The 55097-nt window shown below is 55.5% G+C and carries 61 protein-coding genes, 1 tRNA gene, 1 pseudogene and 1 riboswitch (1 of these 64 running past the window's edge); of the genes and pseudogenes, 27 read left to right on the top strand and 36 right to left on the bottom strand.

Features of this window, described 5'->3' with window-relative positions; genetic code table 11:
- A protein-coding gene (locus ACESYO_RS03450; protein ID WP_132587330.1) for a hypothetical protein crosses the window boundary here: on the bottom strand, positions 1-68 show its 5' portion. The gene continues 127 nt to the left of window position 1, outside the view; only the first 68 of its 195 coding nucleotides appear in the window; it begins with the start codon at positions 66-68; its stop codon lies off the left edge, out of view.
- Positions 69-173: 105 nt separating this feature from the next.
- Between ACESYO_RS03450 and ACESYO_RS16465 the strand changes: the two genes are divergently transcribed.
- Together ACESYO_RS16465 and ACESYO_RS16460 are read left to right on the top strand one after the other, a co-directional pair.
- Positions 174-902 carry a MobA/MobL family protein gene (locus tag ACESYO_RS16465; RefSeq protein WP_443983748.1) on the top strand — a complete coding sequence of 243 codons (729 nt, stop codon included), beginning with the start codon at positions 174-176 and terminating at the stop codon, positions 900-902.
- 51 nt (positions 903-953) lie between these two features.
- Positions 954-1796 (top strand): hypothetical protein, encoded by an 843-nt coding sequence (locus tag ACESYO_RS16460; protein WP_443983739.1) that lies wholly within the window; start codon positions 954-956, stop codon positions 1794-1796.
- A gap of 80 nt (positions 1797-1876) precedes the next feature.
- On the opposite strand, the gene ACESYO_RS03440 is transcribed toward ACESYO_RS16460, so the two are convergent.
- Positions 1877-2044, bottom strand: a complete 168-nt coding sequence (locus ACESYO_RS03440) for an undecaprenyl-diphosphate phosphatase (protein WP_278317604.1) — start codon at positions 2042-2044, stop codon at positions 1877-1879.
- Between the two features lie 300 nt (positions 2045-2344).
- Between ACESYO_RS03440 and ACESYO_RS03435 the strand changes: the two genes are divergently transcribed.
- From ACESYO_RS03435 to ACESYO_RS03415, 5 genes and pseudogenes are all read left to right on the top strand, one after another.
- Positions 2345-3397, top strand: a complete 1053-nt coding sequence (locus ACESYO_RS03435) for an inorganic phosphate transporter (RefSeq protein ID WP_058962899.1) — start codon at positions 2345-2347, stop codon at positions 3395-3397.
- 48 nt (positions 3398-3445) lie between these two features.
- Positions 3446-4069: a DUF47 domain-containing protein gene (locus ACESYO_RS03430; protein WP_058962898.1), complete on the top strand. Its 624-nt coding sequence runs from the start codon at positions 3446-3448 to the stop codon at positions 4067-4069.
- Between the two features lie 10 nt (positions 4070-4079).
- Positions 4080-5375, top strand: coding sequence for a TrkH family potassium uptake protein (locus tag ACESYO_RS03425; RefSeq protein ID WP_373209566.1), 1296 nt, complete (start codon positions 4080-4082; stop codon positions 5373-5375).
- An 18-nt stretch (positions 5376-5393) separates the two neighbouring features.
- Positions 5394-6062 (top strand): potassium channel family protein, encoded by a 669-nt coding sequence (locus tag ACESYO_RS03420; protein ID WP_058962896.1) that lies wholly within the window; start codon positions 5394-5396, stop codon positions 6060-6062.
- Positions 6010-6908: pseudogene (locus ACESYO_RS03415) on the top strand (DUF368 domain-containing protein). Before ACESYO_RS03420 ends, ACESYO_RS03415 begins: the two are co-directional and overlap by 53 nt.
- Before the next feature lie 216 nt (positions 6909-7124).
- Here the strand turns inward: ACESYO_RS03415 and ACESYO_RS03410 are convergent.
- A complete protein-coding gene (locus ACESYO_RS03410; protein ID WP_058962894.1) occupies positions 7125-7487 on the bottom strand; it encodes a transposase in 363 nt (120 codons plus the stop codon).
- 32 nt (positions 7488-7519) lie between these two features.
- Positions 7520-7999 (bottom strand): cation-translocating P-type ATPase C-terminal domain-containing protein, encoded by a 480-nt coding sequence (locus ACESYO_RS16455; RefSeq protein WP_341439441.1) that lies wholly within the window; start codon positions 7997-7999, stop codon positions 7520-7522.
- On the opposite strand from ACESYO_RS16455, the gene ACESYO_RS03400 reads away from it, so the two are divergent.
- The 3 genes from ACESYO_RS03400 (at position 7946) to ACESYO_RS03390 (ending at position 10401) form a co-directional block, all read left to right on the top strand.
- Positions 7946-8908, top strand: coding sequence for a P-loop NTPase family protein (locus ACESYO_RS03400; protein ID WP_082669479.1), 963 nt, complete (start codon positions 7946-7948; stop codon positions 8906-8908). The two genes, ACESYO_RS16455 and ACESYO_RS03400, sit on opposite strands and share 54 nt — an antisense overlap.
- A 14-nt stretch (positions 8909-8922) precedes the next feature.
- On the top strand, positions 8923-9105 hold the full coding sequence (locus ACESYO_RS03395; protein ID WP_058962892.1) for a helix-turn-helix domain-containing protein: 183 nt from the start codon (positions 8923-8925) through the stop codon (positions 9103-9105).
- A gap of 90 nt (positions 9106-9195) precedes the next feature.
- On the top strand, positions 9196-10401 hold the full coding sequence (locus tag ACESYO_RS03390) for a tyrosine-type recombinase/integrase (RefSeq protein ID WP_058962891.1): 1206 nt from the start codon (positions 9196-9198) through the stop codon (positions 10399-10401).
- A gap of 118 nt (positions 10402-10519) precedes the next feature.
- On the opposite strand, the gene ACESYO_RS03385 is transcribed toward ACESYO_RS03390, so the two are convergent.
- Positions 10520-10606, bottom strand: a tRNA-Leu gene (locus ACESYO_RS03385).
- 273 nt (positions 10607-10879) lie between these two features.
- On the opposite strand from ACESYO_RS03385, the gene ACESYO_RS03380 reads away from it, so the two are divergent.
- A complete protein-coding gene (locus ACESYO_RS03380) occupies positions 10880-12481 on the top strand; it encodes a CTP synthase (protein ID WP_270913206.1) in 1602 nt (533 codons plus the stop codon).
- Between the two features lie 98 nt (positions 12482-12579).
- Here the strand turns inward: ACESYO_RS03380 and ACESYO_RS03375 are convergent, their stop codons facing one another.
- The 6 genes from ACESYO_RS03375 to ACESYO_RS03350 form a co-directional block, all read right to left on the bottom strand.
- Positions 12580-12795 (bottom strand): hypothetical protein, encoded by a 216-nt coding sequence (locus tag ACESYO_RS03375; RefSeq protein WP_058962889.1) that lies wholly within the window; start codon positions 12793-12795, stop codon positions 12580-12582.
- 85 nt (positions 12796-12880) lie between these two features.
- Positions 12881-14503 carry a recombinase family protein gene (locus ACESYO_RS03370; protein WP_021391045.1) on the bottom strand — a complete coding sequence of 541 codons (1623 nt, stop codon included), beginning with the start codon at positions 14501-14503 and terminating at the stop codon, positions 12881-12883.
- A gap of 95 nt (positions 14504-14598) precedes the next feature.
- Positions 14599-14796: a hypothetical protein gene (locus tag ACESYO_RS03365; RefSeq protein WP_032548367.1), complete on the bottom strand. Its 198-nt coding sequence runs from the start codon at positions 14794-14796 to the stop codon at positions 14599-14601.
- Between the two features lie 58 nt (positions 14797-14854).
- The gene (gene mobV, locus ACESYO_RS03360) at positions 14855-15793 is read right to left on the bottom strand and encodes a MobV family relaxase (protein ID WP_249747350.1); all 939 of its coding nucleotides are present in this window, start codon (positions 15791-15793) and stop codon (positions 14855-14857) included.
- Positions 15794-15975: 182 nt separating this feature from the next.
- Entirely contained in the window at positions 15976-16371 is a 396-nt protein-coding gene (locus ACESYO_RS03355; RefSeq protein WP_249747351.1) for a replication initiator protein A, read from the bottom strand.
- Between the two features lie 111 nt (positions 16372-16482).
- Entirely contained in the window at positions 16483-16896 is a 414-nt protein-coding gene (locus tag ACESYO_RS03350; RefSeq protein WP_373209568.1) for a cysteine-rich VLP domain-containing protein, read from the bottom strand.
- Between the two features lie 380 nt (positions 16897-17276).
- Between ACESYO_RS03350 and ACESYO_RS03345 the strand changes: the two genes are divergently transcribed.
- From ACESYO_RS03345 to abc-f, 4 genes are all read left to right on the top strand, one after another.
- A complete protein-coding gene (locus ACESYO_RS03345) occupies positions 17277-17822 on the top strand; it encodes an AAA family ATPase (RefSeq protein ID WP_021391068.1) in 546 nt (181 codons plus the stop codon).
- A 37-nt stretch (positions 17823-17859) separates the two neighbouring features.
- Positions 17860-18660 (top strand): helix-turn-helix domain-containing protein, encoded by an 801-nt coding sequence (locus ACESYO_RS03340; RefSeq protein WP_373209569.1) that lies wholly within the window; start codon positions 17860-17862, stop codon positions 18658-18660.
- A gap of 25 nt (positions 18661-18685) precedes the next feature.
- Complete coding sequence (locus tag ACESYO_RS03335) at positions 18686-19138, top strand: GNAT family N-acetyltransferase (RefSeq protein ID WP_373209574.1); 453 nt, start codon at positions 18686-18688, stop codon at positions 19136-19138.
- 374 nt (positions 19139-19512) lie between these two features.
- On the top strand, positions 19513-20988 hold the full coding sequence (gene abc-f / locus ACESYO_RS03330) for a ribosomal protection-like ABC-F family protein (RefSeq protein WP_373209570.1): 1476 nt from the start codon (positions 19513-19515) through the stop codon (positions 20986-20988).
- Between the two features lie 689 nt (positions 20989-21677).
- Here the strand turns inward: abc-f and ACESYO_RS03325 are convergent.
- The 4 genes from ACESYO_RS03325 to ACESYO_RS03310 form a co-directional block, all read right to left on the bottom strand.
- The gene (locus tag ACESYO_RS03325; RefSeq protein ID WP_373209571.1) at positions 21678-21806 is read right to left on the bottom strand and encodes a helix-turn-helix transcriptional regulator; all 129 of its coding nucleotides are present in this window, start codon (positions 21804-21806) and stop codon (positions 21678-21680) included.
- 183 nt (positions 21807-21989) lie between these two features.
- Positions 21990-22715, bottom strand: coding sequence for a GltB/FmdC/FwdC-like GXGXG domain-containing protein (locus ACESYO_RS03320; RefSeq protein ID WP_058966000.1), 726 nt, complete (start codon positions 22713-22715; stop codon positions 21990-21992).
- An 18-nt stretch (positions 22716-22733) separates the two neighbouring features.
- On the bottom strand, positions 22734-24242 hold the full coding sequence (locus tag ACESYO_RS03315; RefSeq protein WP_276871645.1) for a glutamate synthase-related protein: 1509 nt from the start codon (positions 24240-24242) through the stop codon (positions 22734-22736).
- The gene (locus ACESYO_RS03310) at positions 24242-25336 is read right to left on the bottom strand and encodes a class II glutamine amidotransferase (RefSeq protein ID WP_058966004.1); all 1095 of its coding nucleotides are present in this window, start codon (positions 25334-25336) and stop codon (positions 24242-24244) included. The genes ACESYO_RS03315 and ACESYO_RS03310 overlap by 1 nt, the downstream gene beginning before the upstream one ends.
- A gap of 361 nt (positions 25337-25697) precedes the next feature.
- On the opposite strand from ACESYO_RS03310, the gene ACESYO_RS03305 reads away from it, so the two are divergent.
- From ACESYO_RS03305 to ACESYO_RS03275, 7 genes are all read left to right on the top strand, one after another.
- The gene (locus ACESYO_RS03305; protein WP_187120509.1) at positions 25698-27005 is read left to right on the top strand and encodes a glutamine synthetase family protein; all 1308 of its coding nucleotides are present in this window, start codon (positions 25698-25700) and stop codon (positions 27003-27005) included.
- A 31-nt stretch (positions 27006-27036) separates the two neighbouring features.
- On the top strand, positions 27037-27606 hold the full coding sequence (locus ACESYO_RS03300) for an ANTAR domain-containing response regulator (protein ID WP_373210554.1): 570 nt from the start codon (positions 27037-27039) through the stop codon (positions 27604-27606).
- Positions 27607-27742: 136 nt separating this feature from the next.
- Entirely contained in the window at positions 27743-29110 is a 1368-nt protein-coding gene (locus ACESYO_RS03295; RefSeq protein WP_373210553.1) for an N-acetyl sugar amidotransferase, read from the top strand.
- Complete coding sequence (hisF, locus tag ACESYO_RS03290; protein ID WP_058966012.1) at positions 29107-29889, top strand: imidazole glycerol phosphate synthase subunit HisF; 783 nt, start codon at positions 29107-29109, stop codon at positions 29887-29889. Before ACESYO_RS03295 ends, hisF begins: the two co-directional genes overlap by 4 nt.
- The gene (gene hisH / locus ACESYO_RS03285) at positions 29874-30527 is read left to right on the top strand and encodes an imidazole glycerol phosphate synthase subunit HisH (protein ID WP_373210551.1); all 654 of its coding nucleotides are present in this window, start codon (positions 29874-29876) and stop codon (positions 30525-30527) included. Before hisF ends, hisH begins: the two co-directional genes overlap by 16 nt.
- A 33-nt stretch (positions 30528-30560) precedes the next feature.
- Positions 30561-31562: an aspartate--ammonia ligase gene (gene asnA, locus ACESYO_RS03280; protein ID WP_373210549.1), complete on the top strand. Its 1002-nt coding sequence runs from the start codon at positions 30561-30563 to the stop codon at positions 31560-31562.
- A 48-nt stretch (positions 31563-31610) separates the two neighbouring features.
- Complete coding sequence (locus ACESYO_RS03275) at positions 31611-33689, top strand: glutamine synthetase III family protein (RefSeq protein ID WP_276871636.1); 2079 nt, start codon at positions 31611-31613, stop codon at positions 33687-33689.
- Here the strand turns inward: ACESYO_RS03275 and ACESYO_RS03270 are convergent, their stop codons facing one another.
- The 11 genes from ACESYO_RS03270 to ACESYO_RS03220 form a co-directional block, all read right to left on the bottom strand.
- The gene (locus ACESYO_RS03270) at positions 33690-33983 is read right to left on the bottom strand and encodes a hypothetical protein (protein WP_373211196.1); all 294 of its coding nucleotides are present in this window, start codon (positions 33981-33983) and stop codon (positions 33690-33692) included.
- Positions 33958-35454, bottom strand: a complete 1497-nt coding sequence (locus ACESYO_RS03265; RefSeq protein WP_276871635.1) for a cobyric acid synthase — start codon at positions 35452-35454, stop codon at positions 33958-33960. Before ACESYO_RS03265 ends, ACESYO_RS03270 begins: the two co-directional genes overlap by 26 nt.
- A complete protein-coding gene (locus ACESYO_RS03260; protein WP_373210546.1) occupies positions 35447-36517 on the bottom strand; it encodes a pyridoxal phosphate-dependent aminotransferase in 1071 nt (356 codons plus the stop codon). Before ACESYO_RS03260 ends, ACESYO_RS03265 begins: the two co-directional genes overlap by 8 nt.
- Before the next feature lie 21 nt (positions 36518-36538).
- On the bottom strand, positions 36539-37504 hold the full coding sequence (gene cbiB, locus ACESYO_RS03255; protein ID WP_276871633.1) for an adenosylcobinamide-phosphate synthase CbiB: 966 nt from the start codon (positions 37502-37504) through the stop codon (positions 36539-36541).
- The gene (locus ACESYO_RS03250) at positions 37501-38106 is read right to left on the bottom strand and encodes a histidine phosphatase family protein (RefSeq protein ID WP_276871632.1); all 606 of its coding nucleotides are present in this window, start codon (positions 38104-38106) and stop codon (positions 37501-37503) included. The genes cbiB and ACESYO_RS03250 overlap by 4 nt, the downstream gene beginning before the upstream one ends.
- Positions 38103-38438 (bottom strand): bifunctional adenosylcobinamide kinase/adenosylcobinamide-phosphate guanylyltransferase, encoded by a 336-nt coding sequence (locus ACESYO_RS03245; protein WP_276871631.1) that lies wholly within the window; start codon positions 38436-38438, stop codon positions 38103-38105. Before ACESYO_RS03245 ends, ACESYO_RS03250 begins: the two co-directional genes overlap by 4 nt.
- Positions 38435-39211, bottom strand: a complete 777-nt coding sequence (locus ACESYO_RS03240) for an adenosylcobinamide-GDP ribazoletransferase (protein WP_276871630.1) — start codon at positions 39209-39211, stop codon at positions 38435-38437. The genes ACESYO_RS03245 and ACESYO_RS03240 overlap by 4 nt, the downstream gene beginning before the upstream one ends.
- Positions 39198-39740, bottom strand: coding sequence for a bifunctional adenosylcobinamide kinase/adenosylcobinamide-phosphate guanylyltransferase (locus ACESYO_RS03235; protein WP_276871629.1), 543 nt, complete (start codon positions 39738-39740; stop codon positions 39198-39200). The genes ACESYO_RS03240 and ACESYO_RS03235 overlap by 14 nt, the downstream gene beginning before the upstream one ends.
- The gene (cobT, locus tag ACESYO_RS03230; RefSeq protein WP_373210543.1) at positions 39728-40804 is read right to left on the bottom strand and encodes a nicotinate-nucleotide--dimethylbenzimidazole phosphoribosyltransferase; all 1077 of its coding nucleotides are present in this window, start codon (positions 40802-40804) and stop codon (positions 39728-39730) included. Before cobT ends, ACESYO_RS03235 begins: the two co-directional genes overlap by 13 nt.
- On the bottom strand, positions 40801-42168 hold the full coding sequence (locus ACESYO_RS03225) for a cobyrinate a,c-diamide synthase (protein ID WP_373210542.1): 1368 nt from the start codon (positions 42166-42168) through the stop codon (positions 40801-40803). Before ACESYO_RS03225 ends, cobT begins: the two co-directional genes overlap by 4 nt.
- 177 nt (positions 42169-42345) lie before the next feature.
- Positions 42346-42547, bottom strand: a riboswitch (cobalamin riboswitch).
- A 50-nt stretch (positions 42548-42597) separates the two neighbouring features.
- Positions 42598-44142: an oligosaccharide flippase family protein gene (locus ACESYO_RS03220; RefSeq protein WP_276871626.1), complete on the bottom strand. Its 1545-nt coding sequence runs from the start codon at positions 44140-44142 to the stop codon at positions 42598-42600.
- Between the two features lie 197 nt (positions 44143-44339).
- Here ACESYO_RS03220 and ACESYO_RS03215 point away from each other — a divergent pair, with 197 nt between their 5' ends.
- From ACESYO_RS03215 to ACESYO_RS03200, 4 genes are all read left to right on the top strand, one after another.
- On the top strand, positions 44340-45155 hold the full coding sequence (locus ACESYO_RS03215; protein WP_087183719.1) for a purine-nucleoside phosphorylase: 816 nt from the start codon (positions 44340-44342) through the stop codon (positions 45153-45155).
- A gap of 24 nt (positions 45156-45179) precedes the next feature.
- Positions 45180-46010 (top strand): Mrp/NBP35 family ATP-binding protein, encoded by an 831-nt coding sequence (locus ACESYO_RS03210; protein WP_058966040.1) that lies wholly within the window; start codon positions 45180-45182, stop codon positions 46008-46010.
- A gap of 13 nt (positions 46011-46023) precedes the next feature.
- Positions 46024-46164 carry a hypothetical protein gene (locus ACESYO_RS03205; protein WP_373211194.1) on the top strand — a complete coding sequence of 47 codons (141 nt, stop codon included), beginning with the start codon at positions 46024-46026 and terminating at the stop codon, positions 46162-46164.
- Positions 46165-46243: 79 nt separating this feature from the next.
- Positions 46244-46855 (top strand): DUF1643 domain-containing protein, encoded by a 612-nt coding sequence (locus ACESYO_RS03200; RefSeq protein WP_373210539.1) that lies wholly within the window; start codon positions 46244-46246, stop codon positions 46853-46855.
- Between the two features lie 45 nt (positions 46856-46900).
- Here ACESYO_RS03200 and ACESYO_RS03195 read toward each other — a convergent pair whose 3' ends face one another.
- From ACESYO_RS03195 to ACESYO_RS03150, 10 genes are all read right to left on the bottom strand, one after another.
- Entirely contained in the window at positions 46901-47590 is a 690-nt protein-coding gene (locus tag ACESYO_RS03195) for a FadR/GntR family transcriptional regulator (protein WP_276871279.1), read from the bottom strand.
- Entirely contained in the window at positions 47565-48173 is a 609-nt protein-coding gene (locus ACESYO_RS03190) for a cytidylate kinase-like family protein (protein ID WP_373210537.1), read from the bottom strand. Before ACESYO_RS03190 ends, ACESYO_RS03195 begins: the two co-directional genes overlap by 26 nt.
- Before the next feature lie 18 nt (positions 48174-48191).
- Positions 48192-48884, bottom strand: coding sequence for an LrgB family protein (locus ACESYO_RS03185; RefSeq protein ID WP_276871274.1), 693 nt, complete (start codon positions 48882-48884; stop codon positions 48192-48194).
- Complete coding sequence (locus ACESYO_RS03180; protein WP_276871271.1) at positions 48877-49239, bottom strand: CidA/LrgA family protein; 363 nt, start codon at positions 49237-49239, stop codon at positions 48877-48879. The genes ACESYO_RS03185 and ACESYO_RS03180 overlap by 8 nt, the downstream gene beginning before the upstream one ends.
- 156 nt (positions 49240-49395) lie before the next feature.
- Positions 49396-49737, bottom strand: coding sequence for a phenylpyruvate tautomerase MIF-related protein (locus ACESYO_RS03175; protein ID WP_058966050.1), 342 nt, complete (start codon positions 49735-49737; stop codon positions 49396-49398).
- 40 nt (positions 49738-49777) lie between these two features.
- On the bottom strand, positions 49778-51085 hold the full coding sequence (locus ACESYO_RS03170; protein WP_276871267.1) for an alpha-amylase family glycosyl hydrolase: 1308 nt from the start codon (positions 51083-51085) through the stop codon (positions 49778-49780).
- A gap of 118 nt (positions 51086-51203) precedes the next feature.
- A complete protein-coding gene (locus tag ACESYO_RS03165) occupies positions 51204-52370 on the bottom strand; it encodes an AI-2E family transporter (protein WP_373210535.1) in 1167 nt (388 codons plus the stop codon).
- A 53-nt stretch (positions 52371-52423) separates the two neighbouring features.
- A complete protein-coding gene (locus tag ACESYO_RS03160; protein ID WP_373210534.1) occupies positions 52424-52966 on the bottom strand; it encodes a hypothetical protein in 543 nt (180 codons plus the stop codon).
- Position 52967: 1 nt separating this feature from the next.
- Positions 52968-53618: a J domain-containing protein gene (locus ACESYO_RS03155; protein WP_276871259.1), complete on the bottom strand. Its 651-nt coding sequence runs from the start codon at positions 53616-53618 to the stop codon at positions 52968-52970.
- A 20-nt stretch (positions 53619-53638) separates the two neighbouring features.
- A complete protein-coding gene (locus ACESYO_RS03150; protein WP_058966060.1) occupies positions 53639-54505 on the bottom strand; it encodes a DUF5685 family protein in 867 nt (288 codons plus the stop codon).
- A 287-nt stretch (positions 54506-54792) separates the two neighbouring features.
- Here ACESYO_RS03150 and ACESYO_RS03145 point away from each other — a divergent pair.
- Positions 54793-55097, top strand: a 305-nt coding sequence (locus tag ACESYO_RS03145; RefSeq protein ID WP_373211774.1) for a transposase, incomplete at its 3' end; no start/stop codon positions are given.

Genomic DNA, 55097 nt, shown 5'->3' with positions numbered 1-55097 from the left:
AGAGCAATTTCCTGCCCGCCTTCCGCAGCAACGGTGACCGTAGTGCTTCCCTCTTTCAAGGGTTTCACGATTGCTTTCGTTCCATCCACCGGGTCCTGGGTGATCTGTACAACACCATCGGGAGTGCTGCTCCATGTTATCTTTTTGTTTGCAGCAGGTGAGTCCAGAGAAGCTTGAATCTCGGCAGCACCGCTTTGTTCCAGACGCAGGCTGTTCTGCTTGACTACACACGCAAACAGGGACTTGGGTGGAGGCAGGTTTTTCTGCCAGCCACCGCTCCCGCAGAGTGGCAGGATCGGGAAACCCTGTGGAACGCTGTGGAGGAAACCGAAACCGCAAAGGACAGTCGCCTCGCCCGTGAATTTGTGGCGGCACTGCCCATAGAGTTGAGCCGGGAGGAACAAATCCAGCTCCTGCAAGATTTTATCAAGGAACAGTTTGTTGCAGACGGAATGTGCGCCGATGCTGCCATCCATGACCCGTATCCTCCCGGACACAATCCCCATGCTCATATCCTGCTGACGGTGCGCCCGCTGGATGAAAAGGGAAAATGGCAGTACAAGCCCGAGAAAGAATATCTCTGTGTCAAAGACGGCGAGGAACGGGGCTTTACTGCCGCTGAGTTCAAGCAGGCACAGGCCGATGGATGGGAGAAACAGTACCAGTATAAGGTAGACAAAAAGAAGGTGTATATGCCCCCTTCCGCAGCGCAGGCGCAGGGCTATGAACGGGTGTCCAAGTACCCCAAAAGCACCAAATATGGCAGGCAGAATCCCATCACGGAACGATGGAATAGTGCTGAACAGCTTGTCCTGTGGCGGGCTGCATGGGCAAATGTGGCAAACCGCCATCTGGAGCGCACCGGACATGAGGAACGCATCGACCACCGCAGCCATGCCTAGCGTGGGCTGCTGGAGCAGCCTACGCTCCATGAGGGTGTGGTTGCCAGAGCCATGGAGAAAAAAGGTATTATCTCTGACCGATGTGAACTGAACCGGCAGATCAAGGCGGACAATGCCCTGCTTCGGGAGCTGAGAGGACAGGTTAAAAAGCTGGCGCAAACAGTCAAAAATACCCTCCCGGCGCTTGCCGAGGCCATGGAAAATCTGCGAAAAAATTTGCTTCTGTTCTGCTATCAGCTGGGGTATCTCCGCAAGGGCAAGGAACGCCTGAACACTTCGCTGAATACGCTGCGCCCTGCCCTCACACAGTACAATCAGCTGGCAAAGGACATCCGAGATAAGACGAAGGAGCGCCGCATCCTGCTTACCGAGAAAAAGGCGCTCTCTGCTGTCCATGTATTCCGACACCGGGAGCTGGCCGCAAAAATTGCGGCACTGACAGAGGATTTGGAAGAATTGCGTTCTGAGAAAAATCTGCTTCTGGCGTCGCTGGCATATACCGAGGAAGATGCCGCCGATAAGTTTCCTAAAGACATTGCAGCCATGGAGCAGAGTCTGAAACGGTTGGAAGAACAGGAGCAGAAATATTCTGCCGAGCTGGACGCTGCCCTGAACGAGTATGCCGGGCTTCGGGAGCAGGCCCAGGGCTTCGACCCGGTGCAGCTCTACAAAACAAAACAGGCCATCCGCCCCGGCAAGGAGCAGGAAGCGGAGAACCGGGCACAGCAGGTTTACGGCGAAAAGTACAGCCCGCTTTTGATGTTTGACAGCAAAAAGGCGATTTCCCGTATGCTGCATGAGGATATGGAGCGGCAGGCAGTACGGAGAATGATGCGACAGGCGCATAAGGAGCAGCAGACTTTTCAAAAGAAAAAGAGCGAACAGGAACGGTAACCCACCGTTCCTGTTCACTACAAACCTTAACGGGATTTCCCCATAACATTTGATTTGTCTTGATAATTATTTACATCCCATCATTCAATAAAACCAAAGTATATCGCAGCAGCTGCGGCAAGAGCGATTCGATACCAGCCCAAAATTCTGAAATTATGTTTTTTGATGAACGACATAAGGAAACGAATAGATATTATCGATACCAAAAACGCAACCAACATTCCGGTAAGTAGTACAGCACACTCAATAGCTGTAAAATATCAACGAAAAGGCCGCAAGAATATTGCCGCTATGGAGCAAATCTTGAAGCGGATAAAAAGAATGAAGTGACTGCGATCACTCACACTTGACATTATATAGATATTGTGATAATATGACAAACTGGAATGAGTGGTGGAGTCTGTCATAGAGAGCTTTTTGCATCTCTATTTATTCCAAAATGTTTTTAATCAAAAATTAGTTGCTGATATTTGATTAAGCACAGAAGGCAGAACTTCTCACAGAAGGGTCTGCCTTCTTTTTTTGCCAATGATTTGAGGAGGGAAATTGTGGATTTTTCTTTTAGTGCATTTCTTGAAGGGGTCTCATCAAGTCCGATCTTATGCATCACAGTATTATTTACATTGGGCGTGATTTTTGTAAACGGTTGGACCGATGCGCCCAACGCTATCGCAACATGCATCACGACTCGATGTATGCGTGTGCGCAGCGCCATTTTGATGAGTGCGGTATTTAATTTTCTTGGCGTCTTAATTATGACTCAGATGAACAGCTCGGTAGCCTCCACCATAAGCAACATGGTTGACTTTGGCGGTGATACGCACAGCGCTCTCGTTGCCTTGTGTGCCGCCCTGCTTTCCATTGTGGTGTATAGCGTAGGTGCTTCCCGTTTAGGAATTCCCACCAGCGAGAGTCACAGTCTGATTGCCGGCTTGACCGGAGCGGCTCTGGCCATTCAAAACGGAACTGACGGGATCAATATGGATGAGTGGTCCAAGGTGCTCTACGGTTTGGTACTGAGCCTTGTGCTGGGTTTTGCTATCGGCTGGATCATGTGCAAACTGGTTACGCTGATATGCAGTTCTAAGGATCGCCGAACGACCAATCGTTTTTTTGAAGCAGCGCAAATTTTCGGTGCTGCAGCTATGAGTTTTATGCACGGTGCACAGGATGGTCAAAAGTTTATCGGCGTTTTGTTTTTAGGGATCGCTTTTTCAAATGGCCAGAGTAGTGTTACTGGAATGACCATCCCGGTCTGGCTAATGCTGCTGTGCAGTATCATCATGGCTCTTGGGACAAGCGTAGGCGGAGAGAAAATCATCAAATCTGTGGGTATGGACATGGTAAAACTGGAAAAATATCAGGGATTCTCTGCCGATCTTGCCGCAGCGTTCTGCCTGTTGCTCTCCAGTCTGTTTGGCATTCCGGTTTCAACCACCCATACAAAAACCAGCGCGATCATGGGCGTTGGTGCTGTAAAAAGGCTTTCCGCCATCAATCTTGGTGTTGTGAAGGATATGGTGCTTACGTGGATTTTCACTTTTCCGGGGTGTGGATTGATCAGTTTCGTGGTAGCGAAAATCTTTATTGACGTTTTTTAAGCATAAATGCATTTGCGTTAATATAATAACCAGTATGAGGTGGAAACAATGTCGAAAAAACAAGATTCTTTTTATTTTCAGAATTTTATGGACTGTGCAGATTGCTCACGACGAGCCGCGTATTTTTTAAGAGACACCCTGGAGCACTTTGATGCGACAGCTTTAAAAGAAAAGCTGGACGAAATGCATAAGATTGAGCATGCTGGCGACAGCAAAAGACATGAATTGATAAACACCTTGGTGAAAGCGTTTATTACGCCCATTGATCGGGAGGACTTGGTGCAGATTAGCCAGAACATGGATGATCTTACCGACAAAATTGAAGATGTTCTGATTCGAATCTATTACAATCATATTTCTGACATACGTGAAGACGCTTTCCAGATGGTAGATGTACTTATCCGCTGCTGTGAGGAAATCTGCTTATTGATGGAAGAATTTCCACATTTCAAACATTCCAAGAAACTCCACGAATGTATTGTTCGAATTAACAGTCTGGAGGAAGAATCGGACGAACTGTTCATCTCCTGTATGTACCGTCTGCACGGAACAAACATCGATCCGTTGTATATTCTCGTATGGCGGGAAATTTATCTCTATCTGGAAAAATGTGCAGATACCTGTGAACATATTGCAGATATTGTGGAAAGCGTTGTTATGAAAAACAGATGAGGAGAAAAATATGCTTGCGAAGATAAAAAAACAACCTCCAGGGCGATTAATTGCCATGGGGTTTGCCCTGGTGATATTGATTGGGGCACTTTTACTTATGCTGCCAGTATCGGTGCGAAATGATGCGAAGGTACATTTCGTCGACGCCCTTTTTACCTCGACCAGTGCAGTTTGCGTGACAGGTTTGATTTCCATTGACGTTGCGGATCACTTCACCTTCTTTGGTCAGGTAGTCGTTGCTGCCCTGATCCAGATCGGCGGATTGGGCGTTACATCCATTGGTGTAGGACTGATTTTGGCTGCGAGAAAAAATATCGGAATCAAAGGACGGATCCTGGTCAAAGAGGCCCTGAATATAGATGGGATCAAGGGCATTGTCCGGCTTGTTAAAGCGGTTTTACTCATGACCTTCTGCTTTGAACTGGCAGGTGTTATTTTGAGCTTCATCGTATTTGTGCAGGATTACCCCGTCCTGAAAGCGCTTTGGATCAGCATTTTCCACTCCATCGCCGCCTTCAACAACTCCGGCTTTGACATTCTGGGCGGCTTGAGAAATTTAATCCCATATCAAAGCAATGTTCTGCTGAACTTGACTACATGTGGCCTGATCATTTTCGGCGGACTGGGTTTTCTTGTAATTTTAGACATATTGAAAAAACGGTCCTTCCGGAAATTGACTCTTCATTCCAAAGTGGTCTTGTCAACAACGCTTGCTCTGCTTTTGGGCGGTACGCTGCTTTTAAAGGCAACCGAGAATGTGACATGGATGGGTGCGTTTTTTCAGAGCGTATCTGCACGTACGGCAGGATTTTCTACCTATCCCATTGGCGAGTTTACCAATGCAGGCTTATTCACCTTGATCGTACTGATGTTTATTGGCGCCTCGCCTGGCTCTACGGGCGGTGGTATCAAGACAAGTACATTTTTTGTTTTGGTGCAGCATGTACGGAGCTTGTTTACCAAACGTCATATCGGCGCATTTCGTCGCAGTATCCCATTTGAAGTGTTCTCTAAGGCGTGCACCGTTACGCTGCTTTCCATGCTGTTGGTATGCGGCGGAACGTTTTTGCTCTGTGTGCTGGAGCCGGAATACAGTTTTGTGCAGCTTATGTTCGAAGAAGTATCCGCGTTTGGTACAGTGGGTCTTTCTACTGGAATCACGCCGGATCTCGGTGTGGCAAGCAAACTGGTGTTAATTTTCACGATGTTTGCCGGACGCGTCGGTGCGTTTACCTTGCTGACGCTCTGGATAGATCGTCCTTTGCCCAATATCCGTTATACGGAAGAATCTATCACAATTGGATAACACAAGGAGAAGTGTAAAATGAAAAAGAAAAATAATGCAAATTCCTACGGAATTATAGGGTTGGGGCGTTTTGGTATGGCGCTGGTGGAGTGCCTTGCATCAGCGGGAAAAGAAGTCATCGCTATCGATAAGGACGAGACGCGGGTACGAGAGGCCAGGCGCTTTACGGAAATGGCTTTGGTTGTTGATAATCTGGAACAAATGACCCTTGAAGAGGCCGGGATTCAGAACTGTGAAGTTGTTGCCATATGTATTGGAGAACAAATTGATGTCAGCATTCTTGCAACCATGACAGTATTGAAAATGGGCGTCGGACATGTCATAGCAAAGGCAACAAGCTTTATTCATGGCGAAGCGCTCAAACAACTGGGAGCATCGGTCGTATACCCTGAGAGAGATATGGCGATACGGCTTGGCAAAGGACTGCTGTATAATAGTTTTCTGGATTCTATCGCATTGAGCGGCAATGCTGAGGTGCGCCGTATCCAGGTGTCTCAAAAACTGATTGGCACGACCATTCAGGATATGAACATCCGCCGCCGTTATGGAGTAAACATTATCGCCGTTGAACATGACGGCCATACAGATGTGAATTTTGCGGCGGAATATTGCTTCCGTGAAGGTGATGTGATCAATGTCGTTGGACAGATTAAAAATTTGGAACATTTTGAGGAGGATATCCAATGAACCACGGCGAATAACGCGGCATTGGAAAAACTACTTTTCCATCGCTGTGAAAGGGTGTATTGTCGGCGGAACGATGTTGGTTCCGGGTGTCAGCGGCGGTTCAATGGCCATGATTCTTGGCATCTATAGTTCTCTTATTTCCGCCGTCAGCTCATTTCGTCAGAAAAAAGCAGGAACTTTTGCTTCCTGCTTGTGTTTTGTATTGGGGCAATGGTCGGAATGGCGTTGCTTTCAAATCCGATCTCTTATTTAATAACTACATATCCGAAACCGACGATGTATTTCTTTATAGGAGCAGTGATTGGGGGAATTCCCATGATAATCCGCGAATCAAAAATTCATGCGTTCTCATGGAGAGTCCCTGCGTATATTTCTCTTGGCGTACTGATTGTTGTCGGCATATCAGTATTTCCGTTCCGTTCGGAAAATATTGGACAATTAACTGGATTATCAGGATTTTTGAGTTTGTTCGCCGCAGGAGCAATTGCCGCAATCGCACTGCTTCTTCCCGGTGTCAGCGCATCTTATTTTCTGCTGTTGTTAGGGTTGTATGACGAAACAATAACGGCCATTCAAACATTTCAACTGTCTTTTCTGATTCCCATGTTGTTAGGAGGTATCGTTGGTATTATTTTAACAGCCAAGTTATTAGAAAAAGCAATGATGCGCTACCCGCGATTTACATATTTGGTCATCCTTGGCTTCATCCTTGGATCCGTCGCCAGTATTTTCCCTGGAATCCCCGCTTGGAGGGAGTTAATAGTATGTATCGCAGCCGGCTTAGGCGGCTTTTTCATAATCTATTTGCTTTCACATAATGGTGTTATCACAAAAGAGGAAAAATAAAAAGAACTTGACAAATCTCTTTTCAGCAGCAGAAATTAATAGATGCTCTATCGTTATGTCCCATGAGCCATCTACACCGTAAGGATTCGCATCGCATTTTCCGGGGATGTATGGAAAAAGGACAATCCCCATGTCGACCGAACCGGTATAAATGCTATTTTCCCGCACAAAGTATACAAATAAAGGCTCTACTCCCGTTTTAGTGGATAGGAGTATTTAGAAAGGGTTAGGGACAGCGAGTTGGAGTTTACCAGCAACGAGGTAAATCATCGAGGCAAAGCCCTCATAGGTATTAAAGCCACGGGCTTTCCGTTTGGCTGCCTGTATCATGGAGTTAATACCCTCACAGACAGCGTTGGTAATGCGGTGGTAGAAGTAGGCCAGTATCTTCTCCTTGTGGTTGCGTAGTGTGGTGGCAGCGTCTTTCATTGGCTGCAACCGGCAACGGCGCATCCAGGAATAGAGAGAGTCAAAGGCGTTCCTTGCTTCCTCCACCGTATAGCAAGCGTAGAAGTCATCCAGGGCAGCAACAATGCTGTATGCCTTCCAGTAATATATACAGATAATTATCTCTTTCAAAAAAGGCGGAGGGGCCCCTTCCGCCTTTTTGCTTATTTATGAATATGCTTTTTAATGGTCTTTACAATTTCTACTTGTAGAATTGACATAAGGGACATCCCAATGACGATTAGCCACTGTGTGCCATCCAACAAGGTCAACCGGAACGCATTTTGCAGCGCAGGAACAAGCAGAATGCACGCCATCAGAAGAGCAGATACCACGAAGGAAACGATCAACCAAGGATTGATCCCTTCTGCCCGCACCCAGATAGGCTCCGTATTGGAGCGCTGATTAAAAGCGCGAAGCATCTGCGAGAAGGCCAGTACACAGAACGCCATTGTCTGACCGGTCACATGCCCGCCCATGCTTGCGCCGATCCAGTAAGCGCAGGTGGTCATGGCCGCCACAAAGATGCCTTGTATAATAACACGGCGTACCAGATCTTTTTCAAACAGAGTGCCCGATTTTACTGGCTTATGCTTCATAATGTTCTTGCTGGCCGGATCAACACCCAGTGCAAGGGCAGGCAAGGTAGCCGTGGCAAGGTTTACCCATATTTAGCCTCGGATGTTCCTATCCGTTTTAGCACCTTGAAAAAGCGTTTCCCTTCTGCTCATATTGAGCGCACTATTGGCACATCCCAAGAGAATCGTGATTACATTAAAAAAGAAGGAAAGTGGGAAAATGATCCAAAGAAAGACACTTCTATTCCTGATACCTTTTTTGAGTGGGGTGAGATGCCAAAAGAAAGGCAGGGGGAACGAAGTGACTTGGCGCTGCTTTACGACTATGTGAAAGACGGTCTTTCCAACTATGAGATTCTGGAACGCTGTCCCATGTTTATGACCCGGCTAACCGATATAGACCGTGCTCGTGCAACTATTCACAGAGAACAATATAAGAATACCTTCCGTCATCTCCAAATTACTTATATATCAGGAGCCACTGGCACAGGAAAAACACGAACCGTCATGGAGGAAAACGGATATGAAGCTGTATACCGGGTGACAGACTATGAACACCCATTTGATTCCTATGCAGGTCAAGAAGTTCTTGTACTAGATGAGTTCCGAAGCCAGCTAAAAATCTCTGAGCTGCTAAATCTCTTAGATGGCTATCCATTTGATCTACGGTGCCGCTATGCAAACAAGGTGGCCTGTTTCACTACTGTTTATATTATAAGCAATATTCCTCTGTACGAGCAATACCCTAATGTTCAAGCAAGCGACAAAGAAACCTGGAACGCATTATTACGCAGAATCCACACAATTAAGGACTATCATAAAGATGGTAGCATACATGAGTATACGATGGAAGAATACCTGAATAGCTTTGTAGCCCTTGATCCTGTTCGTTATCCCCATCCGTTCGCGACCCTTCATAATAGAGAACCTCGTCTCAGTTCATCTGAACGAACTGATTTAGTCCAGGCATTTTAAGGAGTGTATTATATATGTTTGAAAGCTATCCGGAGATTTTGACCACCAAAGATTTGCAGCAGATTTTCCCGAAGAACAAGGGGGCTATTTATGACCTGCTTAAAACCGGGCAGATTCCAAGCTTCAAAATCGGGCGAGAATACATGATCCCAAAAGCCGATTTATTGGACTTCATTAACCGTCAGATGAAAAAGTAATAGCATGTTCATTATTGGGGTGTTATACTTTATTTGTACCTGTTTCTTTTGCAAGCAGACTTGCCGCAGTGATTGGAAAGGATGCTGTATATGACAGGCAGATTGCAGAAGAAAAATGATTATTATTATGTGGTACTTCAACTGAGAGACACAGACGGAAACCGCAAACAAAAATGGATTGCCACGGGATTGCCGGTAAAAGGAAACAAGGCAAGGGCCACCGAAGAGATGCGAAAGATTCTAAACGAGTATGAGAGGGCCAATCTTTTATTTAGCCCAAACGAACCGTTTGTAGATGTTTTGGAGCGGTGGCTGGAGCACGCCAAACTTCATTTGGAGATTAACACCTATTCCAACTATGAAATTATTTTCCGTGCCCACCTTCAACCCTATTTCCTGGAACACCCCGTAGAGCTGAGAAAGATTCAGACCGCCCATATTCAGGCATATTGTAATTATAAGCTGCAAACCCTCAGCCCTGTTACCGTCAAAAAGCATCTGAGCAATATCTCATGCGCTTTAGAAGAGGCCCGAAAGAATCACATTATACCCTATAACCCCGCCCATGATGTGATCCTTCGGGGGAGCAAGAAGTTTATCCCGAACTTCTACGATGAACAGCAGATTGCCCAGCTCTTTCAGGCAGCACGGAAAAGCAAAATTGAAACTGAGATTATTTTAGCCTGTACCTATGGACTGAGAAGAAGCGAGGTTGCCGGGCTTACATGGTCACAGGTCGATTTTGAAAAGGAAACCATACTCATTTCCAAAACTGCCGTTATCAGCAAAGGCGGCACCGTCTACAAAGAGCGCACCAAAACAAAGAAAAGCTGCCGTGTGCTTCCTATGAGTTCAGAGATTAAGCAATACTTGCAGAACCTCTATAATAGGCAGCAACAGCAGCAGCAAAGTTTAGGCGCTCATTATCACCCATCCGACTTTGTATGCCGACAGGCAGATGGAAGAGTTTTCTCCGTTGAAGCAATCAGCAGCAATTTCAAAAAACTTTTGGCAGACAACGATCTTCCCCCGATTCGGTTTCACGATCTCAGGCACTCAGCAGCCACCAAACTTCTGGCAGATGGTTATAATATGAAGTGCGTCTCTGAGTTTCTGGGGCACTGTGATATTCACACAACCATGAACATCTACGCACATGTGAGCAATCAAACCAAAAAAGAAATGGCTGGCAGCATGGGGGGATTATTAAACAGTCTGAATGATCCACCGCCTCAAACACCGGTAGAAGCTCCGGTAGAAAAGATTATCTACTTCCCAGCTTCCCGCGCAATATAAGGAATCAGGGTAGAAGATGGTAGAAAAGCGGTAGAAAAAACCTTCACATCAGGGGAATTCCATAATAGGAATATATAGCAAAACCCCTGTAAACCGTTGAGTTTACAGGGGTTTCAACTGGTGCGGATGAAGGGACTTGAACCCCCACGGTATCGCTACCACTAGAACCTGAATCTAGCGCGTCTGCCAATTCCGCCACATCCGCATATTTTTTTCGCTTTGGCTGTTCACCTCAGCGACATGTTTTATTATAGCACGGATTCAGAGAATGTCAACACCTGTTTTCGAATTTTTTGAAAATATTTTTCCAAATGGTTTTGCAGCCTTTGGAATTGACATTCCCTTTTCGTATGCGTATAATATATAAAATGTTAGGACAAAGGCGTCCATCCCAAGGCGGTAGTATCCGCTTTCACGGGATGGGCGCTTTTTCTTTTTTGTTATAACAGACACAATCTTCAAGGGGGATATTGGGAGTATGGCAAGCAAGCATATTTTTGTGACCGGCGGTGTGGTTTCCGGCCTGGGCAAGGGCATCAGCGCGGCCAGTCTGGGCCGGCTGCTCAAGCAGCGTGGTTTGAAGGTGGCAGCCCAGAAGCTGGACCCTTATGTAAATGTGGACCCGGGTACCATGAGCCCTTACCAGCACGGTGAGGTATTCGTGACCGAGGACGGTGTGGAAACCGACCTGGACTTGGGCCACTACGAGCGCTTCATCGACGAGGATCTGAACAAGCTCTCCAACCTGACCAGCGGCCGGGTCTACTGGAATGTACTGCACAAGGAGCGGGCTGGTGAATATCTGGGCCACACGGTGCAGATCATTCCTCACGTAACCAACGAGATCAAGGAATTTGTTTACGGCCTGGGCGAATACACCAAGGCAGATGTGGTCATCACCGAGATCGGCGGTACCATCGGCGACATCGAGAGCCAGCCGTTTCTGGAAGCCATCCGGCAGATCAGCCGGGAGGTCGGCCGGGAAAACTGCCTGTTTTTGCATGTGGTGCTGGTTCCCTACCTGAAATGCTCCGGCGAGCATAAGACCAAACCCGCCCAGCATTCGGTACATGAGCTGCAGAGTATGGGCATTATGCCGGACGTGATCATCGCCCGCTGTGACGAACCCCTGGAGGACGGTATCCTGCAGAAGATCGCTGCATTCTGCAACGTGGAGCAGGACTGTGTAATCGAAAACCGTACCCTTCCCAGCCTGTACGATGTGCCCCTGATGCTGCACGGTGCACGGCTGGATGAGCTGGTCTGCCGTCGCTTCGGCTTTACCGCGCCGGAGCCGGATCTGACCGAGTGGCGGCAGATGTGCACCCGCATCAACGAGCTGAACCGCTCGGTGACCATTGCCATGGTGGGCAAGTATGTGGAGCTGCATGATGCTTACCTCTCGGTTGTGGAGGCGCTACGCCACGGCGGTTACGAGAACAGCGCGGCTGTGAGCATTCGCTGGGTGGATGCGGAGCAGCTGAGTGAAGCCAATCTGAACGAGCAGCTGGCCGGTGTGGACGGCATTCTGGTGCCCGGCGGCTTTGGTCAGCGCGGCATTGAGGGCATGATTCTGGCTGCTCGCTATGCACGGGAGCATTCTCTGCCCTACCTGGGCATCTGCCTGGGCATGCAGATCGCGGTGATCGAAGCGGCCCGGAATATGGCTGGTCTGCCCCGGGCCAACAGCCGGGAATTCACCCCGGAAAATGACCAGTGCGTAATCGACCTGATGCCGGATCAGACCGGCGAGCTGCCCAAGGGCGGCACCATGCGTCTGGGCGCATATCCCTGCGCTTTGGCAGAGGGTAGCCGGATGCGTGACATTTACAGCGGGGCTGAGCTGATTCACGAGCGCCATCGCCATCGTTACGAGGTGAGCAACGCCTTCCGTTCGATGCTGGAGGAAGCAGGCGTGCGCTTCACCGGCACCTCTCCGGATGGCCGCCTGGTGGAGGCCATGGAGCTTCCGGAGCATCCCTTCTTTGTTGCGGTGCAGTATCATCCCGAATTCAAGAGCCGCCCCAACCATGCACACCCGCTGTTCCGTGAGCTGATTCGTGCCTGCCTGAAGGGCTGAGCACTTTCTCACCATTTCAACAAAAGCGTGCCTTCCGTCCGCATTGTGCAGATGGAAGGCACGTTTTCCTTTTTATAGCTACCGGGTACATCTCCGCGTTACCGCAGGATCATCGCCAAAACGGCGATTCCCATGATTACAGCGATAAATGCGCTGAAGCCACAGCAGATACGCACACCATACTTTATCGTTTTTTCGCAAAAATCTTTTGCTTTCTCCACATCCGAAAACATGGATGCGATCTTTTCCTCCGTGCCATTTCTGTCTCTCACATCCTGAACATCGATATTCCGGACCAGTTCGTCCAGCGACATTCCAAAATAATCACTCAGCAGAACCAGCCGCTGAAAATCCGGGTAGGATTGGCCGGTATCACATACTTAAAGATATTGGTGTCATTCAATCAATTTTGCCGATGAAGCGGTAGAAGATTTCTACCTCCTGTTCCCGGCTTCCGTCTTCGTTCTTGACCGCCTCATGGACAAGGATTTTTTCAATCAGCGTGTTCAAGAGTTCAGCGGTGAGTTCCGTGGGATTGACGCACTCTTTCATCAAGGCAATCCATTTTTCTGCGTCTGCGGCACTCTGGCTTTCAGCGGCAATAGCAGATTGAAGCTGTTCAATCTTTTCTTCCAGTTCCGCCTGTTCGCTTTGGTACTTCCCGGACAGCATATTGAAGTTGTATTCTGTGATACGCCCCGCCGCCCAGTCCTCATACATCCGGGCAAACAGGGTATCGACCTCGGCTTTCCGCTTCTCCGCTTTTTTCAGTTCAGCAGCCTGTTTTTTTCTTGCGGCGGCCTGTCCTTTGTCATTGGCGTTCAGCAGCCGTTTCAAAAGCTGTTCTTCATCGTGCTGTACCAGCGCCGACCAGTATTGCAGACGGGAGAGGACATAGGCGTAAAGCACATCATAGCGGATGTAGTGCATGGAGCATTGGCGTGTGCCTTGCCCGTTCTTGCTACAATGGTAGTAGCCATAGGGCTTGCTGTTCTGTCTGTTCTCCCCGTAGGCCAGCGACCAGCCGCAGTCCGCACACTTTATCAGCCCCGCAAAAATCTGTGTCGTGCCATTCTTGCGCTCCCTCCGGCGGCTTGCGATCTGCTCCTGTACCTGCCGGAAAACCTGTTCGCTGATAATCGGCTCCTGCGTGTTCTCCACCCGCACCCATTCGCTTTGGGGCTTGCGTATCCTCCGCTTGTTCTTAAAGGAAATATTGGTCTCCCGGTAGTGGATGGTATGGCCGATGTAGGTTTCATCTTTCATAATGCTTTTGACCTGCGCTATCGTCCATGCGTAGCCTTTTTCCTCTGGTGCGCCAGCATAGATATTGGCGAAAGTCCCGTCACGCTGGAAGTTGATAAATCCCGGCGTCGGTACTTTTTCCGCAATCAATATCCTTGTAATGCTGGCCGCCCCTTTGCCGTGAATAGCAAGGTCAAAAATCTTCTCCACGATCCAGCGGGTTTCCTCGTCGATTATCAGCTTGTTCTTGATTTCCGGGTGCTTCTTGTACCCGAGGGGAGCATAGGCGCTGATACGCTGTCCGGCGGCAAACTTTGCCTTGAAAGCAGTTTTTACCTTGCGGCTGGTGTCCTTTGCGAACCATTCGTTGAACAGGTTTTTGAATGGCACAAAATCGGACAGTCCCTTTTCTGTGTCCTCATTCTCCGCAACGGCGATGTACCGCACCCGTTTTTCCGGGAACAGAAATTCCAGATAGTAGTCCATCATCACATGCTCCCGCCCGAAACGGGACAGGTCTTTGGTGACAATGCAGTTTACTTTTCCGGCTTCCACATCGTCCATCATGCGCTGGAAACTCGGACGCTCGAAGTTTGTCCCACTCCACCCATCGTCCACATATTCTCCGACCACATGAAGCCCCTGCTCCCTTGCGTACTGTTGCAGGATTGTCCGCTGCGTTTCAATGCTTACGCTGTCACCATAGCTTTCATCGTCACGGCTTAACCGCATATAAAGAGCCGTGTTGTAAATGGTAGTATTGTAAGGTTGTTTCACCGTAAAAATCCTCCTTCTAAAGAAACAACCCACGCTTACAATACTTTTGCTCTATGGCAATTATATCATAAGCGTGGGCGTGTATCAACGATGGGTCACGAAGAAGCTGCCCTTGCCGCCGTGTGCCGGACGACATCCACAATCAGATCGCCAATCGGACGACCGCCAGCGGCAAAATGTTCGGAGATTTTGATACGGTTTTTCCCACATACAAAATACTGTGTGCCGTTCTCGTCAGTAATGACCTGCCCGGTGTGTATTGTATCAATAATGTCGCTTTCGCTTTTTACCATCCAGTGTCCTCCGTATGATTATTTTTCATCATGCAGCTTGAATTTCTGTTCATAGCGTTTACCTCCCTCTTGTTCGCTGCTGCCGTTTCAGCTCCGCCAGCACTTCCGGCGGGATACGGCCAACCAGCCTTTGCATATTTTCCAGTTCGCTTTCCAGCTTTGCCCGTTCCATGCGGTCTTTCATCTTGCCGCTTTCACTGGCCTTTGCCCTTGATTCCAGCTTTTGATTTTCTTCCAAAAGGTCTTTGATCGTGACCTTGTATTTTTTCAGCTGCCCGGAGAAGTTCTCCATCTGCGGAAACCATTTTTTCAGCATGGAGAGGGCTTCTTCTTTTTTCTTTCCGGCGTTCAGCGGGTTTATGCCGTCAAGGGCGGCTTCAATGGCTCTGGCCTGTTTGGAGAGGGAAACCGCCTGTTTGAACAGCCGGGTGGGAATGTGCTTCCGGCCTGTCTTGCTGGCGCTCTCCCCACGCTCCAAATCCGGGTATTTTTCCACCATGTAAGCGTGAAAATCGTCCTGCCACTTCGTCAGGTTTGCCCGGTTGCCAATGATTTCTTTGGCGCACAGGCGGTTGTCCTTTGTCAGCGGCACAAAGGTCAAATGCAGGTGGGGCGTTTTCTCGTCCATGTGTACCACCGCCGACACGATATTTTCCCGGCCTACCCGGTCAATGAGGAAATCCGCCGCCCGCTGGAAAAATGTCTGTATTTCCTTTGGGGATTTCCCCTTGAAAAACTCCGGGCTGGCAGTTATCAGGGTATCGACAAACCGGGTGCTGTCTTTTCTCGTCCGGCACCCGGCCTGCTCGATACGGCTCTGAATGAAGTGGTAATAGCGTCCCTCCGGCTTGACGATATGGAAGTTGTACTTGCTTTTGGCTGTGTCAATGTCGGGGTTGCTGGCGTACTGTTCTTTCTGGCGTTCGTGATGGGCTTCCAGCGGCCTTGCCGGGTTGCCCTTGTGCTTCTCAAAACGCAAGATTGCGTGTTGTGCCATGAAACTCCTTTCCCCATTCCTTTCCCATCCGGGGTTTTCCACAGGGAAAATCCCGCCGGAAATAGCTCGGATAAGATTGGAATGGATAGAATCTAAATCAATCTTTTAATCTTTGTATTTCTATATACCGTCCGGTTTCCGTACTTCTCACGGGTGATTTCCGTACTTCATGGGTACGGTTTTCAGCCCTCCGGCGTACCATAACCGGATTTCTTGAAGTCGGTGTTTGGAACCGCTTCATAGGATTTTGGGTAAATGCGATTGGGTTTTCCACAGCCCTGCTTCTGGATCTCTATCAGCCCGGCGTATTGCAGTTCCCGCAGGGTATTCACCGCCTTTTGCCGCCCACAGCGGAGCAGGTCAACCACCTCGCAAATGGGATAATACAGATAAATCCGCCCATACTCGTCCGCCCACCCATTTTCCCGGGATAACTCCGTCCGGCGCAGGATAAAGGCATACAGCAGCTTTGTCTCATTGGACAGGGGCTTGAATGTAGGTGCTTCAAAGAGGAAATTGGGGAGCCGGGTGAAGCTGAACGCCTGTTCCGGCTGATGAATGTAAATCGTGTTTGTCATAGCGTGTTTTGTGGACGGTTAGAAGCCTGTTTTCCGGGGTGGGCGATAATTTATACCACCCGCCCCGGTTTGGGGCTTGCGAAGCCTGATAAATCAAGGCTTTTTTCGCTCCTAACTGTCCACACAAGACCTCCTTTTCCGTTCACTTTCTGTTTTCTGCCGCCTGTGAACTCTGGCGGCACAGCCGGGGCAGTATTTAGCCCGGTTGGATTTGGGGACGAACACGCCGCCGCAGACTGCACAGCGTTTCAAGTCCTTATCCCGGAAAATCTCTGCTTCCAACGCCCCGTCCAGCGGCAAGACTGCCCAGCGGAACCACTTGCAGCAGACCGAGAAAGAAACCGTCTGCGGGCAGGTGCAGGTGTCCCCATCGTCAAGGGCAATGCAGTTGCCGTCCTCACAGCAACAGCACTCCCGGCGTATCAGGGCGCTTGCCCGTTTCCGCTGCGCCGGGGTCATGCGGTAAAGGGAACCGTCCGGCCTGCATTCCAGCGGCGGCAAGTCTTTGTAGGGATTATTTTTCATGCGTTCCCTCCGTTTTGCTTTCCGCTGCCGTTCTCCCCGAAAAGGCTTCCTGCCCCATTCCTGCGGCGTGTTCCGGCGTTGGCACGCTCCCCATAACTTCGGGACAACTTGTCCCAAAGTGACCTCTGGACAAAGTGTCCAGAAGTCGGCTCCTTGCGGTGCTTCCCCAGCCGGGGGTATTCCTTTTCGGACGGTCATTCGGTTTTCAAGGTGCTGTCCATCGATGAACTAACCTAAGTCTACACCGAAATGACCGCCCGTCCCGTATATCCGAAAGGTGGGAAATCTGCCTGAAAATCCCCCCATTTCCACGCTCTCGGAATTGTGGTAGAATGGAAGAAACTGAACAGTAAATTTGAAGTTGTGGAGGTAACACATAGATGGATCAAGGTAGAATTATTGTAATCACAGGTTCGCCGGGGACGGGGAAAACTACAACGGCATCTACTGTTGCAAAAGAATCGGATTTGGAAAAATCTGTGCATATGCACACAGATGACTTTTATCATTATTTGAGTAAAGGGGCAATACCACCATATTTGCCAGAATCAAATGAGCAAAATTTGATTGTCATTGAAGCATTTTTAGAAGCCGCGAAGCGATATGCTCGTGGTGGATATGATGTAATTGTAGATGGTATTGTAGGACCGTGGTTTTTAGAGCCGTGGCTCAACATTGTTCAAGAGCATTATGAAGTACACTATATCGTTTTAAGAGCAAGTAAAGAAGAAACTATGAAGAGAGCTATCAAACGCTCAAAGTTAGACAGAGAAACAAATATTGAATTAGTTGAAACGATGTGGGAACAATTTTCCAATTTAGGAATCTATGAATCAAATGTTATTGATACAACTACGCACTCAGTCAAAGATACTGTATCAGCAGTAAAAGAAAAAATTGTAAGGGGTACTGCTTTACTGCTTTAGGCAATTCCAGTTTGTCGAGCAGACAAGGAGGGAGAACATGGAACTATCCATACAAGAACGCCTGAAAGACCTGCGTGTGGAGCGTGGCCTGACGCTGGAGCAGCTTGCGGAAGAAACCCATCTCTCCAAGTCTGCGTTAGGCAGCTATGAGGGGGACAAGTTCAAGGACATCAGCCACTATGCCCTTATCCAGCTGGCAAAGTTTTACGAAGTGTCCGTTGATTATCTGCTGTGCCGTTCTGAAACAAAAAATCACCCAAACGCCGATCTTGCAGACCTGCGTTTGAGTGATGATATGATTGAATTTTTGAAAAGCAGGCTGGTGGATAATGCCCTCCTGTGTGAACTGGCGACGCACCCGGATTTTCCCCGGCTCATGGCTGACCTTGAAATCTATGTAAACGGCATAGCGGCAAAGCAGGTACAGGGGGCAAACGCCATTGTGGACGCTGTGAGTGCAACGATTATGAAACAACACAATCCCGGCTTGACTGACCCGCAGCTGCGACAGCTTATCGCCGCCCACATTGACGACGACAGCTTTTGCCGCTATGTGATACAGCAGGACATAAACAAGATAGCCCTTGACCTGCGGGAAGCCCACAAGGACGATTTTTTCAGTGTCCCGGAGGACAATCCTCTGGAAGATTTCTTGCAGACCGCCGAAGAAGCCGCCAGCCCAAACAGCGACCCGGAACAGGCTGCGATGGCCTTTATCTGCAAGCGGCTCAAACTGAACTATGGGAAGCTGTCGGAGGAGGAAAAGAAATGGCTGAAAAGGATTGCACAGAAGTCGGACTTGCTGAAAAATCCAAACCCGCAGCGGGGAAGAAAATGAGAAATTAGATATGCAAAAAGGAAAAATGAGATTCATTGAAGTAGAAACCAAAAACAGGACGGCGGATTTCATAAATCGGCTGCTGACGGTATGGGAAAGTTCTGTAAGAGCGACACACCTGTTTCTGTCGGACAGTGAAATCAAAAAGATAAAAGAATATGTACCGCAGGCGCTCGCTGGAATTGCGCATTTGATGATTGCAGAAAATGATAGGGGCTGCCCCGGGGCTTTTATGGGGATCAAGGACGGCACCTTGGAAATGCTGTTCATTTCCCCGGAAGAAAGAGGAAAGGGGCTCGGAAAGCGCCTGCTCCAATATGGGATTAAAACCTATGCCGTAGAGCGGGTGGCTGTGAATGAGCAAAACCCACAGGCCAAGGGCTTTTATGAACACATGGGCTTTCAGGTTTATAAAAGGACAGACCTTGACGAACAGGGCAATCCTTATCCGCTTTTATACATGAGCCTTAACATCTAAATCGGATTTTACGAAATCTCATATCTCGCAGAGAAGCAAAAACAGAAAGTACCCTGCCTTATACTCATTATCATCATTGCCCTTTTCCTTGACTTGCTTGTGTCTTTGTGATACACTAACATACATAAAATTAGAGGTGAGGTGGAAAGATGATTAACTTTTCTTGCAAATAAATTGGAATATACAGTGATACTGTGTTTTACAGTACCATTGTACCCATTGCAAGAAAGTTAAAAGTCTATTCACTCGATATATCGTAGGCGTATCACTCTTGATAGGGGTGGTACTATTATGCTGTGACGAGCTGCAAGAATTGACTTTCTTGCAGCTCTTATTTTATGTTCTTTATCCCCGGAATAAAGGAGGAATGCGATATGTCGATGATCCGAGTCGAGAACCTTACCTTTGCCTATCCATCCAGCTATGATAACATTTTTGAAAATGTCAATTTTCAAATTGATATAGATTGGAAACTTGGGTTCATTGGTAGAAATGGCAGAGGTAAAACAACTTTTCTAAATCTTCTGCTTGGAAAGTACGAATACCATGGAAAAATACAAGCCTCTGTGCAATTTGATTACTTTCCATACCCTGTTAGCAATAAAAACAGATTAACTGCGGACATTCTCTCGGAAGTCTGCCCGCTGGCGGAAGAATGGGAGCTGTTGAGAGAACTATCCTATCTGGAAGTCCGTGATGATGTGCTTTGGAGACCATTTTTTACGCTTTCTAATGGGGAGCAGACCAAGGTGCTGCTTGCCACCCTCTTTCTGAATGATGGACACTTTTTACTGATTGATGAACCGACAAACCATTTGGATATGGAAGCCAGAGAAACCGTTTCAGCATACCTGAAACGGAAAAAGGGATTCATTTTAGTCTCTCATGATCGCTGTTTTTTAGATGGCTGTGTTGACCATATCCTGTCGATCAATCGGTCAAACATCGAAGTGCAAAGCGGAAATTTTTCTACTTGGTTTACCAACTTCCAGCGTCAACAAGAATTTGAACTCGCTCAAAATGTGAAGCTGAAAAAAAGCATTGATAATATGCAAAAGGCAGCTAAAAGAACTTCTGTCTGGTCAGACCGAATTGAAGCGTCAAAATATGGGAACGGCCCGGTTGATCGAGGGTATATTGGTCACAAATCTGCCAAAATGATGAAACGCTCAAAGGCTATCGAAGTGCGGCAGCAACGTGCAATCGAGGAAAAGTCCGGCCTTCTCAAAAATTTGGAAACCGTAGAAGATTTGAAAATCGCTCCGCTTCTCTATTTTTCAGATACCTTAGTGACTTTCTCTGATGTTGTACCGATTTTTGACGGCAAAAATGTCTGCCAGCCAATCTCGTTTACAGTAAAACAGGGAGAACGCATTGCCCTTTATGGAAAAAATGGTTCTGGGAAAACGAGCCTTCTAAAGCTACTGGTTGGGCAACAAATAGAACATCGTGGGACAGTTGCAATAGGTTCTGGCATGATATTGTCCTATGTACCTCAAGATACTTCTATGCTGAACGGTTCGTTATCAGAGTTTGCGGAAGCCAATCGTGTTGATGAAAGTTTATTTAAGGCAATCTTACGGAAAATGGATTTTTCACGAATACAGTTTGAAAAGAAAATGGAAGATTTTTCGGCGGGACAAAAGAAAAAAGTGTTGATAGCAAAAAGCCTTTGTGAACAAGCGCATCTGTATGTGTGGGATGAACCTCTTAACTATATTGACATCTATTCTCGAATGCAAATTGAAAATCTGATTAGAGAATTTTCTCCTACCATGATCTTCGTAGAACATGATCTTGCTTTTAGAAATAACATGGCGACCAAAAGCATTCGTCTGGCTACCGAATAGCAAAGCCAGCCGAGCCAGTCAACGGTCAAGATGAACGGCGCATTTCATGCGCCGCCGTTGACAGCCCCGCCCGTCTTTGCAAAAGGTAATCAAGGCGGGAAAGCCACAAAATGGCTTCCCGCCCATTTCAATTTTGCAAGGGAGAACGCTCCCAAATTAAAAAAAGTGCGGCCAAGCACTTTGAGGGATTGGCCGCCTTGTCTGCCCGTTCAGCGGGACGGAGGGCGGCGGTCAAGGCCGGGTATAAAACCGTTCATTTCAGCCTTGACGGTTGCCCGCTGTCCTGCTACTTTTCCGGGAGTGTGGCCACAGCTTCGGGACATTTTGTCCACAAGTCGGAGCGTAGGACGAGGGACGGGGCTTTCATATACCTGCCGCCGTTCTCTGAAACCAGCCCGATTTTTTGTTCATTCCCATTCACAAAAATTCAGCCTGTTTTCCTGCCGGAGCAAACGGGGCGCAAAAAGCACCGCACCCCGTTTCCCCCGTCAGCCACGCCAGCAGGTATAACACACTACACTTTGCTTCGCAAAGTCGTGTGCCAAATGGGGGCTTTGCCCCCTTTGGAAACCCCCACAAGAAAAGGCGGTACGCTACCCCTCCACGGGGCGCATACCGCCTTTTCTTGTTATCCAGCCCTCCGGCTGTATCGGTTGAGCAAAAGTCAGCATGGGATTGGTGTGATATCTTTAATTATGTGAAACTCCTGCTTCCCATTTTGAAACCGTCTGCCGGGATACCTGCAGCTCCATTCCCAGCTGCTCCTGAGACAATCCCTGCCGTTTACGCAGTTCCACAAGTTTTTCATTAAATTTCATGGATGAACCTCCTGTTTTGGGCATAGTCCAAGTATAGGCCGGAAGCCGAAACACCGCAAGCAACCGTTGTTGGCAATCTGTCAACCACACATAACCTACCGATGTTTGACGAAAAACACCCCGTTTGCTGAATCGTATTTTCTGCGATTCCCGCAAACAGGGTGTTTTTGTTTCATTCCATGGCTACATGGGCGCGTACAGGGCTTTGTACTGATTTTCCGGGTTGGGCTCCAGCACCCAAAAGGGGCTGGCCAGCAAAGGTTCCAACTCTTCTCCAAAAGCGGTGCAGAACTGCTCCAGCAAAGGACGGATGGCCTCTTTATCCGCCTGCTGTGCCCGGCGGCAGAGGATTTTTTCAGTCAGATCCCGGGGCGGTATCGTGCTTCTCAGATAAATCCGGCCGCCGTACATGCCCCGGCCGCAGAAGCCGCCCACCACCGGCTGGCCCTCCAGTGCGCCCAGGCCCAGCACCACGATCACGCCGCCTGCCTGGTACTCGCCCAGAAAGCTGCCCGCCGTGCCGCCGATCACGATGCTGGCGCAGGAGTCACCGAACGCCTTCATATGAACGCCTGCCCGGTAACCCACATCGCCCCGGATCATCAGTGTGCCACCACGCATGGCATAGCCCGCGGCGTCGCCTGCGCGGCCCTCCACCCAGATGGTGCCCGCATTCATGGTATCACCCACCGCGTCCTGCGCGTTGCCGTGAACCCGGATGCTGCCGCCATCCAGATAGGCTCCCAGCGCATTGCCCGGTGTCCCCCAGATTTCCAGATCGCGGCCCTGCATGCCGCTGGCGATGTATCGCTGGCCGCAGCAATTGTGAATTTGAACATGGGGATCGGTACAGGAGCGCAGGCAGCGGCCCAGCTCCTCATACTCCATTCCCGTGGCATCTATTTTCATCTATGGTTCTCCCCTCTCTCATTCCCCGGCGTGCTTCACGCCCAGGATATCCAGCTCCTTCTGGGTGAGTCCAATGCCCCGCAGCGCCAGCCGGTTGCCGCACAGCGCCTCGATGGAATTGATTCCCATACCGCCCATCATCTCGCGAATCTCACGAGTCCAGGCGTTCACCAGGTTCACCAGACGCTGCGCTCCCTCATCTGGGTCCAGACGAGCAGCCAGGTCCGGGCGCTGGGTGGCAATGCCCCAATTGCACAGGCCGGTATGACAGGAGGCACACAGATGACAGCCCAGCGCACACAGCGCCGCTGTGCCGATGGACACCGCGTCCGCGCCAAGAGCAATGGCCTTGACCACATCTGCCGAGTTACGGATGGAGCCGGAGGCAATCACCGAGATGCGGCGGCGGATCTGCTCCTGGCGCAGCCGCTCATCCACAGCGGCCAGGGCCAGTTCGATGGGAATGCCCACATTATCCCGGATACGGGCGGGGGCTGCGCCGGTGCCGCCCCGAAAACCGTCGATGGCGATGGCATCCGCGCCGCTGCGGGCAATGCCCGAGGCGATAGCTGCGATATTATGCACCGCCGCCACCTTCACGATCACCGGCTTGGTGTAGCCGGTGGCTTCCTTCAGCGAGGCCACCAGCTGGCGCAGGTCCTCAATGGAATAGATATCGTGATGGGGTGCGGGGCTGATGGCATCCATGCCCTCCGGCACCATGCGGGTGCGGGCCACATCGCCCACAATTTTGGCGCCGGTCAGATGTCCGCCGATGCCGGGCTTTGCGCCCTGGCCGATCTTGATCTCAATGGCTGCGCCTGCCATCAGGTATTCCCGGTGCACGCCGAACCGGCCGGAGGCAACCTGCACGATGGTATTGGCTCCATATGGATACAGATCCCGATGCAGGCCGCCCTCACCGGTATTGTAATAGGTGCCCAGCGCTTGGGCCGCCCGGCTGAGGGCCGCATGCACATTGTAGCTGATTGCTCCGTAACTCATGGCCGCAAACAGGATGGGGGTCTTCAATTCCAGATGCGGCGGCAGGGCGGTATCCAACTTGCCGTCCGGCCCACGGCGGACCTTATCTGGGCGACGGCCCAGATAGACCTCGGTTTCCATGGGTTCCCGCAGGGGGTCGATGGGCGGGTTGGTCACCTGCGAAGCGTTCAGCAGCAGCTTGTCCCAATAGCAGGGCACCTCTTTCTGCGAACTGCCCATACTGGACAGAAGCACACCGCCGGTGGCTGCCTGCCGGTAGATCTCCTGCCGGGCATCCTGGGTCCAGCCCGCATGGGGCCGGAAGGTATTTTCCGCCGGGCGGATCTGCAGCGCCCCGGTGGGGCAGCAGGCCACGCAGCGCTGGCAATCCACGCACAGGGCAGCGTTTGCCCGCATCTTCCCGGTTTTTTCATCCTTTTTATGCACACCAAAGGCGCATTGCTGCTCACAGATGCGGCAGTTCACGCACAGCTCCCGATCCCGAAGGACCGCAAAGCGGGGTGTATCCCATTGTATCTTCATTATTTCCGTTCCTCCTCCTTCAGCCGCACGATCACCGGTTCGCCGCCATTTGGCGCCCAGATGCGGTCCAGCTCCGGTTCAACCGCCCGGATGGCGGCCTCTTCACTGGCAAAGTATACCCGGTCGCCCCGCTCGGCCACCACCAGACTGCGCAGCTTGAGCCGGTCATTCAGGGCCATCATGCCGCCCTCGAAGCCCACCAGAATAGAGAACGGGCCGGTGATCAGCAGATCACTGTACATCTGGCGCAGGAAACGGCGCTGCTTCTGCTCCGGCTGGGGCATGGCGGCCAGCTCACTCCAGAAGGGGGCAGCCACCACCTGTGCAACCTCCTCCAATGTGAGGCCCTGATGGCGCAGCAGATAATCTAATGTATAGGTAATGACCTCGGTGTCGGTGAGCAAATTGCAGCGATAGCCGTACATCTCCACCGCACGACGGTTTGCATCGTAGGAAGAAATCTCACCATTGTGGACCACCGACAAATCCAGCAGTGCAAAGGGGTGCGCACCGCCCCACCAGCCCGGTGTATTGGTGGGATACCGGCCATGAGCGGTCCAGGAATAGCCCTCGTATTCCTCCAGACGGTAAAAATCCGCCACATCCTCCGGGTAGCCCACCGCCTTGAACACACCCATATTCTTGCCGCAGGAAAACACATAGCAGCCCTTGAGCTGGTCGTTGATGCGAATCACACAGCGGGCGACGTACTCCTTTTCGTCCAGATGGCTGTCCGCCAGCTTGTGGGGCAGCGGCTGCACAAAATATCGCCAGATCAGCGGCGCATCCTTGATCTTGGGGGTGGGCCGGGTGGGAATTTTAGAAAGGTTGATCACATCGAAATGGCGATCCAGAAACCGTTCGCACTCCTCCCGGGCGGTCATATCATCATAAAACACATGCAGCGCATAATGATTTTTGTATTGCGGGTAGATGCCGTAACCGGCAAAACCGCCGCCCAACCCGTTGCTGCGCTCGTGCATCACCGCGATGGACCGGCGGATCACCTCACCGCTGATGGGCTGACCGTCCCTGGCAAATACTCCGCTGATGGCACATCCGGACGGGATGCGCACCTGGCCTTCCTTTAACATGGTCCTCCTCCTTTTTCACCGCGCACCGCGCGGAAAACAAAAAGGCGCCCGCACCGATGCCTTTGCATCAATGCGAACGCCTTTGTTCGTATGCGTTATCATAGCACCGCATTAAAGCAAAAGTCAAGTGTTTTTTTACTCTTTTAACACTTTCCCGCAGTTCCGACAAAGCACTCTGGGCAAATGCGTGCAACTTTTGTGCAAAGACAAAAAATTGCTTTTTGCAGTCGCTTGCCCCCTTGACGCGGCGCCGTTTGGGGGCTATAATGCAGCTATTGGCACAGCAAAGGCGCTGCGATCCCCCACGGATTTGCGGCGCCTTTGTCCTTTTTTATTCCCGGCATTCAAGGAGGAATTGTCCATGAGCCACACCCTTTCGCAGCTTATGCAGTTCATAGAAGAAAACGACATCAAGTTCATTCGCCTGGCCTTCTGCGATATGTTCGGCGTACAGAAGAACATTGCAATCATGGCCAGCCAGCTGCCTCACGCGGTGGAAAGCGGCATTTCCTTTGACGCTTCCGCCATTGCAGGCTTTGCCAACATTGCGGAATCGGACCTGTTCCTTGCACCGGATCTGGACACCTTCGCCATTCTTCCCTGGCGGCCCAGCGAGGGCTGCGTGGGCCGGTTCTTCTGCAACATCAAATATCCGGACGGCCGCCCCTTCGAGGGCGACGGGCGGCATTTGCTGCAGACCATGGAGCAAAAGGCGGCACAGGCCGGATACCGGTTTTTGCTGGGTCCGGAATGTGAGTTTTATCTGTTTGAAACCGATGAAAAGGGCCGCCCCACCCTGGAGCCTTTCGACCGGGCGGGCTACTTCGACATCGCTCCCATGGACCGGGGCGAAAACGTTCGGCGGGAAATCTGCCTGACGCTGGAGGAGATGGGCATTCAGCCCGAGCGAAGCCATCACGAGCAGGGTCCCGGCCAGAACGAGATCGATTTCCGGTGCGCTTCTCCCCTGCACGCGGCGGATGATCTGATGACCATGCGGGCCGCAGTAAAAGCCATTGCCGCCCAGAACGGGTTGTTCGCCTCCTTCCTGCCAAAACCGTTGCAGGACGAGAGCGGCAGCGGGCTGCACATCAATCTTTCCATCTTCCAGAACGGCGTGAATCTGTTTGAGAATTTCCGCACCGACCCGCACCCCACTGCTGCTGCTTTCCTGGCAGGTATTCTGCGGCGCATTCCTGAAATCACCGTTTTTGCAGACCCGCTGCCCGGCTCCTATGAACGGCTGGGCCGCTGCGAAGCGCCGGGTGTGGTAAGCTGGTCCTGCCAGAACCGTTCTTCTCTGGTGCGTGTACCTGCTGCCAGCGGACCCGACTGCCGCATGGAACTGCGCAGTCCGGACCCCTCCTGCAATCCCTATTATGTAACCGCACTGCTGCTGGCTGCCGGGTTTGAGGGTGTACAGGAAGGACTGAACCTGCCCGCCGCTGCGGACTATGACGCGTTTGCCCGGCCTGCCGGACTTACCCCACTGCCCGCCAGCCTGGACGAAGCGCTGGCTCTGGCCCGGGAAAGCGAGTTCTTAAAGCAGGTTCTGCCGGAAAAACTGCTGGTGGATTATCTGGGCCACAAGCAGCGGGAGGCGGATGCCTACGCCGCAGAAAGCAAACCCTATGAATATGAGATCCGCCAGTACTTTGAACGGATCTGACCATTGGTTTCGAAAAGTGAGGTGAACGGGGATGCCGGGTGTTCTGATCGCAAGCGACAAGCAATACCACGAAACGCTGCGGGCATTTTTTGCCGCCGGTCAGCCTGCGCAATGCTGCGCCAATGCCGGAGAAGCCCGTCGAGCCATGTGCGGCGGCTCCTTCGAAACCCTGGTGATCAACGCGCCGCTCCCCGATGAATTCGGCCGGGAGCTGGCCGTACAGGCGGCGGATGTCGGCATGGATGCCATTCTCCTCTGCCCCGGACCCCAGGCCGACAAGCTGGCCGCCGGGCTGGAAAAATACGGAGTCTTCGTGCTTGCCAAACCCCTTTCCCGCCAGCAAACCGCTTTTGCGCTGCGGCTGATCCGAACCGGCCGCCAGCGGCTGCAGAAGCTCACCGCGCAAAACCGCCGCCTGACCAAGCGGCTGGACGAAGCCCGGATCATCAGCCAGGCCAAATGTGCGCTGGCGCTTTGCCGGGGGCTGAGTGAAGAACAGGCCCACCGTTTAATCGAAAAAGAGGCCATGGACGGCCGCATCTCCAGCCGGGAGGCCGCACTGGAGATCATGCGAAGACTGGAGGACGAAGGCCTTTTATAACTGCTTTTTCCATTTCACAATTGATAATAAATACGCCAAACAGGCAAAGGCGCCTGCATGAATGCTTGAGGAGATTTCTCCCCGGGCTTTGTGCAGGCGCCTTTGCTTTTAAACCATAAAAAGAGAGGGACATTTTATGCAGAAACTTCCCCGGCATCTGCCGATTCATTACGAGGACTACGCACCCGACCTTGCACCGCAGGAGCGCAAAGCCTTTTATGGCCTGCCCAAGAACGTGCAGTTCTGCCGTGAGTGTGTAATGAGCAACCAGAAACCCAACAGCTGCTATGAGTTTGAGCACACCATTCATTCCGCAAAGAAGACCATGGTTATTCAGGAGGACGGCGTATGCGACGCCTGCCATGCCTGCCACAACAAGGAAGGCAAGATCGACTGGGCCGACCGGGAACGCCAGCTGCGGGAGCTGTGCGACCAGTACCGCAAGACCGACGGCAGCTACGACTGCCTGGTACCGGGCAGCGGCGGCAAGGACAGCTTCTACGCTGCCCACCTTCTGAAGTACAAATACGGCATGCATCCGCTCACCGTAACCTGGGCGCCTCACATCTACACCGACTGGGGCTGGAAAAACTTCGAAGCATGGATTCACGCCGGATTCGATAACTACCTGTGCACTCCCAACGGTCTGACCCACCGACTGCTCACCCGCCTGGCCACTGAGAACCTGTTCCATCCCTTCCAGCCCTTCATTCTGGGCCAGAAGCAGCTGGCACCCAAGATGGCCGCTAAGTTCGGTATTCCTCTGGTGTTCTACGGCGAAAACGAGGCCGAGTTCGGCAACCCCATCGCGGACAATGACAGCGCCCTGCGAGACGAACACTTCTTTGCCACCAACGACTTCGATCATATCTATCTGGGCGGCGTTTCGCTGCGCCAACTGGAGGAGGACTTTGGTGTGGACAAGGCGGACCTGGCCATCTACCTGCCCTGCGAGACCAGTGATCTGGAAAAGAACAACATTCAGGTGCACTACATGGGCTATTACGAAAAATGGCATCCGCAGGGTGCATACTACTACAGCGTGGAGCATGGCGGATTCATGCCCAGCCCGGAACGCACCGCCGGTACCTACTCCAAATACAATTCCATCGACGACAAGGTGGATGACTTCTTCTACTACACCACCTACATTAAATACGGCATCGGCCGCTGCACCTACGACGCGGCGCAGGAAATTCGAAACGGCGAGATCGACCGGGACGAGGCGGTGCTGCTGTGCAAGAAGTATGACGGCGAATTCCCCAGCCGGTTTGCCGACGAATTCTTCCGCTACATCTCCATCGACAAGGAGCACTTCGGCAAAGCGGCCGACTGCTTCGAGCAGCCCACAATGGATCTGGATTACTTCATGCATCTGGCAGACCGGTTCCGTTCGCCCCATCTGTGGCAGTATGAGAACGGCGTCTGGAGCCTGCGGCACACTCCCTTTGAAGGGCCGAGCCTGTGCGGCTTCGGCGCGCCGGAAAAAGGCGGTGCCAAATGAGCGCGGCACTTCGGCTCATTGCCCGGCTGGACGTAAAAGACCGGTATCTGGTAAAGGGCATCCAGTATGAGGGCCTGCGCAAGCTGGGCGACCCCCACGATTTTGCGCTGGACTATTACCGGCAGGGCATCGACGAGCTGCTTTATCTGGACACGGTGGCCAGCCTGTACGGCCGCAATAACCTGAGCGGTATTCTGGAGCGGGTCACCCGGGATGTGTTCATCCCCATCACCGCCGGAGGAGGCCTGCGCAGCGTGGAGGATGTGGGCACCGTGCTGAAGGCCGGGGCGGACAAGGCAGCCATCAACACCGCCGCCCTGCTCCGGCCCCAGCTGATCAGCGAGGTGGCCCGGGCTTTCGGCAGCCAGTGCATGGTGCTGAGCATCCAGGCCAAACGCCGAGACCCGCTGAACCCTGCCGCCGGGTGGGAGGCCTACTACGACAACGGCCGGGAGCACTCCGGACGAGACGTTCTGGAATGGGCCCGCGAGGCCCAGCAGCTGGGCGCAGGTGAAATTCTTCTCACCGGTGTGGACCGGGAAGGCGTACGCCGCGGCCTGGACCAGGAACTGATCCAGGCGGTGTGCAGTGAGGTAACCATCCCGGTGATCGCGGCAGGCGGCGCAAGCAATTCCGGTGATCTGATGCAGGCCGCCCGCCTGGGCGCAGGAGCCGTGGCAATGGGCAGCCTGCTGCATTACAAACAAGCCACAATCCCCCAGCTGAAAAAGGAACTGGCGGAAAACGGTGTGGAGGTGAGACCATGCATCCAACAGTAACCATTGTAGATTACGGGCGCAGCAATCTTTTGAGCGTGCAGCGCGCCCTGGAATACTGCGGCGCGACAGTGGAATACGCCTCCACTCCTGAGCAGGTGGCCGCGGGCGGTGCGCTGGTTTTGCCCGGTGTGGGTGCCTTCGCCGATGGCATGAACCTGCTGCGGGAAAGCGGCCTGGCCCGGGCGGTCTGCACCAGGGCAAGGCAGGGTGTTCCTCTGCTGGGCATCTGCCTGGGAATGCAGTTTCTGTTCGACTCCAGCAGCGAAGGCGGAATTACTCCCGGCCTCGGCCTTTTGCCGGGCACCGTGGAGGCCATTCCCGGCCATACCACCCAGGGCCAGCCGCTGCGGGTACCGCACATTGGCTGGGCACCATTGTATCCTGCCCAGCAGCGGGAAGGCTATTTGGGCAGCACACTGGAAGCCATTCCGGTGAAAAGTCAGGTGTACTTTGTACACGGCTACCAGGCAATGCCTGCGCGCCAGGCCGACCGGCTGGCGGACACGCTGTATGGCGGGCACCGCATCTGCGCCGCCGTTCAGCGCGGCAATATTACCGGGGTACAGTTTCACCCGGAAAAAAGCGGCGAGGTGGGACTCGCCATTCTGCGCACGTTCCTGGGCAGCTGCCCGGCGTGAAGATAGAGGGTAATTTTTAAGGAGGGAATTTTTATGAAACAGACCTACCGACCTGCACTGAGCCTTTACGAGACCCAAAGTGCCATTGGCATGATCAAGCAGTGCTTCCCCGCACACCTGACCCGCCAGCTTCGGCTGACCCGGGCCACCGCTCCCCTGTTCGTGGACCCCACCACCGGCCTGAACGACGACTTGAACGGCGTGGAGCGCCCGGTCTCCTTTGACATTCCCGCCATTCCCGAACTGGAAAAGGGTGCACAGGTAGTGCACAGCCTGGCCAAGTGGAAGCGCCAGGCACTGGGCCGCTTCGGTTTCGCACCGGACACCGGCCTGTATGCGGACATGAACGCCATCCGTCGGGACGAGGAGCTGGATGAGCTGAATTCGGTGTATGTGGATCAGTGGGACTGGGAAAAGGTCATCACCCGCGAAACCCGCACTGAGGAATACCTGAAGGACACCGTGCGCTCCATCGTAAGCGCCATCTGCGCCACACTGGAGGAGGTCAAGAAAGCGTATCCCCAGCTGTGCGTAAACCTCTCCGAGCATGTGAGTTTCGTGACCACCCAGCAGCTGGAGGATCTGTGGCCGGACCTGACGCCCCGTCAGCGGGAGAACGCCTATCTGGAGCAGCACCCCACCGCCTTTATCATGCAGATCGGCGCACCTTTGGCCAGTGGAAAGCCCCACGACGGCCGCGCCCCCGACTACGACGACTGGAGCCTGAACGGCGATCTGCTGTTCTGGGACGACGTTCTGGGCTGCGCGCTGGAGGTTTCCAGCATGGGCATCCGGGTGGACGCCGAAGCCATGGAACGCCAGTGCAAGGCGGCTGGCTGCCCCCACCGGCTGGAGCTGCCCTTCCACAAGGCTGTGCTGGACGGCACCCTGCCCCTGACCATGGGCGGCGGTATCGGCCAGAGCCGCCTGTGCATGCTGCTGCTGGGCAAGGCTCACATCGGCGAGGTACAGGCAAGCCTGTGGCCCAAGGCCATCCGGGAGCAGTGCGAGGCCGCTGGTATTCCCCTGCTGTGAGCGCATCCGCACATTTTTGCTTTGAAGTATGAAAAGGAGCTGTGACATATGAATCATGTACCGGAATTGTTTGGCAGTATGGTATTCAATGACAAGGTCATGAAGGCCCGCCTGCCCAAGGAAGTTTACCGTTCTTTGAAAAATACCATCCAGCGGGGCGCTCCCCTGGACCCCAGTGTGGCCGATGTGGTGGCCGCCTGCATGAAGGACTGGGCCGTAAGCAAGGGTGCGACCCATTTCACCCACTGGTTCCAGCCCATGACCGGCATCACTGCCGAAAAGCACGACAGCTTCATCAATCCCTGCGGTGACGGCAGCGTCATCATGGATTTCTCCGGCAAGGAGCTGGTCAAGGGCGAGCCGGATGCTTCCAGCTTCCCCTCCGGCGGCCTGCGCGCCACCTTTGAGGCCCGTGGTTACACTGCCTGGGACCCCACCAGCTACGCCTTTATCAAGGATGACACCCTGTGCATCCCCACTGCCTTCTGCAGCTACAACGGCCAGGTGCTGGACAAGAAGACTCCCCTGCTGCGCAGCATGGATGCCATCAGCAAGCAGGCGGTTCGTGTGCTGGCTCTGTTCGGCAAGGACGTGCAGCGGGTAAACGCCACCATCGGACCTGAGCAGGAGTATTTCCTGATCAACAAGGAAGATTACGCCCGACGCCCCGATCTGATTCTGACCGGCCGCACGCTGGTTGGCGCTCCCGCCCCCAAGGGCCAGGAGCTGGAGGATCACTACTTCGGTTCCCTGCGGCCCCGGGTCAAGGCCTTCATGGCCGACCTGGATGAGGAGCTGTGGAAACTGGGTATCCTGGCCAAGACCGAACACAACGAGGTGGCCCCCTGCCAGCATGAGATGGCTCCCATCTTCGCCACCGCCAACATCTCCACCGACGCCAACCAGCTGACCATGGAGGTGATGAAGAAGGTTGCCGACCGTCACGGCTTTGCCTGCCTGCTGCACGAAAAGCCCTTTGAGGGTGTGAACGGCAGCGGCAAGCACAACAACTGGTCGCTTTCCACCGACGGGGGCGAAAATCTGCTGGACCCCGGCACCACACCCGCCGAGAATACCCAGTTCCTGCTGTTCCTGACCGCTGTGATCAAAGCGGTGGACGATTATCAGGACCTGCTGCGCATCAGCGTGGCCAGCGCGGGCAACGACCACCGCCTGGGTGCCAACGAAGCACCCCCGGCCATCGTTTCCATGTATGTGGGCGACGAGCTGCAGGCTGTGATTGACTGCCTGGTGGCGGGCAAGCCCTGCCAGCCCAACGCTCCCACCGTGCTGGACACCGGCGCCGTGGTGCTGCCCAACCTGCCCAAGGATACCTCGGACCGCAACCGTACCAGCCCCTTTGCTTTCACCGGCAACAAGTTCGAGTTCCGCATGCCCGGCTCCTCCTTCAACATCGCCTGCACCAACGTGATGCTGAACACCGCTGTGGCAGAATCGCTGCGGCAGTTTGCCGATGTGCTGGAGCAGGCCGACGATCTGCCCCGTGCCCTGCTGAAGCTGATCCGCGATGAGCTTACCGCTCACCAGCGCATCCTGTTCAACGGCAACGGCTACAGCCATGAATGGGAGGTCGAGGCCGCACGCCGCGGGCTTTCCAATTTCCGCACCACCCCCGAGGCACTGGTTCATTACACCGACCAGAAAAATGTGGAGCTGTTTGCCCGCCACGGTGTTTACACCCAGGACGAGATTCAGTCCCGTCAGGACATTCTGCTGGACGAATATGCCAAGGCCATCCGCATTGAAGCGCTGACCCTGCTGGATCTGGTGCGCTGCCGCATCTCGCCCGCCTGTGTCAACTATGCTACCGGCCTGGCCCAGGGCGTAAGCACCAAAAAGCAACTGGGCATTGAGGTTCCCCAGGAGGAGACACTGGCCCGCCACATTTCCTCCCTCACCGGTCAGCTCATCCAGGCTGCCGACCAGCTGGAAGGCCGTCTGGCCGACCCGGTGGACGAGGATGCCTCGGTTGCCGCAAGCTGGTGCGCCCAGACGTTGATCCCGGCCATGGACGCAGTACGTACCCCGGCCGACCGTCTGGAGCAGCTGGTGGACCGTTCCGTCTGGCCGCTGCCCACCTACAGCGACATGCTGTTCTACGTTTGATTACTCCCATGGCAACACCACACAATTCACGTCTAAAGACTCAGACGGCGTATCATGCCGAAATTTTTCGCGATATTTTCCAAAAATGCTCGCCAAGCCACCAAGGCTTGCCTGCGCTTTTTGCTTCATCTCACAAAAAATTTTCCGGTATGCTCCACCATCTGGAATTGTGCGGTGCCGCCATACTTTTTCGTTTTCTCCCCTATAAAACGCACAGAGCGCGCGGCTTGCCGGTTTTGGCAATGCCGCGCGCTCTGTGTGTTTTGCGTTATTTTTTTTGATTGGGATTTGCAAGCCCCATAGCACGGTAAACTGCGTCCAGATCCAAGCTGGCGCGCACCGCATCCGCCAACAGATCATACTGGCTTTGATGGTAATCCCAGTGGCTCTGGGGCCGGAAGTTTTCCCGGGCAATGCCCTTACGGGCCAGCAGCCAGGCAGCCAGAGCCTCGGTGAGCGAGCCCTCGTCGAACAGGCCATGCAGATAGGTGCCAAACACATTGCCCTGTGCTGCACCTTCCTCCTGACCGTTTTCCAGCAGGCACAGAGGCTGACCCGCCATCCGCTTCGTACGGCCCATGTGGATCTCATAGCCCTGAATCGACGCCCCGGCAAAGGGATCGGCCATCACCTTTGCCGTCGTGCGGGTGCGTACCTTGCTGGGGGTGAATTCCGTCTCGCAGGGCAACAGGCCCATGCCGCGCATCTCGCCCGCCTGCTCTACGCCCTCCGGGTCTCGCAGGGTCTGGCCCAGCATCTGATAGCCGCCGCAGACCCCCAGCACCGGGGTTCCGGCTGCCGCCAGCTTTCGCACCGCTGCCTCCAGCCCGTTCTGGCGCATCCAGCCAAGATCCGCCATGGTGCTTTTGGTTCCGGGCAGCACAATCAGATCCGGCGCACCCAGACCGGCGGCCTGCTCCACATAGCGCACACCCAGTGCGGGGTGACTTTCCAGCGGGGAGAAATCGGTGAAATTGGAGATGTGCGGCAGCCGGATCACCGCCACATCCACCGGCCGGTGGGCCTCGTGGGCGTTCAGCCGTGGGGCGAGACTGTCCTCATCGTCGATGTCCACCCGGGTATAGGGAATCACGCCCACCACCGGCAGGCCGGTAAGCTCCTCCAATTGGGTAAGGCCGAGACGCAGAATGTCCACATCGCCCCGGAATTTGTTGATAATCAGGCCCTTGACCCGCTTGCGCTCCTCTTCGTTCAGCAGCGCCACCGTGCCATACAGCTGGGCAAACACGCCGCCCCGGTCGATATCGCCTGCCAGCAGCACCGGCGCATCCACCAGCTCGGCCAGACCCATGTTCACGATGTCGTTTTCCCGCAGATTGATTTCCGCCGGGCTGCCCGCACCCTCGATGACCAGAATGTCGTTTTCCTCTGCCAGACTGTTGTAGGCCTTCAGCACATGGGGAACCAGCCGGGTTTTGTTTTTGAAGTAATCCGCCGCCGAGTAATCGCCCCAGACCTCACCGTTCACAATCACCTGACTGCCGGTGTCACTGCTGGGCTTGAGCAGGATGGGATTCATCCGCACGTCCGGCTCGCACCCGGCCGCCTGGGCCTGCACCGCCTGGGCGCGGCCCATTTCCAGGCCGTCGGCGGTGATGCAGCTGTTCAGTGCCATGTTCTGGCTTTTGAAGGGGGCTACCCGCCAGCCGTCCTGCGCAAAAATACGGCACAGCGCAGTGCAGAGCAGGCTCTTGCCCGCCCCGCTCATGGTCCCCTGGATCATGATACATTTTGCCTTAGCCATTCTCGCAGCCACACACCTTTCTGAGGGCAGCGATCAGCTGCCGGTTTTCCCGCCGGGTGCGCACCGCCACCCGGTACCAGCCCTTGTCGAGGCCGGGATAATTGGAGCAGTCCCGAATCAGCACGCCCAGCTTTCGCAGCGGGGCCGCCAGTTCCGTTTCGCTGTACAAAAGCAGATAATTGGCACTGCCCGGCAGCACCTGCAGGCCCAGATCGGCCAGCTGACCGGCCAGCCAGGGCCGCTCTGCTTGAATGACCGCCCGTAACCGGGCCACATACCTGTGCTCGCCCAGGGCCGCAAGCCCCGCCTCCTGCGCCGGGCCGGACACCGCCCAGGGCTGGCCGCAACGGGCCATTGCCTTCAGCAGGACTTCGTCCCCGCACAGGCAGTACCCCAAGCGCAGGCCCGCCATGGCATACAGCTTGGTGAAAGCCTTTAAAATCAGCAGATTGGGAAAGCGGTCCAGCTCCCCCTTCAGGGTGTGGGCTGCGGGATCATGCAGCCAGTCGTTGAAGCACTCGTCCACTACCAGCAGGGTACCACAAGCCGCACACCGCTCCAGAATCTTTCGAAGCAGGTCCGGCTCGGTGAGCGCTCCGGTTGGGTTGTTTGGCTCACACAAAAAGAGCATGTCCAGCTCCGGGATGATTTCCTCCAGAATGGCAGGCGTGACGGCAAAGCTGTTTTCTTCGGTGAGCATGTGCTGCTTCACCCGGCAGTCCACCGTTTCCAGCGCCTGCCCGTATTCCGCAAAGGTGGGCGCAGTGACAAGGGCTGTACGGGGCTTCTTCGCCAACACCACCCGGAAGATCAGATCCGCTGCGCCGTTGCCGCACAGGATCTGTTCCTGTTTCACATTCTCGTGCAAGGCCAGGGCTTCGGTGAGCCGGCGGCAGAGCGGATCCGGGTAACGGGCCGCCTGCCGGGCTGCTTTTGCCACCGCCCGGCGTACCGCCCAGGGCACGCCCAGCGGGCTCACATTGGCGGAAAAATCCAGCGGCGGGCGGCCATACTCGGCCTCAAAGCCCGCCCAGTCGCCGCCATGGGTCAGTTTTTGCTGCATTGCAGTTGATTCTCCTTTTTCTTATAAAGCCAGCAGCACCGCCCAGCGCACCGCCGCCAGCACCACCAGCCCCAACAGGCTGGCGGCCAGCATCATCCGGTTGGTGCGGGGGATGTCTTCCACCTCCACCGGGCGCAGCGCATCGCCCAGGGTGGGCTTTTCATGCAGCTTGCCGAAATACCAGGCCGGACCTGCCAGCTGGACCCCCAGCGCACCCGCGCAGGCGGATTCCGGCTGGGCAGCGTTGGGGCTGGCATGCTTGCGCCGGTCCCGCCGCCAGATACGCCAGGCGTTCGCCGCATTGTTTCCGGTGAAGAAGGCCGCGGCAATCCAGAACAAAGCAGACAGCCGGGCGGGGATGTATCCGGCCGCGTCGTCCAGTTTTGCGGCGGCCCGGCCGAAGTACAGGTATTTGTCGTTTTTGTAGCCCACCATGCTGTCCATGGTATTGATGGCCTTGTAAGCCAAACCCAAAGGCGCGCCGCCGATGAGCAGATAGAGCATGGGGGCGATGATGCCGTCCGAGAAGTTTTCCGCGATGGTTTCCACCGCCGCCTTGGTCACACCTTCGCTGGTGAGGGACTGGGTGTCCCGTCCCACCACACGGCTGACCGCTTTTCGGGCGGCAAGCAGATCACCTTTACAGAGCGGTTCGTACACATGCATGGTCTCCACTCGCAGATCCTTCACCGCCAGCGCCTGCCAGCACCACAGCACCTGCACCGCAAAGCCCAGTGCGGGATGAATCCGGCCTGCCAGCCAGATGACACCTGCGCTGAAAGCAAGCGTTCCCAGCGGCAGAACCGCCGCCAGCACCACGCCGCCCCAGAACAGAGCGCGAGGCGTATCCGGCAGAAGGCGGCGCAGCAGCCGCTCCAGCCGGGTGATGGCCTTCCCCATGTATACCACCGGGTGGGGCATCCAGCGGGGGTCGCCCAGAATCAGGTCGACACAAAAGCCCAGCAAAACAGCCAGCAAAATCGTCATGTCTGCCCGCCCCTTTCATAACACACCGTGAGCTGGTATTCCAGCGTGTGCTCCTTGTGCCATCGCTCGGCATCGGTGGTCACCAGATAGCCGCCGCCGTTGGGGCCGCACCAGTTGTAATAATCCTTTTTCGGCAGGCCGTACTGCTCCATCAGAGCCATCTGGGTGCCGCCGTGGGCCAGAATCACCAGCTCTTCCTCGCCAGCTGCCAGTGCATTCTCCAACAGGCGGCAGAAGGCTTCACAGGTACGCTGAGTGAACTCCGCCTTGGTCTCGCCGCCGGGGCAGCGGCCGGTGCAGTCCTCCCCCACCCAGGCAATGTAGTCCGGGTCCTTTTCCATCTCAATGTAGTTGCGGCCCTGAAACACGCCGAAGCACATCTCTTTCAGGCTCTCCACCTCCACCAGCCGGGCTTCCGGGAAGAGGATCTCGGCGGTGTGGCGGGCGCGGATCAGGGGGGAAATGTAGACCACTCTGGGCGAAATGGGAGCCTTTTGCAGCCGTGCAAGGCCCTCGGCGCTCAGGGGGATATCCAGCGTACCCTGGTAGCGTTTTTGTTTATTGTATTCCGTTTCGCCGTGGCGAAGCAGATAGATATTCATTCCGGCAATTCTCCTTTTAATAAGATGGGCAGGCCGCAGAAGACCCGCACCACAGTGTCTGCCCGCTGGGCCAACAGGCAGGCCAGACGGCCCGCCGCTTCCCGGTCGGCTCGCTGCTTTGCATCCACCGGCACCACGCCGCCGCCCACCTCGGTGGCGATGACGACCGGCCAGGCTGCCAGCCGATCTGCCAGCTCTTCCGGGGTCTGCTGCCCGGCCAGTTCCTGCACATCCCACACTGCATACCTGGCAAGCTCTTCCGCTTTACAGTTCAGAATGCGGCAGGCAAAGTCTCGTTTGCCCGCAAACAGCGGGCCTGTGATAAAAATCATAACGCTGCCTCCAACAGCTGCACCGCCACAAGGGCGGCCAGCATCCAAAGTTCCGCAGTCTGCAAAAACCAGCCTGCCAAATCGCCGGACAGACCGCCGAACTGTTTGTCACTCATGCGGCGGTAGTAGAGCAGCACCAGAAACGCTGCCGCTGCCATGGCTGCACCTTCTATCCGGCCCACTGCACACATGCAGACCGCCAGCAAAATTGCCAGCACCAGCAGCACCCGGCGCACCGCCGTCCGATCCGCCGAGGTGGCGAAGGTATGGGCAAGGCCGGTGTTTTTTGCCAGCGGGAAGGTGGCCACCGCCCAACCGGACAACGCCCGGCTGAACACAAAGCTCATCCCAAAGCAGGCAAGGGCCGGGTCATCCAGCCGCACCGCAGTGCACAGCACAAAGCTGGCCACAAACCAGACGCCCAGCCGGATCACCGCGAAGGCGCCACAGCGGGGGTCCTTTAAAATCTCCTGCTTTTTCTCCGGCGGCGCACAGCTGGCCAGCGCGTCGCTGGTGTCGGCGTAGCCGTCCAGATGAATGCCCCCAGTGAGCAGAATGGGAATCAGGCACAGCCCCGCCCCTCGCAGCATTTCCGGCATGCACAGCCAATTGGCGGCAATCAGCCACAGTGCCTGCGCCAGCCCGATCACCACCCCGATCAGGGGCAGCGCGCACAGCGCATACCGCATGTTGCGCGGCCCCCACACCGGCTGAGGCACCGGAATGGCGGAAAACATGGCAAAGGCCACCGCGATGGTCTCAAGCACGATCATGCAGATAGGGCTCCTTTCCTTTGTAATACCGGGCAATGCCGCACTGTACCTCGCACACATTGTCCGCCCGGGCAGCCAGCTCCCGGTTGAGCCGGGCCAGCAGCCGCAGATATTCCAGCGTATCACCCTCGTAGGCGCTGCCGCCGCTGAATACCTCGTTGCTCACAAGAATCAAATCGCTGCACTGGCTGCACAGCCTGTCCACCCCGTTCAGGATGGCCCGGCAGGCATCCTCACCCGCACCCGCGGGGTCATACCGCTCGTTGGCCGCCAGATTGCTCAGGCATTCCAGCAGTACTGTGCCTTTTTCCGGCAGCTGCAGACTCGCCAGATTCAGCGGACATTCCACCGTCTCAAAGCCCTTGCCTGCCCGCATGGCCCGATGCCGTGCGATGCGCTGGCGGGTCTCCTCGCCCCAGGGCTGCATGGTGGCAACGTAAAACCGGCGGGCTGCCGGAGCCGCCACCGCCAGCTGCTCGGCATATTCGCTTTTGCCGCTGGCCGCGCCGCCCACGATCAGGGTAAACATGGCTCGCCTCCCTGAGGCTGGTAGGCCTCCATGCCGTAATTTTCAAAGGTGTTAGATTCCTCATACACTGCTTGGGCCATATCCAGCAGCGGCATAGCCGCCAGTGCGCCGGTGCCCTCGCCCAGGCGAAGCCCGGCAGTAATCAGAGGGTGCTTGTCCAGTGCATTCAGCAGCAGCGCACCCGCAGGCTCTGCCGATACATGACTGGCCAGAATCGCCTTGCTGGCATCCGGGCAAAGGCGCACCGCCAGCAGGGCCGCCGCCGCACTGATGACGCCATCCATGAGCACCGGCACCCCGAAGGCCGCGCCGCCTAAAAATGCGCCGCACATGCCCGCAATATCAAAGCCGCCCAGCTTGGCCAGCACGTCCAGCGGATCCGCCGGGTTCGGCTGATTGATCTGGATAGCCCGGCAGATGGCCGCCTTTTTGCGAGCAAGCCCCTCGTCGGAAAGACCAGCTCCCCGGCCCGTGATGGCCTCCGGCTCACAGCCCAGCAGCACACTGGCCACCGCGCTGGCGGTGGTGGTGTTGCCGATACCCATTTCCCCGGTGGCCAGAAGGCTCACGCCCTGCTCCTTGCAGTCCTTCACCAGCAGCGCCCCGGCCAGAATGGCCTGCTCAGCCTGCTCGCGGGTCATGGCCGGGCCTTTCGAAATATCTCCGGTGCCGTTGGCCACCCGCCGGTTCAGCACACCGGGCTGCGGAGTAAAATCCCTGATACCCATATCCACCGGAATCAGATTACAGTTCGCCCGCCGGGCCATTCGGCAGGCAGGGGTGGTGCCTTCCGCAAATCCGCGGGCCACCATGGCCGTCACCTCGCTGCCGGTCTGGGTAATCCCCTGGGCTACCACGCCGTTGTCCGCGCAGAAAATCAGCAGGGCTTTTTTGTTCAGATCAATGTCCGCCGAGCCGGTGACCGATGCGATCTGGCACAGCGCATCCTCCAGAAGGCCCAGGCTGCCCAGCGGCTTTGCGCAGGTGTTCCAGCGACGGCGAGTTTCCTGCTCTGCCGCTTCGTTTTTCGGCTCGATCTGTTCCAGCAATTGTGCCAGTGTCACGCCTGCTCCTCCTCTCGCTGTGCATATTCCTTTGCCGCTGCCGCAAAACGCTCGGCCAGCGGCAGATCTCCCGCAAGATACAGGTGCGGGAATCCGGCATACAGACTCTGGGTGGCAAAACAGCAGTTCCACTGCTTGCCGCCGGAGGTCTTTTCCGCTTGCAGGGCCGCGCCGTTCTCGGTGCTGTCCCAGCAATGGAACTCGTGGGCGTTGGTGGTCTCGCCGGTGCGCAGCAGCATGCTGTCGCTCTGCGCGGCCAACCGGTTGTAGCCGAATCGCACCAGTCCGCCGGTCTTGTGCCCCTCGCCGGGCAGCACCCCGACCATGGGCCAGACCTCCCCGTTCGCATCCTCCAGACTCTGGCCCAGATACAAAAAGCCGCCGCACTCCGCCACGGTGGGCATTCCCTGCTCCACCGCCGCCCGGATGGCGTGCCGCATGGGGTGGTTTTCACTGAGTGACTTGGCGTGCAGCTCCGGGTAACCGCCGCCCAGATAAAGCCCTGCCGCTTCGGCCGGGAGCGCAGCATCGTGCAGCGGGCTGAAATAGCGCAATTGTGCCCCGGCCCGGCGCAGGGCATCCAGACTTTCCTCATAATAGAACTGGAAGGCTTCGTCCCGCGCCACGGCGATCACCGAGCCATTCTCGCAGGACTGCTCCGTGGCCGCGGGCTCCGGCTGCCGCCCGGTCTGGTAAACCGCGAGAAAGCGGGGCCAGTCCAGCGTGGTTTCCAGACAGGCAGCAATGGCCCGCACCCGCTGGGCAAGATCTTCCACCTCGCCGACGGTGACCAGACCCAGATGCCGGCTGGACAGAGACGCCTGCTCCAGCTCAGGCAGATAGCCCAGCACTGGCACGCCGGTCTCCTCTTCCAGCATGGGCTTGAGTGCGGCATACAATCCGGCGCTGCACCGATTCAAAAACAGGCCCCTGATGCGGCTGTCCTTCCGGAAGGAGAGCATCCCCTTCACCTGAGCCGCCAGTGTCAGGCTGGAGCCGTAGGGATGCAGCACCAGTAGAACCGGCAGCTCCAGCAGGCGGGCCACATCCCAGGCGCTTGCCCTGTCGCCGCCGAAGGTCATGCCGTCGTAAAAGCCCATCACGCCCTCGCACACCGCCGCGCCGCAGCCTGCCGTGTGGCGGCGGTACAGCTCGCGCATCCGCTCTTCCCCGGCTAGAAACACATCCAGATTCCGGCTGGGCACCTGCAGAACCGAGCGGTGGAACATGGGGTCGATGTAATCCGGCCCGCACTTGAAGGCCGCGGGGGCCAGGCCTCGGTCTTTCAGCGCCTGCAGCAGGCCGCAGGTGACGGAAGTTTTGCCGCTGCCGGAAGCCGGGGCGGCGATCATCACTTCGAGCATTGCTCCTCCTTATCCAAACAGCGGGCTTTGCCGCCGCACAAAGAAAAAGGCCCTTCCTGCCTTGCCGAATAGCAAAGCAAAGAAAGGCCCGGAAACGTACAACACACATCGGCTCAGCAGCCGATGCTTTGCCCTGCGCACGTTTGGTCCGTCCGGCGCGGGGGTTCCTGCCTTTGGCAGTGATTCGTCCGTCGGGCAGGTCTTCCGGCTCAGGCCTTGCGCGCACCGGCAGCGCCTTCCCGGGAAATAATCTTCCCAGTGGCTTTTTCTGCCGGAACTCAGCCTTTACGGCGGCGGTCCCGCATGGGCATTGCACCCATTTCCCTATTCTCCCGGCCAGCCTCTTACGGCTCCGGGCACCCGGCGGCGATTTAACCTATACACTATACCATAAAATCAGCTGTTTGTATAGGCAAAACGCCCATAAATTCAGGCGGCGCTGCCTGCGGGCTTCCGCCGGGCCAAAATGGCCTGCACCGCATCCCACAGGCCAAAACGCAGCATCAAAAGGCAGTAAAGCCCGCCGGTGACCGTGCAGCCCAGCAGCAGCTGCTGCCAGTCGCCACTCACTCCCATCAGACGCAGGGCCCCCTGCCCCAGAACCGCCGAGATCAGGAAAATCAGCGTGGGCTGCACAAACCACCTATACCAGCGGGTGCGGATGCGGGCCACCTTTTCAATGCGGAAGATATTCAGCAGTGCGGACAGCACGTTGGAACAGATCATCACAAACAGAAAGCCCTTCATGCCCATGCGCGGCATGAGCAGAATCACCAGAGCGATGCGGATGAGGGAATCCCAGATGCTGTAACGGAAGGTAGCCACCTCCTCGCCCAGGCCTTTCAGAATGGAATCGCCCATGGCATCCAGATACATGCCCGGCAGCACCGGAGCCAGAACTGCCAGATAAAAGCCGATGGTCTCGTCGTGGTAGAGAATCCGGCCCAGCGGATAAGCGTACAGGGCAATCAATCCCCCGGCCAGCACCGAAAAGGTGGTGGTGAACAGCATGATGCGCCCCACCAGCGTTTCCAATGTTTTCTGCCGCCCCAGAATGTGCGCCTCAGTAACCTCCGGCATCAGCAGGGTGGCCAGTGGGGTGAGGAAGGAAAACGGAAACAGCAGTATCGGCATGGCCATCCCCTTAAGCGCGCCGAACTGAGCCAGCGACTCCTCCCGGCTGCCCAGAAAGGCCAGCAGGCAGGCGGGAACCAGCGTGTTTTCCACCGTGTGGAGGGCACTGTCCAGGCAGCGGCCTCCTTCCACCGGGGCCAGAATGCGCCAGATTCGCCCTGAGGTGCCCCTGGGCACCTGAGCCGAGGCATCGCCGAAGGTCCGGTTCAGATCCCGCCGGTAGTACCACATCACCAGCAGTGTGGAGGCCACCTCGCTGACCATGCTGCCTACCAGCACCGCAGCGCAGGCGTATTGCACGCCTTTCTGCACCGCGCCGGGAAGAATCAGCAGTACCAAAGCAATGCGAATGATCTGTTCGAAGATCTGGCTGACCACATTGGGGCCCACCTTGCGGCGGGCAAAGAAGTACCCCCGAGCCGCCGAGCCCACCGCCATGAAGGGTAAACTGGGCGCCAGCAGTGCCAGCGAGGGCGCTGCCCGTATATCCCCCAACCAATAGCGGGCGGCAGGCCAGGCCAGTACCAGCTGCACCACCCCTGCAGCGAAACCAAAGGCTAAGGCAAGCGCCATCACCCGGCCCAGAACTCCTTTTGCCCGGCCAGGCTGCGGGCGGGCCAATTCCTCTGCTGCCAATCGGGTGGCAGCTACCGAAACACCCGCGGTGGCCACCGTGATGCACAGGCTGTAAAGCGTGAAGATCAGCTGATACAGCCCCATTCCCTCGGCCCCAATGCGTGCGGCAATGTATACCCGGAAAAACATGCCCGCCGCCCGCAGCCCCAACCCGGTAACGGTGAGAATCGCCACATTTTTTAAATAGGTTTTCAGTCTGCCCATGGGCCCACCCTTTCTTTTGGCACAAGCCGTCTGGTTTATGGGTATGCTTTGGGGCGGTTCTGTATGCCCAGCACAGGGCTGCTTTCTTTGGTTTGTTGGCAGCTTCTTTTCTTTTGTTGACAGGTGTGGTAAAATCATTAGCGGACACTTTCACTTTGCCCGTTCACATTTGGCAGCGGGCCGCAGGAGGATTTACAATGATGATGGAAACCATTCAGCAGGCGGCCGACCTGCTGCGCAGTCGCCTGCCCGAAACGCCCACCGTGGGCATCGTTCTGGGCAGCGGTCTGGGCGGACTTGCCGACCGCATCGAAGCACCGGTGTATGTGCCTTACAGCGAGATTCCGGGCTTTGCGGTCTCCACCGCGCCGGGTCATGCGGGCCGCTTTGTGGCCGGGCAGCTGGCAGGCAAGCAGGTGCTGTGCATGCAGGGCCGTCTGCATTACTACGAAGGCCATTCCATGCAGGACATCGTGTTCCCCATCCGGGTGATGAAGGCCCTGGGCGTGGAAACCCTGATCCTGACCAACGCCGCGGGCGGTGTAAACACCAGCTTCTCGGTGGGCGATTTGATGCTGCTGGAGGATCACATCAACTTCATGGGCGCCAATCCCCTGACCGGCCCCAACGACGAAGCCGTCGGCCCCCGCTTCTGCGACATGACCTTCGCCTACACCCCGGCGCTGCGTGAGCTGGCGCTGCAGGTGGCCGAAAAGCAGGGCGTTGCATTGCAGAAGGGCGTGTATCTGGGCTATATGGGTCCCAGCTACGAGACCCCCGCCGAGATCCGGGCCTTCCGTACCCTGGGTGCGGATGCGGTCGGCATGAGCACCGTGCCCGAGGTGATCGCCGCCAGCCACTGCGGGCTGAAGGTTCTGGCCATGAGCCTGATCACCAACATGGCCGCGGGCATTGAAAAGAAGAAGCTTTCCGGTGATGAAGTCATCGAGATCGCCAACCAGCGCGCACAGGTGCTGCAGAATCTAGTGAGCGGCATCATTGCCGAGCTGTAATAGAAAAAAGGAGAGAAACAAATCATGAGCGAATGTTCGCATGATTGCAGCAGCTGCAGTCAAAACTGCTCCAGCCGTCAGAACCCTCAGGATTTCCATGAGGCCCCCCACAAGCTGAGCAGCATTAAAAAGGTAATCGGTGTGGTAAGCGGCAAGGGTGGCGTCGGCAAGAGCATGACCAGCGCCCTGATGGCCGTGGAGATGCGCCGCCGCGGCTACGGCGTGGGCATTCTGGACGCCGACATCACCGGCCCTTCCATCCCCAAGCTGTTCGGCATTCATGGCCGTGCCATGGGCGATGAGAACGGCATCTGGCCCATCGAAAGCCGCATGGGCATTGATGTGATGAGCATCAACCTGCTGCTGGAGCACGAGGAGGACCCCGTTGTATGGCGTGGCCCCGTGATCGCCGGCGCGGTGAAGCAGTTCTGGCAGGACGTGATCTGGAAGGACGTGGACTTCCTGTTCGTGGATATGCCTCCGGGCACCGGTGACGTTCCCCTGACCGTGTTCCAGACCCTGCCCGTGGACGGCATCATCGTGGTTGCCAGCCCGCAGGAGCTGGTGAGCATGATCGTGGGCAAGGCCGTGAAGATGGCTCAGATGATGAACATTCCCATTCTGGGCGTGGTGGAGAACATGAGCTATGTGGAATGCCCGGACTGCGGCAAGCAGATCAAGGTATTCGGCGAAAGCCATGTGGACGATGTTGCCGCCAAGTACAACATCCCCGTTCTGGCCAAGTGCCCCATCGACCCCAAGCTGGCAGAGTGTGCCGACCAGGGCCTGATCGAGGTGTATGGCGGCCAGTACCTGAACGCCGCAGCTGACGCGGTGCAGGCACTGCTGAAGTAAGCCATCCGGACTTATGGGAGGCGCCAAACCACCGAAGGAGTGGACCCGGATGTTCCGCGAGCATCTGACCGCCGGGTATCTGCTCGGCTTTCTTGTGATCGTTGCGGTGATCTTCATCGCCGGAGCCGTTTTCTGGTCCACCGCCTTATTCTGAACCGAATGCCCCGTGGCAAGCCGGGTGATTTTCCCGTCTGCCCGGGGCATTTCTCATATCCCCAAGGAGGTATTTCCCCATGCACATTCCCGCCTGCGAAACGCGGCAGCTTGAGATTCTTACCTTTCAGCAAGCCATGGAGCACCGGGACCAGAGTGCCGAATACGACCGGAGCCGGTGGCTGTATATTCCGGACTTTTATTCGGAATACCGGTACATTTTAGGCACGGTTGGCAAGCGCCCGCTGATCACCATTGGCATCAACCCTTCCACCGCCGCTCCCGACGCGCTGGACAACACCCTGAAATCCGTGCAGCGCATCGCTCTGGGTAACGGTTTTGACTCCTTCATCATGTTCAATGTGTACGCCCAGCGAGCCACCAACCCGGACCAGATGGACAAGGAGTTCAACGAGCCTTTACACCGGGAGAACATGAACGCCTTCCGCTGGGTGCTGGAGCGCAGCGGCGAACACCCGGCTCTGTGGGCGGCCTGGGGCACCATCATCGAAAAGCGTCCCTACCTGAAGCAGTGCCTGGCGGACATGATGGAGCTGGGCCAGCAGTTTAGTGCGGTGTGGTATCAGGCGGGCAAGCCCTCGGTAAAGGGGCATCCCCATCATCCGCTGTATCTGAAAACGGACTCCGCTCTGGACCCCTTTGACGTGGCTGCCTATCAAGCAAGTCTGTAAGAAAAAACACCCTGAACCCGTTTTCACGGGATCAGGGTGTTTTTTTCATTGAATCAACCGGAAGTGCTCCGCCAGTGCGGCGCGGCCCAGTGGAGCATCGCCGGTTTGCAGCGCCTTCAGAATCCGGCGGTGGGTATCCAGCAGCGGGGCACGGGTGGCTTCGTCCAGCTGAGCCAGCGTCTCCCTGCGGTACAAATCGCCCTGGCTGGAAAGCGCCTCCATGATTACAGCAATCAGCTGGTTTTGCCCCGCCTCAATGAGGCTCCGGTGGAACCGGCTCTCAGCCTGCTCCAGCTGACCCGGCTCCTGCGCCTGCTCCATTGCCTGCACCGCCTGTTCCATTTCCAGCAGCGGCTGCGGGGGTGCAAGGCGCACTGCCCGTTCATAGGCCGCCGCCTCCAGACTTTCGCGCAGGGTAAGAAATTCCCCCCGGTCGCTCTGACGAAGCAGAAGCATCATGGAAAGAATGGAGGAGAACCCCTGCCCTGCCTCGTTCACAAGAAAACTGCCCTGCCCATGCACACTGCGCACAAAGCCCATGTTTTCCAGCTGGCGCAGCGCCTCCCGCACCGAGTTGCGGCTAAGCCCCAGCTCCGCCATCAGGCTGCGTTCCGAGGGCAGCTTTGCCCCCAGCGTCAGCTTTCCCTCCAGAATCTGCCCCTTCAGATATTTCAGCACCAGATCATAGGTGCGGGCGGTGTTTTTTTCCTCATCTGCCGGTGGCTTCGTTTTCATCCAGCAATCCCCTCCAGCGCAGATAGTTGAGAATCATTTCCACACAGCCATCCACACCAAGGATGCCGCTGTCCAGGCAGAGCTCGTAGCCCTCGGCCTGACCCCACTGCTCACCGGTGAAATACTTGTGGAACTCGGTTCGCTCCTCGTCCACTTCCTGCATGCGCACCGCTGTTTTTTTCAGCGAGATATTCTCCAGCTGAGCGATACGCTGGCAGCGAATTTCGGGATCAGCATGGATAAACACACTCACGGCGTTTGCATCCGGGCGGAAGATCACGTTGCCGCACCGGCCAATCAGCACGCCGCTGTGATCCTGCATCAATGCGCGGATCCGGCGGAATACCGTTTCGCTTGTTACGGCAGGTTCCTCATTCATGGCAATGGCATAGAGCAGGCTGTTCACCGGGCGTTCTTCATAAAAAGACTTGACCTCGCTGTAATCCGGCGTGCTGCGGGCAATGGACATCAGCTTTTCCTTATCGTAAAAATCCACACCCAGGCGCTCGGCCAGCTTTGCGCCCACCAGACGGCCACTGCTGCCGTATTGACGGCCCACCGCCACGATCAATGGTTGTTTCATGGTTATCCCCTCCGCAGATTACATAAATTGGGCAAACACAGAAGCGCCCACCACGGTGCACAGGCCCGCCACCGCAATGGCCAGGCTGCTCATGGCACCTTCCACCGCGCCCAGCTCCATGGCCTTGGCGGTACCGATGGCATGGGCGGAGTTGCCCAGCGCCAGGCCCTTCGCTACCGGCTCATGGATGCGGAACAGCTTGAACACGCCATCCGCGATCACATTGCCCAGAATACCGGTAATGATGATGGAGGCCACGGTAATGGTAACGATACCGCCCAGCTCCTGAGACACGCCCATACCAATGGCCGTGGTGATGGACTTGGGCAGCAGCGTCACATACAGCTCGTGATCCAGCCCGAACAGCTTGGCACAGGCCAGCACGCCCACAAGGCTTGCCAGAATGCCGGACAGAATGCCGCAGACCACCGCCTTCAGGTTTTCCTTCAGCAGGCTCAACTGTTCATACAAAGGCACCGCCAGGCAGACCGTGGCCGGAGTGAGCAGGTAGGACAGATACTGCCCGCTGGCGTTATAGCTTTCGTAGTCCACACCCAGCACCAGGTTCACACCGATCACACAGATCACCGCGATCAGCAGCGGGTTGAGCACTGCCAGACGAAATTTCTTTTTCAGCGCAAGGCCCAGCTCGTAGGCCAGCAGGCTGACCGCCGCCCCATAAAACAGCGACAAGGCAAAAAACTCACGCATCCTTCTTCCCCTTTCCCCTTTGGATCACAAACTGAGTGGCCCGGCCGGTGACTGCCATCACCAGCACAGTGGTGAACACCACGGTGATGACCACCGGCCAAAACACCGGGGCCAGGCTGGGCCAGGCATCGGTCAGGCCCACTGCCGCCGGAATAAACATAACCGGCATAATCTCAATGAGAAACAGTGCCGCCTCCCGCACCTGGCTCACCCGGAGCAGGCCGGTGCACAGCAGCACCAACAAAATGACCAGCCCGTATACGCTGGCCGGGATCGGCAGAGGGATGACCGCCTTGAGCACCTCGCCCACAAAGGAGATGGCAAGAATGCGAGCCGCTTGCTTTAAAAACTTCATTCTACTTCCCCACTTTATCCAAGCATTGTACAACTGGTAGGACCAGTTGCGTTTTTGATTATACGGCGCGGGTCCCATCTTGTCAAGGCTACGGATAACAGAAAACCGCCCGCGAAGGAGTGTTCTCCCCCGCGGGCGGTTTTCATAAAAGACTGGTCAGAAATTGCTTCCGTTCCAGCCCCAGAATTCCGTTTCCGCATATTTCACATAGATGCGGTCCGGCTGTACATCCAGTGTACTTTCCAGAATTTCAGTGATCCGGCTGGTCAGATCGTCGTATGCATCATAACGGGCGCCACCGTACAGGCTCACCTCTGCCAGTGCCGCCGGAGCGTCGCTGCCGGCAAACCACAGATGCGCATCGCCGGTGAAATTCAGCATCAGCCAGTTTTCGTTTTTGCCGGGCAGAATCTCGATGGCACGGCCCAGCTGGGTTTTCAGCATCTCTTCGGTATTATCCGGGATGGAAGCGTTGGTCACGATATGGATATAAGGCATGTGGATTATTCCTTTCTGGTTATGAAATCAAGCGGAATGCTTACTCGGTGCGCCAGTAGGCCACGCTGTACGGCGGCATCTGGCTGCCGCCGCCAAAGTCGTGGTCTGCGCCGGTGATCAGATCCACCGCACGGCCTGCCTGAGCATCGAAATGGGCAGTGTAGGTGTCGCCGGAGGCATTCACCGCCACCAGAACCCGCTCATTCTCAAATTTGCGTTCAAAGATAATCTGGTGGTTGGTCAGCATCACATTGCGGTAGCTGCCGTAGCACAGGGCCTTGCTTGCCTTGTGCGCAACCGCCAGTTTGGCAATCCATTCCGTAAGCTCATTTTCCTGAGGCAGCTCGATGGCCGGGCGCAGAGCGGCATCACCGTCGCTCTTTTTGCCCTCGATGCCCCACTCGCTGCCATAGTATACCGCCGGAGTTCCGGGCATACCGAACAGAAGGCCATAGGCCGGGCGCAGGTGCTCTTTGTTCTGCAAAATGCTGGCGATGCGCTCCACGTCATGATTGTCCAAAAAGGCCAGCAGGTGCTTGCCCTTGTAGAGGGTCCACTGTTCGGGGCCGAACTGGCGGGCCAGGCTGTGGCCGATCTCGAACATATTCATGCAGTTGAAGCTGGAATACAGCCCCTTATAACACTCATAGTTGGTGACGGAATGGCACATCTCGTCGTTCATCCAGCGGTTGTAGTCCCCGTGCAGGGTCTCGCCCATCAGCGCAAAATCCGCCTTCAGGCCGGCAGTAAAGCTGCGCAGCTGCTTTAAGAACTCCGGCGCCAGACTGTAAGCCACGTCCAGACGCAGACCGTCGATGTCGAACTGCTCCACCCAGCCGCGGATGGAACGGAACAGATAATCCACCACCGCCGGGTTGTGCAGATTCAGCTTGACCAGCTCGTTGTGGCCCTCCCAGCCCTCGTACCAGAAGCCGTCGTTGTATTCGGTGTTGCCGTCAAAACTGACGTGGAACCAGTCCTTATAGGGGCTGTCCCACTTCTTTTCCCGCACGTCCTGAAAGGCCCAGAAACCACGGCCCACATGGTTGAACACGCCGTCCAGCATAACGCGCAGACCGGCTTCATGCAGCGCCGCACAAACCTTGGCAAAGTCCTCGTTGGTACCCAGCCGGCAATCTACCCGGGTCATATCGCGGGTATCGTAGCCATGCCGGTCACTCTCAAACAACGGGTTGAACAGCACGGTGTCCGCTCCGAGGGCTTTGATGTGCTCCACCCAGTCGAGCACCCGCAGAATCCGGTGCTCCTGCACCCCGTCATTTTCCGCAGGCGCGCCGCACAGCCCCAGCGGATAGATCTGATAAATTACCGCTTCGTCAAACCACATATCGTGTTCTCTCCTTTATGCCCAAAAGGCATCTGTTTCTGTTTCCCAGTATATCATAGATTTGCCGAAAATCCCACCAAAAAACGCGCACAGGGTGAAATCTCTGTGCGCGTTTTGCTTATTGATCTTCCGGGAGCGTTTCCTCCTCGGAAACAGTCATTTCCGGCTTCAGAGGCTCGCCGTTTGCGGTGATGCCCTTGGCCTTCAGCCGGTCGGCCAGGAAATCGCTGGTGAGCGAGTAGAGCACCGCAAAGGTGGGCACGCCCACCACCATGCCGGCAAAGCCGAACAGGCCGCCGCCCACGATGATTGCCACCAGCACCCAGATCGCGGAAAGGCCGGTGGAATCGCCCAGAATCTTGGGGCCCAGAATGTTGCCGTCGAACTGCTGAAGCGCCAGAACGAAGATGGCAAACTTGATGGCATCGATGGGGCTCGCCATCAGCAGAATCATGATACTGGGAATTGCGCCGATGAACGGCCCGAAGAAGGGAATCACATTGGTAACACCCACAATCATGCTGATCAGCAGCGTGAATGGCATGCCCAGCAGGCTCATGCCCACAAAGCAGATCACGCCGATGATGGCGCTGTCGATGATTTTGCCGATGATGAAACCGCTGAACACCTGATTGGCGTGGCTGCAGACCGTGAGTACCCGCCGGGCCTTGGGCAACGGCAGGAAAGCATAGGTGATCTTATGCAGCTGGCTCAGCAGCTTGTGCTTGTCCATCAGCATGTAAACCGAGGCAATGAAGGCCGTAAGTGCGCTCACTACGCCGCTGCCCACCGCCATGCCGTAATTGAGGATTTCCGGCATAAACTTTGTAACCAGCTGGGTGGCCTGATTCATCAGATCGGCGTAGGAAACCAGCATGCCGGAGGTAACCTCCGGATCGATGTTCAGCCGGTTGCCCCAGTTGTTCACCACTCCGTTCAGGTTGTTCAGGTACCCCGAAGCATTGTTGATGAGCATGCTCACGCTCTGCACCAGCTGGGGAATTACGAAGCTGAGCAGCACCACCAGCACGGCAACCGCCAGCAGATAGCTGATCAGAATGCTCAGAATTCGCCGGCCACCCAGTTTCTTTTCAAACCAGCGCACCGGGGCATCCAACAGATAGGCCACAACAAAGCCCCAGATAAAAGGTGCCAGAACATCCAGCACCGTTTTCAGCGCGCCATGCACCAGATCCAGATTGGACATGGCCAGATAAAAGGTAATTCCAATCAGAACCACCGCCAGACTGGAAAAGGAGCGGTGATTCGGCCGCCATTTATTCACACTGTTTCCTCCGTTAAAATCAAATTCCTTCTCATTGCTCTTCCGCTTTCAATTCACAGCATCCGCCGCAAACGGGGCTGCATTTTGAGCACATAGACATGCAGGACATTGTTCAGCGCCACATCATAAATCCAGAAGCAGACATTGCCCATAACCAGCAGTGCCGCCAGCATCCACTGTGCTGTTTGCGCAAACTCCTCCACAAGGCTCGGCATCGGGAAAATGAAAAGCAGCATGCCGTACATGGCCAGCACAGCGCCGTTGAAAAACCCGGCTTTCACCAGAAACCGCAATCCCCTGCCGGGAATGCGCTGGATATAGGCTTTCAGCAGCGGATAACAGCCAAACAGAAAGACGAAAATCGCCGCCATTTCCTTGTCCGGCACGAAGAGTACTGCCAGCGCACTGATGGCGCCATAGCACACCCAGGTCAGACGCATCCCGCATTCCACGGCCACCGGCATGAGCAGAAGGCCGCTCATGGCCGGAGCACAGAAGGTGGCAAAGGGAATGATGCTGCCGCTGAGCATCAATACGATGGAAAGCCCGCACATCACACCGCACAAAGCGATCCGGCCACTTTGACGCCGACGCATGTCAGCAGCACCCCTGCCCGCCGCAGCTGCAGCAAAGATCCATGCAATACATGGCCATGCACATATCGCAGCAGCTGCAGCCCACCGCATTGGCCTGCGCGCCGCCATAGGGTCCATAGGGGTTACCGGGCATCTGGCCCTGAGCGCTGCTCTGCAGATTGTGCAGGGCAGCCGCATATTCCCGGTTGCCGGGATCCAGCCGGCAGGCCTGCTGGAAATAACGAAGGGCCTCGTTCATCCAGCCCTTGTAATAGTAGGCACTGCCCATCAAAAAGTTCCACTCGGCACTGGCGAGACCGTTGGGAATGCTCTGCAGCTGAGCCAGCGCCTCGTCCGCCCGGCCTGCACGAATCAGAGCACGGATCTCCGGATAGCTGCCGGTCGCGCCCTGGGGACCGCCGTTCTGCTGCTGGCCGGGATTCTGATTGCCATAGGGGTTCTGCGCGTTGCTACCGGCGGTACCGGTGCGCAACTCGCTCATCACCGTATCAAACGCCTCGTTGATCTGGTTCATCTTGCGTTCGGCGTCCTCCCGCAGGGGGCCTGCCTCGTAATTCTCCGGGTTATACTTTTGCGCCAGCGCCCGGTAGGCCGCTTTTACTTCCTCTTCGCTTGCGCCCCGCGCAAGGCCCAATACCTGATATGCGTCCATTTCTTTTCTCCTTCTCCCATTCAGTTCAAACCGCCGCGCCGTGCGCCGCGGGCCGGCATTCCCGCCCGCTGGATGCTGCCGGGAATGCCAAGAAAAATAATATTATCCAAAATAGGGCGGTTCAGCCGCAGCTCCAGCAGATTATAGCAGCGGGCCACCTCGCCCGCTGCCAGCCTGCACTGCAGCCTGGCCTGCTCCACGGCCTGTTCTTTGCTCAGGCCGTTTTGCACGAACACATTGTACCGGTGCTTTTCCCGGTCCTCTTCATAGTCCTCCGCCGCGTCCAGCCAATAGAGAATCTTGCCCAGAAACAGACCCAATCGGCGCAGCACACGTTCCTGCTCCGGTGTTTCGGCGCAGGCGGCCAGAATCTGAGCCGTCATATTCCCGGTGGGCTCGGCTGCTTCGTCATAAAAGGTGGTCTGCTTTTTCTCCACCTGCTGCTGCAGCTCGGTCTGCCGCGCCAGCTCCGCGTCGATTGCGGGGTAGGCTGCCGCCGCCCGCTTGTAGGCTCGCCGCAGCAAAAGCCGTAGTGCACGGGCCGCCAGCCGCTTGAAAGAGGTCTCGTCCGCCTCGTCATCCACCAGCTTGTACCAGCTGAGCAGCACCAGCCCCGCAGCCGCCAGCCGCAGGCCTTGGGTACCCTTCTGCATACAGCGTTTCTGCAGAGGATTGGCGATGCACCGTTCCCGGCAGGGGCTGCCGGTCTCGCCGGAAAGGCCGTCGGCCAGAAGCGCCACTGTGACCAGATCGTAGTTCAGCAGCATCCGGGGCAAAAAGCCGTAATCTGCCTTAAGCTGCTTGCACAGCCCGCAGTACATGGCCCGGTAGCTCTCGAACTCCTTCACTTTCATCTCCGGTTTCTCCGGGGTGACATATCCGAACATCCTGCCGTTTCCTTTCCGCGTTTTGTGTGGAATCCTGGGCAAATATTTTGGCAGCACCGCATGCTCCCCTATTCTGGAATTATGCGGTATTGCACTAGGTTATCATACAATATTTTATCGCGCTTTACAACGAGAATGCGCCGTTTCCCGACAAAGTTCCAAAAAAATTTACAAAGAAAAACCCCGGATCTGGCCGGGGTTACAGCCTGTCGAAAAAGGCCACCTATCGGTGGTCTTTTTCTCGTATAAGGAAAGGGAATGCGGTATAATGGTGTGGGGTGATAAAAATGCTGGTAAAGAACGCAGAAAACAGAGGACAACTGGAATTTGTAAGTTTGGAAAACATGGTGCCGCAGGATCACTTGCTGCGGAAGATCGACGCAGCCATTGATTTCAAGAAGATCTACGAATTTGTAGAGGATCTGTACTGCGAGGACAACGGCCGTCCAAGCGTAGACCCGGTGGTACTGTTCAAAATTGTTCTGATCCAGCATATCTATGGGATTCCTTCGCTCCGCCGAACTCTGGAAGAAGTGAGCATGAACCTGGCATACCGGTGGTTCATTGGATATCCGCTGAATGAAGCAGTGCC

The sequence above is a fragment of the Allofournierella massiliensis genome (genome assembly GCF_964241245.1).
GTDB lineage: Bacteria > Bacillota > Clostridia > Oscillospirales > Ruminococcaceae > Allofournierella > Allofournierella massiliensis.
This window is presented reverse-complemented; position numbering and strand designations above follow the sequence as displayed.

What these genes read in the sequence shown, in the direction of transcription:
- ACESYO_RS16460 (WP_443983739.1), top strand. Translation starts at nt 954, where the DNA reads ATGGAGAAAAAAGGTATTATCTCTGACCGATGTGAACTGAACCGGCAG.
- ACESYO_RS03430 (WP_058962898.1), top strand. Translation starts at nt 3,446, where the DNA reads ATGTCGAAAAAACAAGATTCTTTTTATTTTCAGAATTTTATGGACTGT.
- ACESYO_RS03425 (WP_373209566.1), top strand. Translation starts at nt 4,080, where the DNA reads ATGCTTGCGAAGATAAAAAAACAACCTCCAGGGCGATTAATTGCCATG.
- ACESYO_RS03420 (WP_058962896.1), top strand. Translation starts at nt 5,394, where the DNA reads ATGAAAAAGAAAAATAATGCAAATTCCTACGGAATTATAGGGTTGGGG.
- ACESYO_RS03400 (WP_082669479.1), top strand. Translation starts at nt 7,946, where the DNA reads ATGCTTCATAATGTTCTTGCTGGCCGGATCAACACCCAGTGCAAGGGC.
- ACESYO_RS03395 (WP_058962892.1), top strand. Translation starts at nt 8,923, where the DNA reads ATGTTTGAAAGCTATCCGGAGATTTTGACCACCAAAGATTTGCAGCAG.
- ACESYO_RS03390 (WP_058962891.1), top strand. Translation starts at nt 9,196, where the DNA reads ATGACAGGCAGATTGCAGAAGAAAAATGATTATTATTATGTGGTACTT.
- ACESYO_RS03380 (WP_270913206.1), top strand. Translation starts at nt 10,880, where the DNA reads ATGGCAAGCAAGCATATTTTTGTGACCGGCGGTGTGGTTTCCGGCCTG.
- ACESYO_RS03375 (WP_058962889.1), bottom strand. Translation starts at nt 12,795, where the DNA reads ATGTCGCTGGACGAACTGGTCCGGAATATCGATGTTCAGGATGTGAGA.
- ACESYO_RS03365 (WP_032548367.1), bottom strand. Translation starts at nt 14,796, where the DNA reads ATGGTAAAAAGCGAAAGCGACATTATTGATACAATACACACCGGGCAG.
- mobV (WP_249747350.1), bottom strand. Translation starts at nt 15,793, where the DNA reads ATGGCACAACACGCAATCTTGCGTTTTGAGAAGCACAAGGGCAACCCG.
- ACESYO_RS03355 (WP_249747351.1), bottom strand. Translation starts at nt 16,371, where the DNA reads ATGACAAACACGATTTACATTCATCAGCCGGAACAGGCGTTCAGCTTC.
- ACESYO_RS03350 (WP_373209568.1), bottom strand. Translation starts at nt 16,896, where the DNA reads ATGAAAAATAATCCCTACAAAGACTTGCCGCCGCTGGAATGCAGGCCG.
- ACESYO_RS03345 (WP_021391068.1), top strand. Translation starts at nt 17,277, where the DNA reads ATGGATCAAGGTAGAATTATTGTAATCACAGGTTCGCCGGGGACGGGG.
- ACESYO_RS03340 (WP_373209569.1), top strand. Translation starts at nt 17,860, where the DNA reads ATGGAACTATCCATACAAGAACGCCTGAAAGACCTGCGTGTGGAGCGT.
- ACESYO_RS03335 (WP_373209574.1), top strand. Translation starts at nt 18,686, where the DNA reads ATGAGATTCATTGAAGTAGAAACCAAAAACAGGACGGCGGATTTCATA.
- abc-f (WP_373209570.1), top strand. Translation starts at nt 19,513, where the DNA reads ATGTCGATGATCCGAGTCGAGAACCTTACCTTTGCCTATCCATCCAGC.
- ACESYO_RS03325 (WP_373209571.1), bottom strand. Translation starts at nt 21,806, where the DNA reads ATGAAATTTAATGAAAAACTTGTGGAACTGCGTAAACGGCAGGGATTG.
- ACESYO_RS03320 (WP_058966000.1), bottom strand. Translation starts at nt 22,715, where the DNA reads ATGAAAATAGATGCCACGGGAATGGAGTATGAGGAGCTGGGCCGCTGC.
- ACESYO_RS03315 (WP_276871645.1), bottom strand. Translation starts at nt 24,242, where the DNA reads ATGAAGATACAATGGGATACACCCCGCTTTGCGGTCCTTCGGGATCGG.
- ACESYO_RS03310 (WP_058966004.1), bottom strand. Translation starts at nt 25,336, where the DNA reads ATGTTAAAGGAAGGCCAGGTGCGCATCCCGTCCGGATGTGCCATCAGC.
- ACESYO_RS03305 (WP_187120509.1), top strand. Translation starts at nt 25,698, where the DNA reads ATGAGCCACACCCTTTCGCAGCTTATGCAGTTCATAGAAGAAAACGAC.
- ACESYO_RS03300 (WP_373210554.1), top strand. Translation starts at nt 27,037, where the DNA reads ATGCCGGGTGTTCTGATCGCAAGCGACAAGCAATACCACGAAACGCTG.
- ACESYO_RS03295 (WP_373210553.1), top strand. Translation starts at nt 27,743, where the DNA reads ATGCAGAAACTTCCCCGGCATCTGCCGATTCATTACGAGGACTACGCA.
- hisF (WP_058966012.1), top strand. Translation starts at nt 29,107, where the DNA reads ATGAGCGCGGCACTTCGGCTCATTGCCCGGCTGGACGTAAAAGACCGG.
- hisH (WP_373210551.1), top strand. Translation starts at nt 29,874, where the DNA reads ATGCATCCAACAGTAACCATTGTAGATTACGGGCGCAGCAATCTTTTG.
- asnA (WP_373210549.1), top strand. Translation starts at nt 30,561, where the DNA reads ATGAAACAGACCTACCGACCTGCACTGAGCCTTTACGAGACCCAAAGT.
- ACESYO_RS03275 (WP_276871636.1), top strand. Translation starts at nt 31,611, where the DNA reads ATGAATCATGTACCGGAATTGTTTGGCAGTATGGTATTCAATGACAAG.
- ACESYO_RS03265 (WP_276871635.1), bottom strand. Translation starts at nt 35,454, where the DNA reads ATGGCTAAGGCAAAATGTATCATGATCCAGGGGACCATGAGCGGGGCG.
- ACESYO_RS03260 (WP_373210546.1), bottom strand. Translation starts at nt 36,517, where the DNA reads ATGCAGCAAAAACTGACCCATGGCGGCGACTGGGCGGGCTTTGAGGCC.
- cbiB (WP_276871633.1), bottom strand. Translation starts at nt 37,504, where the DNA reads ATGACGATTTTGCTGGCTGTTTTGCTGGGCTTTTGTGTCGACCTGATT.
- ACESYO_RS03250 (WP_276871632.1), bottom strand. Translation starts at nt 38,106, where the DNA reads ATGAATATCTATCTGCTTCGCCACGGCGAAACGGAATACAATAAACAA.
- ACESYO_RS03245 (WP_276871631.1), bottom strand. Translation starts at nt 38,438, where the DNA reads ATGATTTTTATCACAGGCCCGCTGTTTGCGGGCAAACGAGACTTTGCC.
- ACESYO_RS03240 (WP_276871630.1), bottom strand. Translation starts at nt 39,211, where the DNA reads ATGATCGTGCTTGAGACCATCGCGGTGGCCTTTGCCATGTTTTCCGCC.
- ACESYO_RS03235 (WP_276871629.1), bottom strand. Translation starts at nt 39,740, where the DNA reads ATGTTTACCCTGATCGTGGGCGGCGCGGCCAGCGGCAAAAGCGAATAT.
- ACESYO_RS03225 (WP_373210542.1), bottom strand. Translation starts at nt 42,168, where the DNA reads ATGCTCGAAGTGATGATCGCCGCCCCGGCTTCCGGCAGCGGCAAAACT.
- ACESYO_RS03220 (WP_276871626.1), bottom strand. Translation starts at nt 44,142, where the DNA reads ATGGGCAGACTGAAAACCTATTTAAAAAATGTGGCGATTCTCACCGTT.
- ACESYO_RS03215 (WP_087183719.1), top strand. Translation starts at nt 44,340, where the DNA reads ATGATGATGGAAACCATTCAGCAGGCGGCCGACCTGCTGCGCAGTCGC.
- ACESYO_RS03210 (WP_058966040.1), top strand. Translation starts at nt 45,180, where the DNA reads ATGAGCGAATGTTCGCATGATTGCAGCAGCTGCAGTCAAAACTGCTCC.
- ACESYO_RS03205 (WP_373211194.1), top strand. Translation starts at nt 46,024, where the DNA reads ATGGGAGGCGCCAAACCACCGAAGGAGTGGACCCGGATGTTCCGCGAG.
- ACESYO_RS03200 (WP_373210539.1), top strand. Translation starts at nt 46,244, where the DNA reads ATGCACATTCCCGCCTGCGAAACGCGGCAGCTTGAGATTCTTACCTTT.
- ACESYO_RS03195 (WP_276871279.1), bottom strand. Translation starts at nt 47,590, where the DNA reads ATGAAAACGAAGCCACCGGCAGATGAGGAAAAAAACACCGCCCGCACC.
- ACESYO_RS03190 (WP_373210537.1), bottom strand. Translation starts at nt 48,173, where the DNA reads ATGAAACAACCATTGATCGTGGCGGTGGGCCGTCAATACGGCAGCAGT.
- ACESYO_RS03185 (WP_276871274.1), bottom strand. Translation starts at nt 48,884, where the DNA reads ATGCGTGAGTTTTTTGCCTTGTCGCTGTTTTATGGGGCGGCGGTCAGC.
- ACESYO_RS03180 (WP_276871271.1), bottom strand. Translation starts at nt 49,239, where the DNA reads ATGAAGTTTTTAAAGCAAGCGGCTCGCATTCTTGCCATCTCCTTTGTG.
- ACESYO_RS03175 (WP_058966050.1), bottom strand. Translation starts at nt 49,737, where the DNA reads ATGCCTTATATCCATATCGTGACCAACGCTTCCATCCCGGATAATACC.
- ACESYO_RS03170 (WP_276871267.1), bottom strand. Translation starts at nt 51,085, where the DNA reads ATGTGGTTTGACGAAGCGGTAATTTATCAGATCTATCCGCTGGGGCTG.
- ACESYO_RS03160 (WP_373210534.1), bottom strand. Translation starts at nt 52,966, where the DNA reads ATGCGTCGGCGTCAAAGTGGCCGGATCGCTTTGTGCGGTGTGATGTGC.
- ACESYO_RS03155 (WP_276871259.1), bottom strand. Translation starts at nt 53,618, where the DNA reads ATGGACGCATATCAGGTATTGGGCCTTGCGCGGGGCGCAAGCGAAGAG.
- ACESYO_RS03150 (WP_058966060.1), bottom strand. Translation starts at nt 54,505, where the DNA reads ATGTTCGGATATGTCACCCCGGAGAAACCGGAGATGAAAGTGAAGGAG.